Origin of the sequence: Butyrivibrio sp. X503 (assembly GCF_003625475.1) — a bacterium.
In the GTDB taxonomy this organism is placed as follows: Bacteria; Bacillota; Clostridia; order Lachnospirales; family Lachnospiraceae; genus Butyrivibrio.
On the sequence record NZ_RAIQ01000004.1, the window covers coordinates 57672 to 115342 of the forward strand.

Consider the following 57671-nt stretch of genomic DNA (forward strand, 5'->3'; position numbering starts at 1 on the left):
TAAGTGAAGCCTCGGTGATCTCTTCGCCGCCAAGGAGTCTTGCTATTTCTCTCTCCGACTGCTCGCCGTTTAGAGCATAGATATTTGTAACTGTCCTTCCGTCCTCAAGACCTTTATCGATCATGTAATGAGAATCGGCCATCGCCGCAATCTGCGCAAGATGCGTAATGCAAATGATCTGGTGATCACAAGACAGCTCGCCGAGCTTACCTGCAACCATCCACGCCGTCTTGCCGCTGATACCCGCATCGATCTCATCAAAGATAAGCGTGCTGATATCGTCCTTGTCTGCAACAACAGTCTTAAGCGCAAGCATAATTCTTGAAAGCTCACCGCCGCTTGCGATATCATCAAGTGCCCTAAGACTCTCGCCGGGGTTCGTCGATATCATGAATCTCACATCATCGCAGCCCCTGCTAGATATCATATTCTCGTCATAATCTATCTGGATCTCAAACTTAACATCAAGGAAATTAAGATCTATAAGCGCAGCAATAAGCTTCTTCTCAAGCTCTTTTGCCGACTCTTTTCTTATATCCGAAATCTTCTTGCAAAGCTCTGTAACCTGCTCTTTTCTCTCTTCAAGGCTCTTCTTAAGAGCATCTCTGTGCGCCTCAAGATCACTTAAAGCATCGAGCTTTTCTGTCTTCTCTTCAAGATATTTAAGTACCGCTTCAAGACTTCCGCCGTACTTATCCTTGAGATGATTTAGTGTATTTAATCTGTCCTCGCATGTCTTAAAATTCTCATCGTCAAACTCAAGTCCGGAGATATACACAGAAAGACTGCGATTAAAATCAGTCAAAAGATTCTCAACATTGGAAATCTGAGATAAAACATCCTCGAGCTCATCGTCATATGAAGCAACCGATGAAAGTTCTCTGACCGCCCTGCTCACGAGGTCTGCCGCGCTGTCCTCTGATTCTCCGGAGCCCGTCATCGCCAAAGCCATGTTGGCGGCCCCCGAAATCTTCTGGGCATTTACCATCTTGCGATAGCTTCCCTCAAGCTCGTCATCCTCTCCGAGAACGACCTCCGCGTCCGTGATCTCTTTTATCTCATACTCCAAAAGCTCCTGTTCCCTAAGCCTTGAAGCCTCGTCTATATCCGTGTTTTCAAGCTCTTCCTCGAGCTTTTTCATATCCGCATACTTTTCTTTTAACTCGGTAAAAAGAGCCTGTGTCTTGTCCGCACAGTAATCGTCGAGGATCTCGAGATGCTTCTTTTTCTTAAGAAGCTCCTGATTGTCATTCTGTCCGTGAATATTGATAAAAGCATTTGCAATCTCTTTGAGCTGCCTTGCCGTAACCGTCTCTCCACAAACCTTGGAGATGCTTCTGCCCTGCATTATCTTTCTCTGGATGACGATCGTCTCATCATCTTCAACAGGGATATCCATCTCTTTTAAAACATTTCTCTGAACATCGCTTTCGATCCCGAAAACAAGCTCGACAAGCGCCGACTCTTCGCCGGTCCTTATAAGAGAAGCATCCGCCTTGGCTCCGAGCGCAAGATTAACAGAGCCCAAAACCACTGATTTACCTGCACCGGTCTCACCTGTAAGTATATTAAGCCCCTTCGAAAACTCTATCTCCTGCTCTTTGATAAGAGCAAGGTTTTTAACGTGTAAACTATATAGCATATTTCCCCACTTATTCTTGCATCATGTCATGTAAAGTATCCATGACCTTCTGAGCATCTTCATTGGTCTTTATCGCGATCATGATGGTATCATCGCCTGCGATACAACCGACGATCTCCTTAAACTGAAGTGCATCGATCGCTGTCGCAAGAGCCATCGCCATACCGGACACGGTCTTGATAACAAGAATATTCTGCGCAACGTCCATGCTGACAAAGCCTGCCTTAAGGACGCTTACATACTTCTCCTGCATAGCACTTGAATCGGCTGTTGTATAGACATATTTCTGCCTTCCGTCCTCGGTAACCTGCTTGGTAAGCTTAAGCTTTCTGATGTCTCTGGAAACCGTGGCCTGAGTAACGTCATAGCCCGCCAGTCTAAGGTACATTACAAGCTGCTCCTGAGTTTCTACAACGTGTGATGCGATGATCTCTATGATCTTGTCATGTCTTTTATTATTCATTTTCGGATTGTCCTTTCCGCAAAAGAGTTTGTGTCACATACTGAATTTCTTACTGAGAACTTCCAAAAAGCTCACTCTGTTAAGCTTTAAGATCTTGGTAGTCTTCTTGGATCTCCTGATATCTATCCTGTCACCGACTTTCATATCGATGATACCGCCGCCGTCATACGCAGCAACAACCTTGCTGTTCCTATTCTTGAAGCTGTCTGTCAGCTCGATAGATACCCTCGCATCTGCGGGAAGCACCATGCTTCTTGAATTGAGTGTATGCGGACATATGGGTGTGAGCAGGATCATATTCGCTGACGGTTCAACGATCGGGCCGCCCGCAGACATGTTATAGCCCGTAGATCCCGTCGGCGTTGAAATAATGATTCCGTCTGCATGATACTCACACAAAAGAAGATCGTTTATATAGATATTATAATTAATAGCCTGAATCGTAGATGCTCTGGTTATTACGATATCGTTCAGCGCATAATCCTTCTTACCGTTTATGCTGCCGTGAAGCATCATTCTGTCTTCTGTCTCGTACTCTCCGGACAGAAGCTTTAAAAGCGCTTCATCAATACCGCTCTTTTCAACCTCGGCAAGATATCCCATCGTTCCCAAGTTGACACCGATTATGGGAATATCAAGAAAAGCAAGACTCCTTGCGGCTTCAAGCATCGTACCGTCGCCTCCGAGAACTATGCAACAATCGGAATCCTCAGGAATTGAGCTCATAAAATCTCTTCCTATCGTACCTTCCGACGGTCGGCCCGTAGTCTCCGCGATAGTACAGGTTTTGCCGTTACTTTCAAGATATTTAATGATATAACCTGTGATCTCAAGGTTTTTATCCTTAGTTTTATTTGTGACTATACAAAACTTTTCCATGGCTCCCCCACAATAGTTTCAGTCCAAATTGCCGTGTGCCTTGTCTACGGTTTCTTTAATAAGCTTCTCCATATCGGGCTCATGCGAATAACCGCTGCCGGCTTCTACCGTTTCCCTTAATATCTTTTCGCCGTCAGCTTCCGACAGCTGTGCAACCTTCTCGTTGTACTCGGGATTTTTCTCGATGTGTACCAGGTACTCGATATTTCCCTCAGGTCCCTTTATCGGAGAAAAATCAAGGTGAAGAACATCAAAGCCTGCGATATGCACATAATCTATTATTCTGTGCACAACCTCTTCATGAACCTTTGGATCTCTTACTACACCTTTTTTACCGACTTTATCTTTACCCGCTTCAAACTGAGGCTTAATAAGGCATACCATCTGTGCCTTGTCCTTAAGAAGTCTCCTTGCGGGAAGTAAGATCTTGGTAAGTGAGATAAAAGAAACATCGCAGGAAGCAAAATCAAGATCATCCTGTATGTCGTCTCTTACCATGTATCTGAAATTGGTCTTCTCCATGCAGACAACCCTGTCGTCACTTCTAAGCTTCCAATCAAGCTGCCCGTGTCCTACATCTACAGAATAGACCTTAGCTGCTTTGTTCTGGAGCATGCAATCGGTAAATCCACCGGTCGAAGCTCCGATATCCATACAGACCTTGCCTTCAAGAGAAAAGCCGAAATTGTTGACCGCCTTCTCAAGCTTAAGTCCGCCTCTGCTGACATAGGGAAGAGTATCGCCCCTTACTTCCAAAGATATTATCTTGGCTTCCTCAAAAGTCGTTCCGGGCTTATCCTCTCTCTGACCGTTTACAAAAACGTCACCCGCCATTATAAGAGTCTTGGCTTTTTCTCTGGAAGGAGCCAATCCCCTGTTTACAAGTAAGACATCAAGTCTTTCTTTTTCCTTTGCCATAAAACGTTATCTGTGAATCTCCTGCATTATTCTCTCAGCAATGGACTGCGCGTCTATCTTAAGCTCTTTTCTGAGTCTGTCGACGCTTCCGTGAGTTACGAACTTATCCGGGATTGCTATGTTAAGTACCCCTACATCAAGCCTGTTCTCATCCACGTAGTCACGCACTTTTTCGCCGTAGCCGCCGCTCAGAACATTCTCCTCCATCGTTACAAGAAGTCTGTGTGATGCGGACGCCGTGTGAATATAATCGGTATCTATGGGCTTTACAAATCTCGCATTTACAAGTGAGCAGTTGAGCCCGTTATTCTTAAGTATCTCACGTACTTCTTCGCCGATCTTGACCATACAGCCAACGGCAAGAAGACAGATGTCTTTTTCCTCATAGATAGGCTCGCACTTACCCATCTCGATAGGTGCGCGGAACTCTTTAAGTCCGTCGTACGCGTTACCCCTCGGGTATCTTACAGCGGTCGGTCCGTCGAAGCTTACACAGAACTTCAGCATATCCGAAAGCTCCCATTTATTCTTGGGCGCCATAATGTGCATATTGGGCATCGAGGATAAAAACGCAACGTCAAATATTCCCTGATGCGTCTCGCCGTCGCTTCCGACAAGCCCCGCTCTGTCTATCGCAAACACAACAGGAAGATTCTGAAGACATACATCCTCCAAAATCTGGTCATACGCTCTTTGAAGGAATGATGAATATACCGCAAATACAGGCTTATATCCGCCTGCGGCCATTCCTGCAGCAAAAGAAACAGCGTGTTCCTCCGCTATTCCGGCATCGATAAATCTATCCGGATAAATATTCCTGAATCTCTTAAGTCCCGTACCGTCAGCCATTGCCGCAGTTATCGCTACAACCTTCTCATCTCTCGCACCGAGCTTACACATAACGGTGCTGAAGATATCCTGATAATTGGAGGTTGTTCTGGGGTTCCTCGGAAGTCCGTTCTCTACGATAAAAGGCTCGGTGCCGTGGAATCTTGCGGGATGTCTTTCCGCAGGCTCATAGCCTTTTCCCTTCTTGGTCATTACGTGTATCATAACGGCCTTTTTGACTTTTCTGGCCTCTTTAATAGTCTTTTCAAGGCTTGCCGTATCATGACCGTCTACAGGTCCCAGATATGTGATACCGAGGTTCTCAAATACCATTCCGGGAATAAAGAGCTGTTTAAAAGAGTTCTTGGCTCTTCTGATGCTCTCAACAACCTTGTGGTTATTTCCGACCTGAGCAAAAACATCTTCTTTGAGAGTAAGATAACCCTGTGCCGTACGCACGTTGTTGAGGTATTTTCTCATACCTCCGACACTCTCCGAAATAGACATCTCATTATCGTTTAAGATAATAATGAAATTGGTATCAAGCTTGGAAGCGTTATTGAGCGCTTCATAAGCAAGACCGCCCGTAAGAGAGCCGTCACCTATTACCGAAACAACTGCATAGTCATCTCCGGCAAGGTCTCGTGCCTTTACCATACCAAGTCCCGCGGAGATAGAATTGGAGCTGTGTCCCGTATCAAAACAGTCAGTGTCGGACTCGCATCTTTTGGGGAAGCCCGAAAGACCGCCGAACTGACGAAGTGTATCGAATTTATCTTTTCTTCCGGTAAGGATTTTATGTGTGTATGCCTGGTGTCCAACGTCCCAGATGATCTTATCTTTGGGAAGATTAAGCGCAAGGTGAAGAGCCATTGTAAGCTCAACCGCACCCAGATTGGACGCAAGATGACCACCCGTCACAGATATCTTATCTATGAGGAATTCTCTTATCTCCTGCGCCAGAATATGATATTTGGACTGCGGTATCTTCTTTATATCACCTGTATCTTTTATCTGATCTAGTAACATGTCATTTCCTTCTATAAATCAAGTATTGGAAAAGTCTATCCAAAAACGAATCTTTAAATCCAAGTTCTTTTAATATGTCCGAAGCTTCATCCGAAAGCTCTTTTACCTTAGCTGTAGCCGCTTCCATCCCAAAGAGACTTACATACGTTGTCTTTTGATTCTTCTCATCGGAACCGATCGGCTTACCGAGCTCTTCAAGGTTTCCTACGATATCAAGGATATCATCCTGAATCTGGAATGCAACTCCGACATTGTTTCCTGCTTTCTCAATAGCCTTAACCTTGGATGCACTCGCCCCTCCGAGAATCGCGCCTATCATAAGACTGCTCTCTATAAGAGCACCGGTCTTGTTATCATCTATATAGCGAAGCAAAGTGCTAAGCTCATCCTTGTCCTCAATAGTCGTGTTCTCCGCCATGATATCCGCGCACTGTCCGCCTACCATGCCGTAGATTCCTGCCTTGGTCGAAAGCACCTTGAGAGCGGCAACGTATCTGTTTGCGGTCTCTCCGTCGTATTCGGGAAGAGAAACTCCGCATGCCGCGCCGCCTATTGCAGTTTCAAAAGCAAGATTAAGAAGTCCGTCACCCGCAAGCGTCGCCATTCCCGCGCCGTATACCGCGTGAGTCGTCTTTCTTCCTCTTCTGTACTCGTCGTTGTCCATAGCCGGAAGATCGTCATGCACAAGCGAGTATGTGTGTATCATCTCCATTGCCGTCATAAACGGCTGTATCACCGCGTCATCAGCGGCATCACCCGCAAAGAGCTTGTATGCTTCGTACATCATCATGGGCCTAAGTCTCTTGCCGCCCGCCATAAGACTGTAATTCATGGCCTCTATAACGGTCTTTGCGTAGCCTTCCTCCTTGGGAAGCATAGACTTAAGGACGTCTTCTATATATTCAACTCTCTGTTTAAGTTCTGCCTCAAAACCTGTATCGCTCATAATTACTCAAAATCCTCCAGACTGCCGTCCTCGGCAATCTTCTGAACTTTTTGTTCCACTTGTTCTATCATATCATGACAGCTCTTTAAAAGCTTCATTCCTTCCTGGTACTCCATAAAAGAATCTTCTAAGGAAATATCGTCGCTTTCAAGAGCCTCTATTTTTTCTTCTATCTTGGCAAAAGCCTCTTCTACGGAGAGCTTCTGCTTTTCTTCTTTTTCCTTCTTGGTTGCCATAACTTACTCCCATTTTTCTTTGGACGTATCGTCTACTATGGTACTGATAACACCGTCGCTCACATATACCGACAGCTCATCGCCCTTCTTGATTCCTTTTATACTGCGGATATTCTTGCCCTTCTTATCGGCGACGTAAGAATATCCTCCAAGGAGTCTGTCCAAAGGCGAAAGGCCTTTAAGCCTCTCGGTGTCTATCATAAATCTGTGCCTTGTAGCCTGCAGCTTATTCTTCATAAGATTGGAAAGAGCATCCTCATACTGATCCATTCTAAGGAGCCTGTCCTTTATCTTGCCCATCGGACTTAAGAGCCTGAGCGACTTGGAATATCCGTCACAAAGAAGCTTTGCCGCATGTAGCTTTCTGTCGATACCCTTATGCAAGGTATAGGAATAATCTTCAAGATCCTGAATAAATCTGTCGTATTCGTATACCGCAAGCTCCGCAGCCGCAGAAGGCGTAGGCGCTCTTCTGTCCGCTACATAATCCGCGATAGTTATATCGGTTTCATGTCCAACTGCTGAAATGATCGGAACGGGGCAGTCAAAAATGGCCTGAGCCACTATTTCTTCATTGAAAGCCCATAAATCTTCTATAGAACCTCCGCCACGTCCGACTATGATAACGTCAGCCTCTGTACCGGACAAAGTCTGTATTCCTTTAACAATACTCTCGGCAGCCCGATCGCCTTGAACTATGGCAGGATAAAGAATTATCTGAATATGTGGATTTCTGCGGGTCGATACATTGATTATATCCCGCACGGCCGCGCCCGTGGGAGCGGTAACTATACCAAGAGTCTTTATATATCGTGGAATCGGCTGCTTGTAACCACCGTCAAACATTCCGGATTCCGCCAGTTTTTTCTTTAACTCTTCAAATTTTTCAAAAAGAGCTCCCTCACCGTCAAGCTCTATCTTTCTTGCGTAAAGCTGATATTTGCCGTCTCTTTCGTATACATCGACGGTACCTGATGCCTTGACCTGCTGACCTTCCTTCATATCAAATCTAAGGCCGCCCTTGTCGCGGTCGCCCCTAAACATGACGCAAGAAATAGCACCACCCCGATCCTTTAACGTAAAATAAATGTGTCCGGAAGAGTGGTACTTACAATTACTGACTTCTCCCTTTATCGTGATCGACTTAAGAAGAAAGTCCTGAGTAAACATATTCTTAATGTAGGCATTAACCTGTGTGACTGTATACTCACTCCGCAAATTTAGCTAACACTCCGTTTACAAAGGCAGGTGAACCGTCCTGGCCGAATTTCTTGGCAAGCTCAACAGCCTCATTGATGGCAACTCCTGTCGGAACCGACTCGTCATACTGTATCTCATACACGGCAAGTCTGATGATCGTAAGATCAACCTTTGCCATGCGGTCAGTATCCCATCCCTTGGTCTTGTCGTTGATAGCCTTGTCGATATCCTCAAGCTTCTCGGCTATCTTCTCATATTTGTCTCTGATGTAGTCAGCATCTGCGGTTGAAAAATCATTGTCTACCGCCGAGGTAAAAAGCTCCTCCTGCTCCGGCATCTCTTCCATTGAATTGAATTCAACACGAAAGAGCAGCTTGAAAACCTGCTCTCTCAATAAGCTTCTGTTCATCATATTTTCCCTACTTCTGTTTATTTATGCCTTAGGCATTGTAATGCCTGCAATCCTGATATTAACGTCCGTAACCTCAAGACCTGTCATGTTCTCAACGGCAGTCTTAACTCTTGTCTGGGCCTGCTGGCAGGTTGCGGGAATGTTATAGCCGTAAGCCATCATAAGCGCAAGATCAACCTTGACCTCGGCCTGTCCGACAACAACCTTTGCTCCCTTTGCAAGATTTTTGCGACTTACCTTTTCAAGAACATCGCTTGTATAATTACCGGCCATTGCAGATACTCCGTCGACTTCGAGAGCTGCAAGAGCTGCTATTCTTGCCACTACGTCGTCCGCAATCTTAACCGATCCAACCTCTGCAATTTCTTTTCCCATAATATTCACCTCTGCATGTATAAAATCTTATATCAGTATACCATAATTCCAGGCTCGATAATACCTCAGAGCCAGAATATAATGGTCCTTGAATCCTTAAATACCGTATAGGATACGGTTTCTTTATCATCACCGACATATTCAAAAACCACGCTCTCATCGATAAGCTTCTTATAGAGCGAATCAAACACTTCATCTGTGGCACATTTGATGGTGACGTTATCGCTTCCGTCCTTCTTTCTTCTGTCAAAAAGATCCTTCACAAGATTGATGTCATCGCTCTTAAAATACTCATCTTCTCTGACATAATAATTGTCGGCCAAGCTGTTGCATTCGGGCATACGCACAATATCGGAAAGTGTATGTGTCTCCATGATATCTTTGGTCGTAACACAAAGATAATCATAATTTACATCGAGTACCTTGGTCTCTTCAACAAAACTACTGCCTCCTAAGCCCTGATAAGAAGAATCACCCCAGGTTGTATCCACGTAGTAATAGGAATCATTGGATTTAACAAGGTTCCAAGCATGCTTACCCGGTTCACCCTGATCCGTCTGTACAAGTCCTTCCACGAAAACGCACTCTACTCCGAGCTTTTCCAGAAGATACTGTGTAGCCTTGGCGTAGCCGTTACATACGCTCTTACCTGTGATGAATACCGAGCAGATGTTCTGATTGTCGGGCGCTCCCGATACATACTCGGTATGATTGATTATATAATCATAAACATACTTGATCGCGTAGTAGTCATCATCGGATGAAGGAGCATTGGCAAGACATTCGCTTACATACTCGTTGATCTTGGACTGTCTGCTCTCAATCTCGGTCTTATCATAAAGATAATTGCCCGTAAATGTCAGCTTCTTAACGTCATTACCGACTTTATGCTTGGTAAGCTTGTAGCCGTCAACCCAGAAAATCTCGCAGTGATCGTTCATAACATGGCTAAAGACCTTCTCAACCGCGTCATCCTCAAGAACAGCAGAAAGAGCCACCTGGTCGGATTCGGTTTTAAGAATGGCAAGAATCTCAACATAGATGTTCTTGCCCGCCTCGGAAAGCTTTTCATAATAATATCTGCCTTCCTGCTCTTTTTTCATTTCGGCGATGCCTTCTTCGGTAAGACCGATGTCTTCCCTTGCCTGTTGCATCTCTTTTTCTTCGGCGCCCGTCAGCTTCTTATAAAAAGTCTCAAAATCCGACTGAACATTTTGTTCGACATGTGTGGATCCGTCACCGGAATTATCTGTTGTGTCCTCATCGGAAGTAACGTAGTAAGAGTTGCCTTCCGAAGAGTTTGATGCTGATTGTGATTCCGTAGCCTCATCATACTCGGAATCTTTAAGTCCGAGTGTCTCAAGATATTCGTCTATGCCCTTTGATGAGCATCCGGTTGCTGTGATCATCATAAGTGCCATGACCACCGCAATTATTCTCTTTCCTTTAACCATAACGTTTTCCTTTAGTTCTTTTTAAACTCTGAAAGAACAAGTCCTTTGTTTCTCTCCATTGTCATGCCTACGCTCCATTCGTTGATGAACAAAAGAAGCGGTCTGTCGTGCATATCCTTGATCTTCTTCATATCGGATGTTCCGACAAGTGTGGACATATCAACATCGTCGTTATCAACCCATCTGATATATTCGTAAGGAAGATTTTCCAAAATAATATCTACATTGTACTCGCTCTGGAGTCTGAACTTCAATACGTCAAACTGAAGTACTCCAACGACGCCTACGATGATCTCCTCAAGACCCGTGTTGTACTCCTGGAAGATCTGTATCGCACCTTCCTGAGCGATCTGAGTAATACCCTTAACGAACTGCTTACGCTTCATGGTATCTACCTGACGTACTCTTGCAAAATGCTCGGGTGCGAATGTGGGAATACCTTCATAAACAACGTTATCCTTTGGCATACATACCGTATCACCGATCGCAAAAATACCGGGATCGAATACACCCATTATATCACCTGCGTAAGCTTCACTTAAGATCTTACGCTCATCTGCCATAAGCTGCTGAGGCTGAGAAAGTCTCATAACCTTGCCGCTCTGTACATGCTTAACTTCTTTACTTGCATCGTATCTTCCGGAGCAGATTCTCATAAACGCAACCCTGTCTCTGTGAGCCTTGTTCATGTTTGCCTGGATCTTAAATACAAATGCGGTAAAATCACTCTCAAGCGGATCGATCACCTCTCCGTCCGATGATGCTCTTCCTGTGGGAGGAGTCGCCATCTTAAGGAAGTGATGAAGGAAAAGCTCAACGCCAAAGTTCTGAAGAGCCGATCCGAAGAATACAGGAGTAAGCTCACCGGCTCTGACCTTCTCAAGGTCGTACTCTGCACCTGCTCCGTCCAAAAGCTCTATTTCGCCCTGAAGCTTTTCATATGCATCCTGACCGATCTCACTGTCTATCGCAGCCTTATTGTCAAGCTCGATGATAGTTTCTTTACCTTCTTTGGTACCCTTCTGAGTCTCAGAGAAAGTAACGATATGTCCTTCTCTTCTGTCATAGATACCCTTAAAGTTCTTACCTGATCCGATAGGCCAGTTCATAGGGCATGTAGCGATACCGAGGTTATTCTCGATATCATCGAGAAGATCGAAGGTGTCCATGGCATCACGGTCGAGCTTATTGATAAATGTAAAGATCGGAATATGACTCATAGCGCAGACTTTGAAAAGCTTTCTTGTCTGAGCCTCGACACCCTTACTGGCGTCAATTACCATGACAGCGGAATCCGCAGCCATAAGTGTTCTGTATGTATCCTCCGAGAAATCCTGGTGTCCCGGAGTATCAAGAATATTGATGCAGCAGCCTTCATAGTTAAACTGAAGAACAGAAGAAGTAACGGAAATACCACGCTGCTTCTCAATCTCCATCCAGTCGGATACAGCATGTCTTGCCGTAGCCTTACCCTTAACGCTTCCCGCCATATTGATCGCTCCTCCGTAAAGAAGGAACTTCTCGGTAAGAGTTGTCTTACCTGCATCGGGGTGGGAAATGATGGCGAAGGTACGTCTCTTATTTATCTCATTTATTGTCTCTTTTGTGTTACTCATTTTAATGTCCTTAACTAAGTATGAGGCCGGTATGCAATTACATGCCGGCCCCTTGTGATTTATTTGTTATAAAGAAGTTCCGCTCTCGCGATTAGTTAGCGTCCTTGATTGAGAAGCTGATTCTGCCCATCTTGTCCTTACCAAGGCATACAACCTTAACTGTATCGCCAAGTGTAAGAACATCCTCTACGCGATCGATTCTCTCCTTGGAGATCTTGCTGATGTGAACCATTCCCTCTTTGCCGGGAGCGAACTCAACGAATGCACCGAACTCCTTGATGCTTACAACCTTACCTGTGAAAGTCTGACCCTTCTCAAAGTCTGTAACGATGATGTTTACCATGTCTACAGCCTTCTGGAGCATCTCCTGATCCTCGCCGCAAACTGAAACCTTACCATCATCTGTGATGTCGATCTTAACACCTGTACGAGCGATGATCTCGTTGATTGTCTTACCTCTCTGACCAACAACATCACCGATCTTCTCGGGATCGATCTGAACAGATACGATCTTGGGAGCGTACTGGTTAACTTCCTTACGAGGCTCTGCGATCGCCTTGCTCATGCACTCATCCATGATGAAGAATCTAGCCTCACGACACTGCTCGATAGCTGTCTCAACGATAGGCTTTGTAAGACCGTGAATCTTGATATCCATCTGAATAGCTGTGATACCGTCTTTGGTTCCTGTTACCTTGAAGTCCATGTCTCCGAAGAAGTCCTCAAGACCCTGGATATCTGTAAGAACGATGAAATCATCGTCTGTATCGCCTGTTACAAGACCGCAGCTGATACCTGCAACCATCTTCTTGATAGGAACACCTGCAGCCATAAGTGACATGCAAGATGCACATGTTGAAGCCATTGATGTTGATCCGTTAGACTCAAATGTCTCTGATACGCAGCGGATAGCATAAGGGAACTCTTCAACGCTGGGAAGTACGGGAAGAAGTGCTCTCTCTGCAAGTGCACCGTGACCGATCTCACGACGTCCGGGTCCTCTTGAAACCTTTGTCTCACCTACTGAGTATGCAGGGAAGTTGTAGTGATGTACATATCTCTTGTCCTGAGCGAAAGCATCCATTCCCTCAACCTTCTGAGCCTCTGAAAGAGGTGCAAGAGTTGTAACGTCACAGATCTGTGTCTGTCCACGAGTGAACATAGCACTTCCGTGTACTCTGGGAATAAGATCAACTTCTGCTGAAAGAGGTCTGATCTGCTTGATGTCACGTCCGTCAGGTCTCTTGTGATCTTTGAGGATCATCTTACGAACTGTCTTTTTCTCATACTGATATATAGCTTCACCGAGAATTGCGAGCCACTCTTCGTTCTCAGCAAACTTCTCTGTAAGTCTGTCTGTGATCTCTGCGATATTGTTCTCTCTTGTCTGCTTGTCATCTGTGAAGACTGCCTTCTCCATCTCCTCGGGAGGAACGATCTCCTTGATGGCTGCAAAGAGCTCTTCGGGAACAGCACAGCTTGTGTACTCGTGCTTAGCCTTACCAACCTCTGCAACGATGCCCTTGAAGAACTCGATGATCTGAAGGTTTACTTCGTGAGCCTTGTAGATAGCTTCCTTCATCTTCTCCTCGGGGATCTCGTTAGCGCCGGCCTCGATCATGATAACCTTCTGTCCTACTGATGCAACAGTAAGCTTGAGGTCACCTGTGTTCCACTGCTCCTGAGTAGGGTTAACGATGAGCTCACCGTTGATCATACCCATCTGTGTCATAGCGCAAGGGCCGTCAAAAGGAATATCGGAAATTGAAACAGATACCGATGCACCAAGCATAGCTACAAGCTCGGGACGGCACTGAGGATCAACTGCCATTACCATTGTCTCGATTGTTACGTCATTTCTGTAGTCCTTAGGGAAAAGAGGACGCATAGGTCTGTCGATAACGCGGCTTGTAAGGATCGCGTTCTCAGAGGGCTTACCCTCTCTCTTGTTGTATCCGCCGGGGAACTTTCCTACTGCGTAGAACTTCTCGCTGTACTCTACGCTAAGAGGGAAGAAGTCGATTCCGTCTCTGGGCTTAGCTGAAGCAGTAGCTGTACAAAGAACTGTTGTATCTCCGTACTGCATGAATGCACATCCGTTAGCCTGTTTTCCAACCTTGCCGATCTCAACCTTAAGAGTACGTCCGGCAAGCTCCATTGTGTAAGTCTTTACCATATTAACCATCCTTTCATCATATAAGCTTTCATATGATATACAGGCTTCAAGGTTATAGCAAAAAGCGTGCCTTTTAGTAACTTGCCTTTCACGCACTTTGCTACAACTTTGAATCCGCATATCATATTTGCATTGTAAATGTGTCTTTATACTGCGAAATCCGCTTGGTTTCACGGTATAAAAAAGTAAAGGCGGAACAGACTGACATATGTCAGCCTCATCCCGCCTTTTTAATCAGATTACTTTCTAAGACCAAGGTCTGCGATAAGCTTACGATAAACTTCGATATCCTTATTCTTGAGGTATCCGAGAAGTCTACGTCTCTGACCTACCATCTTAAGAAGACCTCTTCTTGAGTGGTGATCCTTAGGGTTCTTCTGAAGGTGATCGTTGAGCTCGTGAATTCTCTCTGTAAGAATAGCTACCTGAACCTCCGGTGAACCTGTATCTCCGGCCTTTCTTGCAAACTTGCTGATAACTTCTGTCTTTTTCTCTTTTGTAATCATTTCTTTCTCCTTATAAAAACTATAAAACTTGAATCCGCCGATTACCGAGAACGGGTTGGAGTATCCGCATCCATCAGTAACGGTAGTTCTGTAACAGTTGTCAGTCTCCCAACAACTTACTAATTCTAGCATATAAATTCAAACGTGTAAAGAATTATTCAGCTGCTGGCACAACCGGGGGCGAAATTAAAATTATAGGCAATTTTATATGTTTTATTAACTAACTCGGTTGCCTCTTTATTCTTTCCCGTGAATTTTTTTCTGGTGCTCTCTGAGGCAGACGTATTTGTATATCCGTACCAGTTACTGTAATCAATATAGTCCTTATGAACCAAGCTCCTACCGTCAGGAGTGACTAAATATGTTTCATATGAACGTGCATTACATGCATATATAACGCCATCCTTTATTTTAATAGCCATATTTGTTTTTAACTCGCCTACCATTCTAAGCGGCTTACCCTTTCCCTGTTCGGTATAAACCTTTATATGATGTGTTTCCGTACTATCCGAATTCTCTTCCATCGCATGAATTAAAACTTTTTTACCATATCCTTTAATATTGACCAGAGCATATCTTTCTCTGTTAGTTATAATTACATTTATAGCTTTATCAAAGGTATCTACCAGCTGAGGATCCTTATATATTTTTTTATTACAAACATAATATTTATATGTTTCGTCATGAGCTTTACTTATTAAACTCGAATCATTCTCCTCCATCTTATATTCAACACTTTCGGTTATCTCTGTAGGCATCTCCCATGCAATCGTCTGTAGTCCTGAAGCACCTGTCACTGCAAGCATTCCGGCAGTTGCAATCCCCGCGAGCACCTTTACTCCACTTTTTTTCATCTCTTTCTCCTTTTCTATCACTAAAAAATAATGCGTGCAGCTCTAATTCTGCACGCATTATGTTATATCATTGTTTACAATTATTGTCAAGTTTGTTAACAACTTTGGCCGCTATAACAAACTGTCATAACTCATATGAATTCTTTAAATCCTGCTTGATCTGGGCTTTAAGAGCATCAATGCTCTCAAACTTCATCTCGGGTCTTACGAAGGCTCCGAGCCGTACTTCTATGAACTTTCCGTAAACATCTTCATCAAAGTCATAGATATAGGTCTCGACGCCAACCCGCTCTTTTTCAGAGATGGTAGGCTTTCTGCCTATATTGGTCATGCCCTTGTATTCATTATCCCCGATAACCACAGTGCTGCTGTAAACTCCGTAAGGCGGAAGAAGCTTGTACTTCTCGGGATGAATGTTTACCGTGGGTACTCCGATGGTTCTGCCTATACGGTTACCCTGTTGCACCTTTCCGCTCACGCTGTACTTATCACCAAGAAGCCTCTCTGTAAGAAGCATCTCTCCGTCGGAAACAGCGTTCCTGACTCTTGTTGAGCTTACTTCCTCTCCGTCGACCTGCACCTTATCAATGATGCATAGTTCATAATCAAGCTCATCCCTAAGGCTTTCAAGAAGCGCGCTGTCACCTTTTCCCTTGTCGCCAAAAGAGACATCAGATCCCGCTGCAATGAATTTTGCACCAAGCTCTTTTACCAAAATACGTCTTACAAAGTCCTCGGGATGCGTAGCTGCGGTCACTTCGTTAAGAGGAAACTCAACGAGGATATCTATGCCGAGCTTTTCAAATGCCCTTCTCTTCTCATCTCTTGTAAAGAGCTGAGGCATCTTTTTCCCCATAAAAAACTCTTCGGGTGACGGATCAAAGGTAAATATAACGCTCTTAAGGCCGTCTTTCTTTTTATCGACAATCCTTGATAAAAGCTCTCTGTGCCCAAGATGTATGCCGTCGAACTTACCTATCGCGATCGCCGTTTTGTCTTTTATATTAAATTCTTCGTGCTTACTGATTATTCGCATCATTAACCTTCATAGAAAAATTTCACAACGTCAAACTGCCTTGTTTTCTCGTTGTATTTGTATATACCAAAAAAGGTATCGTCCTCGGAATAAACTCTGACCATGTCTTTATCAACGAACATACTCTCTTCAAATTCCGTATCGTTAACGTCTGCGGGATCTTCGCTGAGAATGTTGTCCTTCCTAAAGCTGTTGCCGTTTTCCAGAAGCTTTCTTGCGCTGTCTTTGACATGGATCTTATCAAGGTCTCTGAAAATATACTCGGGGGACTTTATCATCTCATTTAGCATTCCTGCATCTCTAAGCTCTTCAACCTGCGTGAGAGTGATCGCATCCTCAAGTCCGAAGGCTCCGACCTTGGTTCTTGTAAGATGCTGCATCGCCGCTCCGCAGCCAAGTCTCTGACCGATATCGTGGCAAAGCGTCCTGATATAAGTACCCTTGGAGCATTTAACCTCCATGGTAAAAAAGTGTTCTTTTTCAAGATGAGAATCATCCAGGATCGTGATCGCGCCGATGTGTACATGGCGGGGTTTTCTCTCAACCTCGATCCCCTCTCTTGCAAGCTCATAGAGCTTCTTTCCGCCTTGTTTAATTGCTGAATACATAGGCGGGATCTGATCATAGTCTCCCACAAAAGCTCTTGCCGCTTCGTGAAGCTCTTTTCTTGTTACGTTAACTTCTCTTGTCTCAAGCACGTTTCCGGACATATCCTGAGTGTCCGTTACGACGCCCAATCTGCAAACTGCAATATACTCCTTGTCGTGGTCTGTGAGCATCTCAACAAGCTTGGTGCCTGTTCCGAGGCACACTACAAGAACCCCGACAGCATCGGGATCAAGCGTTCCGGTGTGACCTATTTTCTTTTGACGAAGAATGCCGCGAAGCTTGGCGACAACATCGTTGGAGGTAAAACCGGGTTCCTTATATATATTTATGAGTCCGTTGTAATTGTTCATACGCTCTTTCTTAAAAAGGTACCCAAATACTGACTATATGGGTACCTTTAAATTCGTTTTATTCTTCCATCTGGTGATGGATATACTTAACTATATTGTTGATAACATCATGGCATGTACCGTTGGCCGTGCAGCCCGCAGCTCTTGTATGTCCGCCGCCTCCGAAAAGTCCCGCTATCTTGGCAACGTCAACCGCGCCGTTACTGCGAAGACTAACCTTATATTCAAGCGGTGATATCTCATACATAAACAGCGAGCAATCAACGCCGATAGTAAGAAGCATCTGGCTTACGATACCGTCAAGGTCATTGCTTGATGCCCCGTAAAAATCCATTGTCTGCTTGGAAATAACGGAAACAATACATCTTCCGTCAAGCATAAGCATACTCTCAAGAAGCGCTCTTCCAAGTATCTGATTCTGAAGATATGTCTTTTCATAAAAGACGTGATCGATAAGACTTCCAAAATCAAAGCCGTAGGAAATAAGCTCAGCCGCAACCTTCATGGTCTTGGGTGAAGTGTTGGAATACTTGAAAACTCCGGTATCCGTAACCATTCCGGTGTAAATAGCCTTGGCAATTTCCACATCGATCTTATCTGTATCTATGACATCGTAAACAAGCTCGCATGCGCTGCTTGCCGTAGGAACGATGTAATTGACGTCACCCGTTCCCTCATTGCTCACATGATGATCGATATTAACCGTGCGCTTTGCGTTGTCAAAAAACTTCTCGGCATCTCCGAGTCTTTCTTTACCACAATCAAGTGCAATAAATAAGTCAAAAGACTCTACATCCGTCGAAAAGTCGTTGTTAACAAGCTCAGCGTCTTTTATAAACATAAGCTCAGGAGGTATCTTCTCAAGAAAAACAGTCGCCTTTACATCGGGATAGTTCTTCTTAATATAAAGATACATCGAAAGACACGATCCCACACAGTCTCCGTCAGGACGGATATGGCCGCCGATTCCGACCGTGCTTACTTCGTTCATTAACTCATCAATCTTCATTCTCTTCTCCGCGGGCTCTTCTGGCCTCGTTATCCTTGGCAGCTATCTCATCAATCTTCTTTGACATATCGATCGCATACTCAATGGAGTCGTCCATGATGAATCTGATCTCGGGTGTATATCTCATGTTAAGCTCTTTAGCAAGTGTGCTGCGAACGTATCCGGCAGCACTCTTAAGTCCTTCCAAAGTACGCTCTCTGTCCTCGTCATTACCCATGACGGTAACCCATACCTTGCAGGTCTTAAGATCGGGAGCAACCTCGACATCCATAACGGATGTCATAGGGCTGATCCTGGGATCTTTACTGTATCGGATGGCCTCTGAAATAACTTTCATAACCTCTCCGTTTATTCTTTTATTCTTATTGCTGTTTTTTCTCATATATTATTCTTTCCGCGATATACGGATTGCATTGTGCCGGCACAGCAATCTATGCCATTTAGTCCCTATATCACTTATGTACGGGGAACCTCTACCATCTCGTATGCCTCTACCATATCACCTTCGTGAATCTGGTCGAATCCGTCAAATACAAGACCGCACTCGAAGCCTTCCTTAACCTCCTTGGCGTCATCCTTGAATCTCTTAAGTGAAGCAAGGTCACCTTCGAAGATCTGCTCACCGTCTCTTGTGATCCTAACCTTGGAGTCTTTCTTGATAACACCGTCCTTAACGAAGGAACCTGCGATATTACCAACCTTGGAAGCCTTGAAGATCTGGCGAACTTCGGCATGTCCTGTAACTCTCTCCTCATAGATGGGAGCAAGCATACCCTTCATGGCAAACTCGATCTCCTCGATTGCCTGATAAATTACCTTATAAAGCTTGATCTCAACGCCTTCGTGCTCTGCCATGCTCTTAGCTGTAGCATCGGGACGAACGTCGAAACCGATAATAACTGCGTTGGATGCTGCGGCAAGAGTAACGTCTGACTCTGTGATCGCACCAACACCGCCGTGAATAACCTTAACAACAACCTCTTCGTTGGAAAGCTTAAGAAGGCTCTGCTTAAGGGCTTCTACGCTACCCTGAACGTCGGCTTTGATGATGATGTTGAGTTCCTGAAGTCTTCCTTCCTCAATCTTGGAGTAAAGATCGTCAAGTGACATCTTAGCCTTAGTCTCTTCAATAAGGTCTTTCTTATGCTGCTGAAGATAAGTATTTGCATACTGCTTGGCAAGCTTATCCGTAGCATGTCCGAGGAATACCTCACCTGCGTTGGGAACATCGGAAAGTCCGAGGATCTCAACAGGCTGTGAAGGACGAGCTTCCTTAAGCTTATTGCCCTTATCGTCAACCATGGCTCTAACCTTACCTGAGCTTGCACCTGCTGAAATGAAGTCTCCGACATGGAGTGTACCCTTCTGAACAAGTACGTTTGCTACAGGTCCGCGACCCTTATCAAGTCTTGCCTCAAGGACAAGTCCTCTTGCTTCTCTGTCGGGGTTAGCCTTGAGCTCAAGGATATCTGCTGTAAGAATGATGGTCTCAAGAAGTGTCTCGATACCTTCACCTGACTTAGCGGATACGGGAACGAACTCTGTTGTTCCGCCCCAATCTGTAGAGATAAGACCGTACTCGGTCATCTCCTGCTTAACCTTGTCTATATTTGCATTGGGCTTATCAATCTTGTTAACCGCAACGATGATCTCAACCTCTGCAGCCTTGGCATGGTTGATAGCCTCGATTGTCTGAGGCATAACACCGTCATCCGCAGCAACTACAAGAACAGCGATATCTGTTGATGTAGCACCACGCATACGCATTGCTGTGAATGCTTCGTGACCGGGAGTATCAAGGAATGTGATCTTCTGGTCATTAACAGATACTGTATAAGCACCGATTCTCTGTGTGATACCGCCTGCCTCACGATCTGTAACGCTGGTCTTACGGATAGCGTCAAGAAGTGATGTCTTACCATGGTCAACGTGACCCATTACGCAGACAACGGGAGGTCTCTTCTTAAGTGTCTCGGGTGCATCCTCATCCTCTTTAAGGAGTTCTTCGATGATATCAACGGGAATCTCCTTCTCGCAGATGATGTCGTATTCGATAGCGATATTCTCAGCCTCTTCATAAGTAAGCTCTGTATTAACGGTAGAAACCTGTCCTGCCATGAAGAGCTTCTTGATAATAACAGAAGGCTGCATCTTCATCTTCTCGGCAAGTTCCTTGATAGAAACCTTCTCGGGAATAGAGATAACCTTGATCTGCTCTTCAGGTTCTTCAACCTTCTTAACCTCAGGCTTGATGAATCTGCCGACTCTCTTACTTCTTGGCATCATCTCTTCCTGCTCGTAAGCAAGATCCTTCTTGTTTCTCTTATCTTTCTCCTGACCGAGTCTTCTTCTTTCTTCGTCTCTGCGGCCCTGTCCTTCCTTAGCTGAAGGAGCATCTGCAAAATTGCCTCTTCCGCCCTTGTCGAACTTGTTTCCGCCGAACTTGTTGTCATTTCTCTGACCGAACTTGCCGCCGTTCTGGCCTGCTCCGCCGTTTCTGTTGTCATCTCTGCGGAAGCCGCCGTTCTGGCCGCCCTGTCTGTTCTGGAAATTATTTCTGTCGCCTCTGGGTGCATTTCCCTGTGCGCCCTGACGATTATTTCTGTTGTCTCTGTTTCTGTCGGGAGCCTGTGTTCTCTCTCTTGAAGCTTCTCTGTTCTGAGGTGCCTCTTTTGCCACATTCTCTCTTGCGGGTGCCTGGTTCTGTGCAGGTGCTGCGGGCGCTTCCTTCTTGGCGGGAGCGGGCTTTGCAGCGGGCTGAGTCTTGTTATATCCGTTATCATAGCTGTCAAGCTGTGAAGGTGCTGTCAAAGGCTTGATAGGATGATATACGTTCTGTGACTGAGCGAAGGTTCCGCGTCTGTTGTTTCCGCCTCTGTCCTGTCTGTTGTCACGAGGTCTCTGATTACCTGAGTTTCCTCCCTGTCCGTTGAAGCCGCCCATCTTGGAGTTACCTGCGTTGGTAACCATGATGATCTTCTTCTTTTTCTTGGGCGCATCTTCAGCTGAAGCCTTAGCAGCCTCTGCGTTAGATTCCTTTACCTCTTTTTCAACAGCCTTGGTTTCGGCTGCCTTTGCAGGCTTTTCTTCCTTTTTAGGTGCTGCTGCACTTGTTTTTTTGCCCTTAAAATGCTTTCTGATCTTATCTGCATCGGACTCTTCAATAGAACTGTTCGAACGCTTCGCTTCTATTCCATTCTCCTGCGCGTAGCTTATCAGCTCTTTTCCTTCGCATCCAAGCTCATTCGCAAGGTCAGATATCTTAATTTTTGCCATTCACATTTCCTCCAAACTGATCTTCTAAGAGTAAGTTCTTTAAAAGCGACTTCGCCAGCCCTTCGTCGGTAACTACCAGGCTTGTTCGAACACCCTTACCTATTGCATGTCCCAGGCTCTCCTTGTCTCCAAAAAAAACAATGGGCACCTTGTAATAACTACATTTATCCGCAAATAGCTTCTTGGTATTGTCAGAAGCATCTTCACTGACTATTACTACATGGGCTTTTTTGCCGCGAACAGCTTCAAGCACGGATAACTCACCGCTCTTTAGCTTACCCGCTCTAATGCAAAGCCCAAGCATAGAATAAACTTTTTTAGAATCCAATTTACTCTCCAAACTCTTTACTCAACTTATCAAGTACATCTTCGGGAATCTGCGCTTTGAGTGAACGCTCAAGCCCTTTGTTCTTAAGTGCTTTCTTAAGACATTCCGCATTGTTGCAGATATATGCGCCTCTTCCGTTCGCTCTTCCGGTTGTATCAAGACAGATCTCATCCTCGGGAGTCTTGATGACTCTTACGAGTTCTCTTTTATCCTTCATCTCTCCGCAACCGACACATTTTCTGGTTGGAATCTTTTTTTGCATCTTATTCCTCTACATCGGCATCCTCGGAAGCCTCATCGATCACATCGATCTCCTCTTCCTCGTACTCGCCCTCATAATCCTCATCATCATAATCTTCATCATCAAGATAGTCTTCCATACGGAATCCGGGAGCATCCTTAGCCTGAGTCTCGCTCTTGATGTCGATCTTATATCCTGTAAGTCTTGCTGCAAGACGAGCGTTCTGTCCTTCCTTACCGATAGCAAGTGAAAGCTGATAATCGGGAACGACTACCTTAGCGCTCTTCTCATCGGGATCAGCAAATACCGCAACGATCTTGGCAGGTGAAAGAGCATTCTGAATAAGGTTACCGGGGTTCTCATCCCAGTTGATAACGTCGATCTTCTCACCGTTAAGCTCGTCAACGATAAGATTAACTCTTGCTCCGTTAACACCTACACATGCACCAACCGCATCAACGTTGGGGTTGTGTGAGTAAACAGCGATCTTGGTACGGCTGCCTGCTTCTCTTGCAATGCTCTTGATCTCAACAGTTCCGTCCTGAATCTCGGCAACTTCCTGCTCGAAAAGTCTCTTAACGAGATCGGGATGTGTTCTTGAAACAAGGATTCTGGGTCCCTTGGAACCGTTCTTAACCTCAAGCACATATACTCTGATACGTGATGTAGGTCTGTAGAAGCCTGACTTAGCTTCAGCTTCAACCTGCTCGTTCTCATTGAGGATCGCATCTGCGCGTCCAAGGTTGATGCTGATGTTCTTACCGATATATCTCTGAATGACACCTGTTACAATGTCATGCTCTTTTTCAAAATACTCGTTGTAGATCGCTCCGCGCTCTTCCTCACGAATCTTCTGTAAGATAACGTTCTTGGCGTTCTGAGTTGCGATACGTCCGAACTCCTTGGAGTTTAAAGATACGTTTACAACATCGCCGACCTTGCTCTTTTTGCTAATCTTCTTGGCATCATCGAGTGAAATCTCGAGCATGGGATCCATAACATCATCTGCTGTCTCGACAACAGTCTTCTCTGCGTAGCACTTGAAGTCGCAGTTATCTCTGTCAACTTCTACTTTGATGTTCTCTGCCTTGCCGAAATTGTTCTTGCAAGCAGTGATAAGTGAATTCTCGATCGCATCGAACAGAGAATCCTTACTGATGTTCTTCTCCTTCTCCAAAAGGTCAAGGGCATCCATTAATTCTTTACTCATCGTAATCTCCTTTTTCCGCTCAGATTAAAAATCAAGAGCAAGCTTAATAACTGATATCTCTTTTCTTATAAAAGTCTCATCTTGTTCATTTATAGTTACGGTAACCGAAGTGTCATCAAAACTCTTAAGTGTACCGGCAAACTCCTTAACACCGTCTCTTGGCTTAAAAAGCTTGAGTTCTACATCCATACCTATGCTGTTCTGAAAATGTCTGTCTTTCTTGAGCTGACGTCCGAGTCCGGGACTGCTGACTTCCAAGGTATATGCCTCTTCGATAAAGTCATCAACGTCAAGCGCATCGGAAAGTGCTCTGTTGACATTAACGCAGTCATTGATATCTACGCCGCCTTCCTTATCGATGTAACAGCGAAGGTACCACTCGCCCGCTTCCTTGACATACTCCACATCGTAAATGCTGACGCCGTTTGCTTCAGCGATGGGAGTAAGAAGCTCTTCAGTCTTCTTCTCAATATCATTCTTACGTGCCATTCTATCTCCTTATTGTTGCAAGTTGGCTACAAGTACATGAAATACATGATATACGAATTGCTCCGCAGCAAGCTGCTTTGATCTATTACGCCTATATCATGACATGCAAAAAGTGGACTCGCGAAAGTCCACTTCTGCGTAATATTATAACGTGTGTTTTTGTATTTGTAAACAGTAGATTTGATTATTAATGTTTATAGCTGATTCTTTTTTGGTTTTACTGCAACAATATATACTTTCTTATTCTCGTAATCTACTCTGTATACAACAGTATATTTTTTTACAAATATCTGCCTGTACCCTTTGTGTCTTCCTACTGTTCTGATTGTTCCTCTATCAGGAAAGCTTTTTAATCTCCTTATAGATGATTTAATAGTTTCAATAAAACTATAAGCTATATCTCTATCCGCAGAGAGTTCAAGTGTAACAGTGTACACCTCCTCTAAATCCTTTAATGCCTGCGGTGTAACTGTAACCTTGTAATTATCCAAAAAACTTTGCCTCCAATCCGGCAAAAGCTTCCTCTATATCTATCAACTTAGCGCCTTCAGATATTTCTTTCTCCGATTGCTCTATAGACTTATCAATTTCTTCGTCTATTTCGTTATCAGATTTCAAGGTACCTTCCATAACTGATATGATATAGTATAATTTTTCTTCCGGAACCTGTTCAAGAAGTTCCATTGCTCTTTCTCTGTTACTCATAAATATATCCTTTCATAAAATCCCACCATGAACATACATTTATGCAAAAACATTATAGCATTTAGAGCAATTTTTTTATAGTCATAAAAAATGTGAGTGTATCTGAAGGATGTAAATTCAAAAAGTGTCTTAATCGCAGGCACTCCTTTTATCCCTTATTATTTCTTCTTTCTTCTAGCTCATCTTGATACCCCGCAATTATTATTCCAGCAGGCAGCGCGACAATAGCAATTCCCAAAACAGCAGAAATCATAGTAATAAATTTTCCGATAAGTCACCTTCCAAATTTCACAATCTTTTTCCAGGCAAAAAAATAAGCCAGAATACTAATGTATTCTAGCTTCAGGGTTGGGCTGTTTAAATAACTAACAGTCTTGCGTACCTCGTAGCGGAATCGAACCGCTGATTCTGCCGTGAGAGGGCAGCGTCTTAACCGCTTGACCAACGAGGCTTACTTACTTGTGTCAACCGCTGTATCGCGGCGACTTGTTTATATTATCTCATAGATAAAAATAATGCAAGTACTTTTTTAAAAAATTTTTGAAAAAATATTTATTCATAGAAGAGTCGCCGCTTTTGGCGACTCTTCAACCTAAGATCAGGCGCTCTTCATATTGCTGATATAACGTCTAATGGACAGGGCAACTTCTTCGTGTTTATGCCATTCTACATCATCGGTTTTATCGCAATACTCCAGTGCCTTCTCATATTCACCCTCATAGGCATATATCTGTGCCAAGGTTAAATATTTTTCGGTACAACCGCCTTTTATACAATACGGGCACATCTCCTCCCCATCCATCTTAGATAAGTAATGGCGGGCTTTATCAATATCTCCCATATAAATATATGCTTCGCTTATATATGATAATTCCATTCTGTTGGCGAATCTGTCTTTATCTTCCACAGCTTTTTCCACTGTCATACCCTTTTCGATACAATATAGGCACTCATTCGTAGCTTCATCCAGTGCTCTTTTTGCAAAAATTTTAGCCCGGTCACGATTGCCTGCATACATACAAAGTCTTGCAAGACTTATAAAAATACTTCGCCTTTTTTTATCATCGGATTCGATAATATCCAAAAATTCATCTTTCACAAGCAGATCATAGAGCCGCTTGTGATCCGAAACAATCGCGGGACCATAAGAAAGTATACGCCAAAAAAACTCTGAAAAGCCCTTATATCCATTGTTCTTTTCCAAAACCATATTCAACTTATCGCAAGCGTCAAATAACAGCCTCTGCGATTCATCGTTAAAAAAGATCGAAGGCTCATATGCGCAATAAGACAGAATAAGTTTTGTTTTTTCCGTGATCGCGCTGTAATCAAGCTCGGAATTTTCAGACAAAGGATCCGGAATGAATACTCCTTTTGCCGTTATTTCCAAGTTTTCACGTGCCTTATCATTGTTGTTGACAGCGGTATAAAAAGAGATCAGTCTTTCGCACAGTTCGGGATTTAACTCTTCATACAGTTCTTCATTTTTATCCTTATTGATTTCCAAAAACTCTCTTTTTTGCTCCAGATACTCTATCGCTTCTTTATATCTTCCGCTTAAATAAAAACATTTTGAGATTATGCTCCAAAAAGCTGCCTGATGATATATACGCTGTGTTTCATAAGCGTATTGCTCCGCTTCTTTTAATATCGAAACAGTTTTCTCTATGATTATGTCATTTTCTTCCTTCTTTCCCTCTTCCAAACATTCCGAAAGATGAGCATATATCAGGTTAAAATATGCTCTTAATTTGTGAACTTCAAAAATATAATCACCGGTATCCAACTGTTCTTCGGTAATAATTTCAATCACTTTTTCGCCCAGAGGAATCGCCCGTTTAGCATCCCTTCTTCTTGTTTCGGAACAAACTACATTGACAAGATTCTCAACAAAATCCGATGAATACTCACCCTCACCCTCTTCCTCGTCTTCTGTATCTAATTCCATGAGCTTAGATACATAGCCTGCCAACATATCAGCTTCTGATCTTGAATTGTATCCGTCTCTGTCTGTCAGATAAAAGCTTGATGAAGCAAGCTTATTATACTTATTGATATCATCCGCCCCATCCGGGATCAGATCAAGTAACTTTTTGGCATCGCGGTGTCTTTTGTCCTTTTGGTAAAACTCGGCGATGTTCTGAAGGATATAAACATAATTGTCCAATCCGGAAATCTTATCTTTATCTCTTTCATATCGTTTTATCCCCAGCTCATGCGCATTGCCGAATTTACAAGCTATGATAAATACATTCCAGTCAAATTCGGAAAATTCATCCATATCCGCCATCAGTTCAGCAGTCTGTTTTCCACTTTCTTCTATATATGCCGCAGCCTCCTCATTGTCGTCTATAAAGTGCATCCATCTGTAATAATAAAATGCATCTCGTATATCTCCCCTCTTGCGGCAGATGATAGCTCTTGTCTCATAAACTCTGTACTCAAAAAAGCGATAAATAATCTGATGATTTTCCTCAGGAACTTCTTCCATATAGCAATAAAAAAGCTCCTTTTCCTGTTCTTCGGACAATTCCCCCTTAATAAGGTCATTTCTCTTAGCCATCAATACAAACCATGGATGAAGAAGCCCTGTTTCAAGTAACTTTCCAAGTTCCGCATCAATATCTTCAACCTCAGAATACGGGCTGACCAGATCGATCAAGCTGCCGATATATCGATCAATCACACCGTCTTCATCTTTTTCGGGCGTTCCGATAACTGTCTCATATTCAAAATCAAAATACCGGTTGGCAGCCTTCGCCATGGCATATCGCAAAAAGCCTTCTTCACAAATACCGGAAAGCTCAACAAAATTCTCGCCGATAAAGAAGAGATCATCGATCACTTTATACACGCTGTTTGAAAGATAGAAATGTGACTGAAGATATGAAAAAAGAATTCTTCTTACTTCCTCAGCGGTATCCAGAGCAGTCACCACCGGATCTGAAAGAAGGTTCTTCCACTCCTCCGGATTTATTCTGCGTTTATAACATTTATACAATTCATCAAGCCTCGTATAAAAAACGTTGAGCGGATCATTCTCTCCCCTTTCGAAAAACCCTTCCCCTTGGTCTTTTTCTCTTGCAAAAGAGATTGCGTTTTCATACGCTGTTCTTACTTTCTTAAATCCATCCGGATCATCTTCGGGATTATGTTTTCTAAGTTCTGTTCTGTATGCTTCCCCTATCTTATTCTCATCTTTTGTGATCTCAATTTTCAGAATGTCAAAAACCTCTTTGATGTCCATGCCTCTTCTCCTTTTAAAGTTATATATTATTTTGATTGATTATCTCTATCAGCTTTTTCTTCGAATTAAAAATGAAAGCTTTATCTCTTTTTTCAAGCGCTTCTTCAAAAGCGGTCACAGCTTCTTCGATCAAAGCCCTGTCACTTCCAAGTGATTCTTCATATGCTCTTTCTGCTCTGATCAAAAGTAATCTGTTCTCCTCAAGATCTCTCGGAGCAATCTTTAAGTAGCTAAGCTGCTTCATTCTCTCGGCAATTTCTTCATCGGTCATTCTGTTGTATCGCCCTTTGAAGAGCTTGGTGGTCACTTGTCCTGTTGATAATATCCTCACCTCGACTTCCAAAATAGCATTTATATCATAAGTAAATGTAACTTCTATTTTCTCCATCCCCGCCAAATTCTTCGGCACATTGACAGACAAATCTCCAAGATAAAGATTATTGCTTACCTTTCGGCTTTCACCCTGATATACCTCTATATCCACCACTTCCTGATCGTCGTGTGTAGTATAGTATATCTCGGTTCTGCTGGCGGGAATGACGGTATTTCTCTCTATGATGGGAGAAAAATGACCACTCTCAAAGCTTCCGTCTTCTCTGCCCACCGAAACCTGAACACCTAAAGAAAAGCCGCATACATCCGTGAGGATTATTTCTTTAACTTCTGCCCTTCGTTCTTTCATTGCAGCCTGGATACATGTTCCTATCGCAACCGCCTCATCCGGATTGATCATGGTATCGGGAAACTTTCTGAATAATCTGGAAAGAAATTTTCTGATAACAGGCATCCTGGTCGCTCCGCCAACAAGAACAACCTCATCAATGTCAGAAAGCTTGATCCTTGCATCATTGATACTTCTTTGGAGAGGACCTCTAAGCTTATCCAAAAGAGGTTGTGACATCTCTTCAAATTCTCTTTCGGAAAGCGAGTATTCTTTTTCTTTTCCGTCAATTATTATTTTCGAGGAAATCAGAGCTTTATCCGAAAGCTCTGTTTTTATGTTCTCAGCCGCTTCCCTTATTCCGGAAAGAGTTTTTCGGTCACACTTATCCTTATCAATATTCAATTTTGAAAAAATGGATTCATAAATAAGATCGGTAAAATTCTCACCGCCAAGATAATTATCACCGGCTACCGCACGAACTTCCAATATATCCTTACTCAGCTCAAGGATAGAAACGTCAAACGTTCCGCCACCCAGATCAAAAACAAGGAATCTTGTATAATCCTTTTTATCATATAGTCCGTAGGTAATAGCCGCTGCCGTAGGTTCGCTTATGATTCTCTCAACCTTAAGCCCGGCAAGCTGTCCTGCCAATTTAGTTGCTTTACGCCTGTCATCATCAAAATATGCCGGCACGCTGATCACGGCTTCCACAACTTTTTCGCCGTATTTTTTCTCCACATCCTCTTTTAATGATTTCAAAACAAGCGCGGAAAGATCCTCGGGGCGGAATAACTTGCCCCCGAGGTTATACTGCTTATCACTGCCTATAAATCTCTTAAAAACCTCAGCGGTTCTCTCCGGATGAAGTATTCCATACTCTTTGGCACTTTTACCCACAAGTACGGTCCCGTCCTCATCCACTGCTACCGCTGAAGGTGTCAGTCTTTCTCCTAGCCTGTTTTCTACAATTTCCGCATTCCCCTTGTCGAAAACCGCAACCAGGCTGTTGGTGGTACCTAAATCAATTCCGATATTCACAATTGTCTCTTCCTTTTATAAGTTTTATATTATTTAACTCAAGCCTTCATAAGATCAAAAATACTGATCTGGTTAGAGTCGGGAATATCTCCCAAAAGTCCCATATCGGACATCTTATCGATGACTGTCTGCGGGCACTTGGTGCGCTGTCTGAAGTCGTCCTTTGAAAGGAACGGGCCGTCTTTGGCGGCTTCCACGATCTGGTCTGCGGCCTTTTCACCCATGCCGTCGATACTTGTAAGCGAAGGCATGATCTTATCGCCGATAACCTGGAAATCCCTTGACTTAACCTTGAAGATATCGATGGGAAGGAATTCTATTCCTCTCTCGTACATCTCCTCAACAAGTCTCATGTCGCCGTACTCTGCCTGCTGAGCATTGGTAAGCTCATCTTTTTTGCTGTTGTACTCTTTCATGATGGCATGAAGGTGGTTCTCACCCTGGCACATGTGCTCATAGTTAAACGCCTTGGCTCTAATACTGAACCATGCTGCATAGAATGCCTGCGGCACATAAACCTTGAAATAAGCTATACGCCAAGCCATCATAACGTAAGCTGCGGCGTGAGCCTTGGGGAACATGTACTTTATCTTTTTACAAGACCAGATGTACCAATCCGGAACTCCCGCTGCGATCATGGCTTCTTCCATCTCGGGCTTAAGTCCTTTACCTTTACGTACAGACTCCATGGTCTTGAACGAAAGAGACTTATCCATGCCCTTCTGAATTAGATAGATCATGATATCGTCACGACAACAGATACAGGTATCGATGGTCGCCTTGCCCTCCTGAATAAGGGTCTGCGCATTACCAAGCCAAACGTCCGTACCATGTGAAAGACCTGATATCCTGATAAGGTGGGACAATGAAGTGGGCTTGGCGTCGATAACCATCTGCATGGCAAAGTCGGTACCAAACTCGGGAAGACCGAGGCATCCGAGCTTTGTTCCGCCGAGCTGCTCGGGAGTAACGCCGAGCGCAGTCGTATTCATGAAAAGACTCATAACGTTCTTATCATCGAGCGGCACAAGCTTGGGATCGAGCCCCGTGCAATCCTGAAGGAATCTGATCATGGTCGGATCATCGTGTCCCAGAATATCGAGCTTAAGAAGGTTGTGGTCGATCGAGTGATAGTCGTAATGTGTCGTAATTGTAGCCGTTGTCATATCGTTGGCAGGATGCTGAACAGGGCAAAAAGAATTGATGTCCTCTCCAACGGGAAGAACTATGATTCCACCCGGGTGCTGACCTGTACCTCTTCTGATACCCGTACAACCCTGAACAATCCTGTTTATCTCACATTTTCTTTTGCTTGAGCCTATCTGGTCGTAGTATTTCTTTACGAAACCAAATGCCGTCTTATCTGCGAGCGAAGCGATGGTTCCGGCTCTGAAGGTCTGTCCGTAACCAAAGATAACTTCCGTATACTTATGAGCTTTAGACTGATACTCACCCGAGAAGTTAAGGTCGATATCAGGCTCCTTATCTCCTTTAAATCCAAGGAAGGTCTCGAAAGGAATGTCAAAACCGTCCTTATTCATCATGGTTCCGCACTTGGGGCAACGCTTATCGGGCATGTCGCAGCCTGAATTACCGCCGTATTTAAGAACCTCTTCCGAATCGAAATCACTGTATTTGCAGTGAGGGCACACGTAATGCGGGCTCAGCGAATTAACCTCGGTAATACCCGAAGTGAACGCAACAAACGACGAACCTACGGAACCTCTGGAACCTACCAGATATCCGTCCTCATTGGACTTCCAAACGAGCTTCTGCGCGATGATATACATAACGGCGAAACCGTTCTTGATAATGGAGTTAAGCTCTCTTTCAAGACGCTCCTGCACTATCTCGGGAAGCTCATCTCCGTATATCTCATGTGCCTTGTCGTAGCAGATCTTTGTAAGGATCTCATCACTGTTTTCGATGACAGGCGCGCACTTATCGGGACGAACAGGCGAAATACTGTCACACATATCAAGGATCTTACGTGTATTTTCTATTACGATCTCATTAGCCTTGTCTCCTCCGAGATAATCAAACTCAGCCATCATCTCATCGGTCGTTCTAAGATAAAGAGGAGACTCCTCCTCATCGTTCATACCTTTTCCGGCCATGATGATCGTACGATATATCTCATCCTCCGGATTAAGGAAATGCGCATCACAAGTAGCGACAACAGGTTTGTTAAACTGCTCGCCGAGTCTTACTATCTCTTTATTTATCTCTCTGATGTCATCATCGGAATTAATGTCTTCATATCTGTCGGATTCAACCATGAAATGATTGTTTGCAACAGGCTGAATCTCAAGGTAGTCATAGAAATCTACAAGTCTTGCTATCTCTTCGGGCGGTCTTCCCTCAACAACAGCGCCGTAAAGCTCACCCGCGCAGCAAGCGCTCCCTATGATGAGTCCCTCTCTGTGCTTTAACAGCTCACTCTTTGGAATAAGCGGGAATCTCCTGAAATAGTCAACATGAGATTCACTCACAAGGGTATAGAGATTAACCCTTCCCAGAGTGTTCTTTGCAAGAATAATGCAGTGATTGGGACGAAGATGACGGATCATCTCCTTGGTGGGCTTACCCAAAATATTTACGTCGGTAAGCGTAACCGCCTTCTGCTCCTGAAGCATAGGTATGAACTTATTAAAAATAAGCGCGGTACACTCGGCATCATCAACCGCTCTGTGGTGATGACCAAGTACAACGTTAAGTGTCTTAGCAACCGCATCAAGCGTATGCTTTGCCTGAAGCGGGAAGAAATATCTTGAAAGCCAGAGCGTATCGACCGTTGTATAGTCGACATCAATATTAAGCTCTTTACAGTTCTGATTGATAAAGCTGATATCAAAGCCTACGTTATGTCCTACAAGAACGGCGTCCTTACAGAACTCAACGAATTTAGGAATTATAACCTCTCTTGTCGGCGCATCGATGACCATGTCATCCGTGATACTTGTAAGCTGTGTGATCCTAAACGGGATCGGCACCTTAGGATTTATAAACTCCGAGAATCTGTCAACGATCTCGCCGTTCACGATCTTGACCGCACCGATCTCAATGATCTTATTTTTAATAGGTGAAAAACCTGTCGTCTCAATATCAAATACGACAAAGGTCGTATTATCAAGCGGCTGTCCCTTGTCGTTTACAACAATCTCTTTAAGGTCGTCGACAAGATAAGCCTCAACTCCAAGGATCAGTTTAAAGAAATCCTGTCTCTCGATAGGCGGCTCTCCCGCTTCTTTCCTTCTCTTTTTCTCATCGTCATAAAGAGACTCCCATACGTGGTTGGCATCCGTAAGCGCCTGAACAACGCCGTGGTCCGTGATCGCGATACCGGGCATTCCCCACTTGTAGGCCTGCTTAACGATATCTTTTACCTCGGAAACACCGTCCATATCACTCATCTTGGTATGGCAGTGAAGCTCTACTCTCTTAACCTCAGCTCTGTCAACTCGCTTGGATGTAAAATCGGGAATCTTCTTAACTCCCGCAACAGACTGAATCGAAAGCTCATGATCGAATTTATCCACAGCCGCGATTCCCTTAACCTTAACAAAGGCTCCGGGCTTGATGTCTTTGGTTATCTCGGGAACATCCTCGGTCTTAACGAACATCTTGACCGTGATTGAATCCGTAAAATCAGTAACGTCAAAGATAAGAATACTCTTTTCGTTTCTGATATCTCTTTTGTCAAAAGCAGTGATCTTACCGTGAATAACAACTTCGCCGAGCTCTCCGACAAGATCTTCAAGTTTCATTGTCTCCTCGTCAAAGTCTCTTCCGAAAATAACATCCGGATTGTCGCTTCTCTTGAAGGCACCGAAGTCGCCTTTTCTTCCCGCGAATTTGCCTTTTCCGAAGCCGCCCGAAACAGGCACTTTGGAAGCGGAAACAGAACCTGCCGAAGCACCGGCACTCTTCTTTTCTTCCGTCTTAGCTGCTTCTTTTTCTTCCTTCTCTTTTTTCTTTTCCTCTGATTTAAGCTCAGCCTCTTCAAGCTTCTTGGCCATCTTGGCTGATTCTGCGGAGTAATCCGGCTCATCGTTACTCTTTTCAACCTCTATAAATTCAGGCTGAATGTCCACGGAAAGACCGCATCTTTCATTGAATATCTTGGAAAGAACTCTGATAAGATCGGGAGCCTTCTTTTGGCTTACAACACTGTCCTCGAGCCGGATCACAACGTTCCCGTCTTCGGGGTACACAAAAGAAGCCGAACGAAAAAGACTATACTCCATATGGTCATAGTCTTTAAGCTCAAGCTCAATGCTGTCCTTGTATAGTTCCAATAAATTCTTGGGTGTGTACTGTGCAGACAAGCTAAACTTCTCGTAAATCTTGATGTTAACATCGTGACTTCCGAAAAGCTGCTTCTTGATACTCGTCTCACTCTTAATGATGTCTGATTTATCAATAAGATTGTTACTCGAAATATATATTCGTATGAAATCCTGCTTCCTTGTCGTGGACACCTTGGTAACTTCTGTCTGTTCCATTATCTCTTTGGTCTTGGCGTCCAACTTAAGTGCAGGGAAAACCTCAAAAAACTTTTTTGACATACCCTAAAGCACCTCTCAAAAGAAGTGTATCACTTCCAATTGTCGAGCTCTTCCTTTAATACATTTAAAAGCTCGTCTTCTTTGACCTTCTTAACCACTTCCCCGTGTTTTATAAGAAGACCTTCGCCGGTTCCTCCGGCAATTCCGATATCAGCCTCTTTGGCTTCTCCGGGGCCGTTAACGGCGCATCCCATAACCGCAACCTTTATGTTGAGATCGGGATAATTCTGAACAAGAGTCTCTGTCTTGTTGGCAAGGTCTATGAGATCAATCTTGGTTCTTCCGCATGTGGGACAAGATACAACCTCGATACCACCCTTTCTGATATCTAGGGTTCTAAGGATTGCTTTGGCTGTCTTGATCTCCTCGATCGGATCTCCGGATAGAGAAACTCTGATAGTATCTCCTATTCCTTCATTTAAGATGATTCCGAGACCGACAGATGATTTGATATTGCCGCCCCAGACTGTTCCGGCTTCGGTAATACCTACATGAAGAGGATATTTACACTTCTCTGCAAGTAGCTCGTGAGCCTTAACACAGAGCATAACGTTTGATGACTTGATACTTACGACCATGTTGTCGTATCCGAGATCTTCTATGATACCGATCTTATCAAGTGCGCTCTCCACAAGGCCCTGCGCAGTTACTCCGCCATATTTTTCAACGAGATTCCTTTCAAGTGAACCACTGTTGACGCCAACTCTGATAGGAATATTTCTCTCCTTGGCACATGAAACGACAGCGGCTATGCGCTCTTTGGAACCGATGTTTCCGGGATTGATCCTGATCTTGTCGGCTCCGTTCTCCATTGCAGCGATAGCCATCTTATAGTCAAAATGAATATCCGCAACAAGCGGGATCGTTATCTGTTTCTTGATCTCTTTTACCGCGAGCGCAGCTTCCTGCGTCGGTACAGTACAGCGAATAATATCACAGCCCGCAGCCTCCAGCCTTTGTATCTGCGCTACCGTAGCGGCGACGTCCTCTGTGGGCGTATTGGTCATAGACTGTATCATAATAGGGTTACCGCCACCGATAACCTTGTTTCCAATCTTAATAACCTTGGTATTGTCTCTGTACGTCATATAGACTCCTATCCCTGCAATTGCAAATATTATCTTGTAAACTTCATGATGTCATTAAATAACACAAAAACCATAAGTCCGATCAGAAGTATCATTCCAAACATGTGCACGTAGCCTTCCTTCTCGGGAGGAACGGGCTTTCCGAAGATAACTTCGATAAACTGGAACACAAGTCTTCCTCCATCAAGAGCCGGGAAAGGAAGAAGGTTCATAACTCCCAGGTTTACCGACAGCAATACGGTAAGTGACAGCATGTTTAAGATCACCATGGGAATGCCGTATTGACTGGTTTCCTCATATACCTCATCGACTATCTTTACCACTCCGACGGGACCCGAAACGTCATCGGCTGAAAGTTTGCCTTTTATCAAAAGCGCAAGACTTCTATAGGTATTTTTCAGTGAAAATCTAACCTCATACCAAGCATATTTAAATGCCTGAAAGCCCTTTATATTTTCGTACTCTCCCATATAGACGCCCATATAGTAGCGATGTTCCTTTTCGCTATACTTGGGCTGAAGAGTAGTACTGTACTTCTGTCCGTCTCTCTCGTATACGATGTCCATTGGTGACCCTTCCGCAAACTGCGAAATGAGGGTAACCTCCTGTGAATTGTAAACTTTTTCACCATCGATACTTATGATCGTATCGCCTACCTGCATTCCTGCTTCCGCAGCTGCAGATTCTTCCGTCAATTTATGGATCACAGGGAAATTCCACAAACTAAAGCTGACAAGTATAACCGCAAGAATATAAGCGATAATAAAGTTCGCAAAAGGTCCGGCAAAAAGAGTCGCTATCCTTCTCCACACGGGAGCATTCAAAAAAGCTCTCTCATCAAAGCTCTCTTTTTCCTCGGAGATGGGATCCATTCCGTCAAAAACACATGCACCGCCTACGGGCAAAAGCTTGATGCTGTATAAAGTCTCGCCTTTTTGCTTTTTGAAAATAGTCGGTCCCATGCCGATAAAAAACTCTTTAACTCTTATGCCGCCTGTCTTGGCAATGATGAAATGGCCGAATTCATGGCTGGTAACGAGTATTCCGAAAATCAATAAAAATATAATTACACTTACTATCATTTTCTTTCCTCTTTTATTTCCTCAAATGTTGTATTTATTCCCCAAGAAATCATAAATCTCTTTTTCTGCTTCAAGAATCTGTGAAACCGTGGGATTATCTATCTTGTTATGATGATCCATTGCCTCCCGGATCATGTCATAGATCTCAAGATACTTGATGTCGCCCTTTAGAAATCTCTTAACTGCCATCTCATTGGCCGCGTTAAATACAGTAGGCATGCTGCCTCCCGCATATGCCGAATCAAAAGCAAGCTTAAGTCCCCTAAATGTATCCGTATCAGGCTTTTCAAAAGTCAGGCTGTGAAGCTCAAACAGGTCAAGTCTCTTTTCATCCATAGGTCTTCTGTCGGGATAAAAAAGAGCATACTGAATCGGAAGCTTCATATCGGGAACACCGAGCTGAGCAATAACCGCTCCGTCGCAGTACTGAACGGCGCTGTGAACTATGCTCTGCGGATGTATCAAAACCTGAATGTTATCAAGGCTTACATCAAAGAGCCACCTCGCCTCCATGACTTCAAGTCCCTTATTTACAAGCGTCGAAGAATCAATCGTAACCTTCGGACCCATATCCCAGTTGGGGTGCTTGAGCGCATCCGCAGCCGTCATGTCCTTAAGCTCTTCCTTCTTCTTACCTCTGAAAGGACCGCCGCTGGCTGTAAGAAGGATCTTTTCAACCTTATCCTTAGGTTCGCCGTTAAGAGACTGGAATATAGCGCTGTGCTCACTGTCAACGGGAAGGATCTTAACGTTCTTCTCTTTTGCAAGAGGCATTATGATGTGTCCCGCGCAAACAAGCGTCTCTTTATTGGCAAGTGCAATGTCCTTGCCGGATTCTATGGCACGAATAGTCGGCCTGATACCTATCATTCCGACAACAGCCGTAAGAACGGTATCGGCTTCGGGAACCGAAACAATCTCCAGAAGTCCGTCCATTCCGCTGTAAACCTTTGTATCAGTGTCCTTGATCCTGTCCGCAAGATCTTTGGCTGCGTTCTCATCAAACATGCAGGCGTACTTAGGCTTAAACTCCCTAACCTGCTTCTCAACTTCTTCAACCTTCCTGTTGGCTGCAAGGCCGATGACCTTTAGCTCGGAAGCGTTGTTCCTTACAACGTCAAGTGTCTGTGTTCCTATTGAGCCCGTAGATCCAAGTAAAACAATGTTTCTCATTTCAACTCCTAATGCAATCTCCAGGGAAATCCGATGCATTTTCCTATTATATAAAATCAGCACCGAAGTTTATTCTCCGGTGCAAAATAATTTCTAAAGCCTTAAAAACGCCTGGTTAGAACCGCTGCCAAGAAATATATGCAAGGTATTACAAATATCACACTGTCAAAACGGTCCATAATTCCGCCGTGTCCCGGAATCAATTTGCCGTAATCCTTTATATTATGGTCTCTCTTAATACCGGATGCCAAAAGATCACCAAGCTGAGCAATGATGCTGCCCGCAAAAGTAATGATGGCCATAACCCAGATTACTTCGACCTTATAATTCTCTCTTACGTAAATGATATAACCGATGAGCGCACCGACCAAAACACTTCCGATAATCCCGCCTATCGCACCTTCTATGGTCTTCTTGGGAGAAAGATGCGGTGCAAGCTTGTGTTTACCGAATGCTCTTCCGGCAAAATATGCACATGTATCGCAAACCCATGCTATGAAAGGAATCCAAGCAAGATATTTGCCAAACGCACGTATTCTCAAAAGATATACGAACGACATATTAACGGGTGCATATACGAAACAGAAAAAAGTAGCTATGGCCTGCATAGACTTAAACTTGGGAAAGTTTACAACGTAACATACCATGATGAGGAAAAATGCAAACATCAGGGAAAAGATATAATATCTGTAGTCCCTAACAAGGATCATCTGAACATAATGCACGATGATCGAAGCGTATCCGCATAATTCCAATGCATTGAAATTCTTTCCTTCTTCATGTATGCCGAGCGCTCTCACCAGTTCATAAAAACTGACGAACGAAACCGCAAACAACACTCCCGCAAGCAGGTATCCTCCGGGAATAAGCACTCCCGCGAGAATAAGAAATATAAATATTCCGCTTATAACTCTATTCTTCAACTCTTTTAACCAGCCTTTTTCCAGTTTCCGATAATGCTTAGATCTGATCCTTCTTAAGACCGCCAAACTTACGGTTTCTGCCGCCGTAAGCTTCTATTGCCTTAACAAGCTCAGCCTTGTTAAAGTCGGGCCATGCGATCGGGGTGTAATAAAACTCCGTGTATGCAAGCTGCCACAACAAGAAGTTGGAAACTCGCTGCTCATTGCACGTTCTGATCAAAAGATCGGGGTCCGGCAAAAAGTCAGTATCAAGGTTTTTGGCTATCAGTTCCTCGGTAATATCATCGGCCTTGAGCTCTCCGCTCTCAACCTTTGCTGCGATCTTCTTTACGCTGCGGGTAATCTCATCCCTGCTTCCGTAGTTGATCGCAATCGTAAATGTAAGTCCGGTATTGCCCGCAGTTGCTTCCTCAAGCTCTGCGATAGCCTTCTGAATATCCTCCGAAAGAGCGGATCTGTCACCGATAACACGGCAACGAACATTGTTCTTCATGGATTTCTTGATACTGGTCTTTAAATAATTGCGAAGGATCGTCATGAGGGCTGAAACCTCAGCCTCGGGACGGCTCCAATTTTCTGTTGAAAAAGCATAGACGGTGAGGTACTTGATACCGAGATCTCTTGCATCAACAAGAATATCCTCAACCGCCTTGGCTCCCTGCATGTGTCCGTAGTTTCTGGGCATTCCTTTGGCCTTGGCCCATCTGCCGTTACCGTCAAGAATGATAGCCACATGCTCGGGTACATTCATTAACTCTTGTGTTTCCATTGTAAAAATCCTATTTCCGCATGATCAAACTGTCATGATCTCTTTGTTCTTATCTTCTACAGCAGTATCGATGTCCTTGATATACTTGTCTGTAACCTTCTGAAGCTCATCGTTAAGATCGTTAATCTCGTCCTCGGAAATATCGCCGCCCTTGAGCTTCTTAAGAGCATCATTGCCGTCACGTCTTACGTTTCTGACAGCAACCTTGGCATCCTCACCCTTCTTACGGATGTCTTTTGCGAGCTGTTTTCTGCGCTCCTCAGTGAGCTCGGGGAAAACAAGTCTGATAACATTACCGTCATTGGCAGGTGTAATACCAAGATCGGATGTAAGGATCGCTTTCTCAATATCTTTAATAAGTGTCTTATCCCAAGGTGCGATCTGGATAATACGTGCCTCGGGAACGGAAACATTACCAACCTGCTGAAGAGGTGTAGGTGTTCCGTAATAATCTACCTTAATCTTATCAAGTACATGGGGATTGGCTCTTCCTGCACGGATAGAAGCAAGCTCCTCCTTTAAAAAATCGAAAGATTTCTGCATCTTATCTGCGTATTCTTTAATCTTATCGTTCATACCGATGCCTCCTTAATTTCAATTATCTTAAGCTATTATCAAACAGTAACCGTTGTGCCGTTAAAATCACCGGAACAAGCCTTGATGATACTGTTCTCTTCCTGAAGGGCAAATACCCTCATAGGAACCTTGTTATCTCTTGCAAGGATTGATGCTGTCATATCAACAACCTGAAGGTTCTTGGCGATAACCTCATCAATTGAAAGTGTATCATATCTCTTAGCATCCGGATTCTTGGCGGGATCGCTGTCATATACCCCGTCAATAGACTTTGCAAGCAAAAGGCAATCGGCGTCAACCTCTATGGAACGAAGTACAGCCGGTGTATCTGTTGAAAAGCAAGGATGTCCCGTGCCGCCCGCAAAGAATACAACCATACCTTTGGCAAAATACTTGTTGGCTCTGTCCTTAGAAAATAATTTGGTAAAAGAACCGCATTCAAAAGGTGTAAGTATATTGGTCATCATGCCTACGCTTCTGAAGATCTCGGAAACGTAAATGCAGTTCATAACAGTAGCCAGCATGCCAATCTGGTCGGCCTTAACGCGGTCGATGTTCTCGCTGGTCCTGCCTCTCCAGAAGTTACCGCCGCCGATAACGATACCTACCTCGGTTCCGTCATCCACAAGCTGCTTAACCTGAAGAGCCACCTTTCTGACAGTCGCTTCATCAAAGCCTGTCTTCTTGTCTCCTGCCAGCGCTTCGCCGCTGAGTTTCAATAGTATTCTCATAATATCTCCATGTATATCCGTAATTATTTATTCTTAAGTCCCTCGAAGAACTCTGAAGGATTAACGTCGGCATAAGCCTGTGAGCACATACCCTCGATAACCGCACCGTTGTTGATCTGTACAGACTGGGACTTGATGTTACCCATAACGATTGCTGTTGTATCAAGAACTACGGGTCCGTGTACGTCGATGTCACCCTTAACGGCTCCTGCGATAACTGCGCTTGAACCAAAGATGTTACCTACGATAACCGTGCTCTGTCCAACCTTAACGCTACCCTTACTTCTTACTTCACCTGTGATTCTTGCTGACTCTGCATAGATCTCAGCCGCATCGGAATCACCCTGAATCTCACCTGTTACGTTGAGCTTGCCGAGAGCCTTAACGTTACCTATGATCTTACCTACAAGATCAAGAGATCCTGTTGTCTGAAGGTCACCGCTGATGACCATTCCTTCTGTGATGTTAGCTGTTTCATCGGTTGGTGTCTGCTGTTCAAAATCCATAGTTTCATTTCCCCCATCATTATTAGATTTATCAGTTTCATTGCTCTTGGCAATGTACTCATCAATGTGTTCGTTGTTGATAGCTTCAAGTGCGCTTCTGGGCTCTTCCTGCTCAACCTCTGCCTGAGTCTCCTCTTCGATCTTCTCTTCAAGGTCCTCTGTGAGCTCTTCGATCTCATTTGATACGCTTGTTTCAGCTTCTTCTTTTTCCTCGGAAGCTTCCGCAAAAGAGCTTTCGCTCTCATTCACAGTGTTCTCTTCCTCGGGTGTTACTACCTCTTCGGTAATAACTTCAGAAGCAGCTTCCTCTTCTGTGTTAGTCTCTTCGTTTGTGATGTCATCAAGCTTGATGTCGTCAAGGCGATTAAGCATGCTGTCGATATCGACCTCACTTACCTTAACTGTTTCCTCAGCTGCCTTGTCTTTATCAAGACCGTTTGCTCCTTCGAGCTTGTCATCCGGCATAAGAGTGTTAACTGCCTGGGACAGATCGCTCTTTAGCTCAGAAAAAAATCCCATCTTGATATCCTCCCCTTACTTAGTAGTTTATTTGTTTTTGATATGTTGAACCGGTAACGTATCATCAGTTATCGGAATCATCACTGTATCATCCATACCGTTAATTGCGTCAATTATCTCGGGAAGAGCCTCAACCGTGGCCTTCTTGTCCGCCGCGTCATGCATAAGAACAACGCAGTGTTTAAACTTAGGTATGTTATTTACTATATTAGCACAAATATCGTCCTTAGTGATGCCTGCTTTGTCATCTCCGGCCGAAATATTCCAGTCAAAAAACGTGATGTCCTCATTATCAAGAATTCCTACAAGCTCATTCATATCAGCCTTGCTGACATTGTTGGAGCTTCCGCCCGGGAATCTGTAATATTTGGACCAGGTGTCTGTCGTATTGTAAAGATAAACTCTTAAGTTCTTAAGATCCTCTCTGAACGCATCGGTCGATGCATATATGTCACTGTACTTGTGACTGTATGAATGCATACCCAAGGTATGTCCTTCATTGACTATCCTCTTGTAGCAATCCTCATATTTGGGCTTGCCGCAGACAAAGAAAGTCGCCTTAACATTCTTTTCTTTTAAAATATCAAGTATCTCATCGGTGTAGATACTCGGACCGTCATCAAAAGTAAGATACACATATCTGGTACCCTCGATATCTTCCGGGTTCTGAGCTCCGATGATCTCAACATCCGCGTAATCAATATCCGGAGTGACCACACTTGCGGGCTTGGAATTCTTATCATCCTCCGCCAATATATCCATCTCTTCACCAAAGCGCTCTCTGTACCATTCAAGGTCCGCCTTGGTCTGATTATAGTCAGTCTTAAGTCTGTCGAATCTGATAGATAAAATGATGCAGATCAACGTGGGAATGAGACAAGCTGCTGCAACGGTTATCAGAATGAATTTACGAAGCCTTCTGATACGCCTGTTGTACAGTACCTTTTCACTTTTTCTCCCACCCTTCTCATAAGCCATTTTATATCAAATTCTCTCTCCTCATTTGAATGCTCATACAGACTTTAGTATATCAGAACAAACGCCCCTATTCAACCGAATAAAGGCTTCATTTGTGCATTTGTTTTATCTCACGCCGCACATATTTAACAATTCCTTGACAATCTACACCACCGTCGTGAATAATAAAAAAGAAATCGAGGTGCAAACCTCACAAAAACGTTTATAGAAAGGGAAAACATGAAAAAAAGAGGAACAAAATTATTTACAATCCTGTTAACCGCGGGTATGCTCGCCTTCACTGCTGCTTCAGGCATCAGTGCCAACATGATCACAAGTACTAAAACCACAGTATATCAGATGGAAAAAAATGACAGTGCTTTTGTTGACGGCGGAGGAATGACCGGCAAAATTTTTCCGGACAGAAAATGGTTATCCGATGTGGAATCCAAAATGTCCAAAGGCAATGGTTATGTTCGAGTTAAATTAAACGGCTACAGTAAACCGGTTCTATTAGAAGCAAGTAAGAAATACATTGAACATGTTGGAGATTCAAAAGGAAATTCTAGAAATGCTTCAAGACATGTTTGGGTTTATACAGAATCATCCAATAGAAATGCAAAATGTATCGGTACTCTCATTTCCGATGATTATATAGGCGTAAAAAATGGAATGATTTATGCCAGAAGTGGCGGAACAATAGAGACGTATTTGGTATCAGCAGACGGAGAACGTCTTGTACAAAAAGATTACGCTGATATAAACACAAAACTCGGATTCACCAACAGTAGCAACAAAGGAACAGGATATAAATCTGTTAATGGATACAGTGCAGAAAAATTATACTATAAACTCCTAGATGAATTTTGGGGATCTACTATTCATTTCAAAATTAGATGAGATTTATTTAAATAAATACGCTTTAATAAAAGTTCCCGAATGTTTTCAGGCATTCGGGAACTTTTATTATTATCCAGAAAAATGATAAGGGTGTCGAAAGTACCTTTTGATACCTGTGACATACTTGGCTCAATATATCAAAGCTTATTATATTCCTCAGCAATAGCATCAAGGAACTCTTCGCTTCCGAGTTTAACGGGATTCGGAAGTGATGTGATAAGCGCAAGATCGCCTGTCATGCGGCCTGACTCAATAACTGAAAGAGTTGCCTTCTCCATCTTGTCAGCCCAATCCATAAGCTCTTTTATTCCGTCTAGCTCGCCTCTCTTGCGAAGGGCGCCTGTCCAAGCAAAGATAGTTGCTACAGGGTTGGTTGATGTAGGCTCTCCCTTAAGATACTTGTAATAGTGTCTCTGTACCGTTCCGTGAGCTGCCTCGTACTCGTAAACTCCTGTGGGAGATACAAGAACAGAAGTCATCATTGCAAGTGAACCGAAAGCGGATGAAACCATGTCACTCATAACGTCGCCGTCGTAGTTCTTGCAGGCCCAGATAAATCCACCCTTAGACTTCATTACACGAGCAACGGCGTCATCGATAAGTGTATAGAAATAAGTGATTCCTGCCTTCTCGAAATCAGCCTTGAATTCATTTTCAAATACTTCCTCAAAGATCTCTCTGAATCTTCTGTCGTATGTCTTACTGATGGTATCCTTGGTTCCGAGCCAAAGCTCTTTTTTCTCAGCGAGAGCATATTTAAAGCAAGCTCTTGCAAAGCTTCTGATCGAAGCATCTTTATTGTGAACGCCCTGAATGATACCGGGCTCCTTGAAATCAAAGATAGTTTCCTTGGTAACAGTTCCGTCCTCAGCGGTAAACACAAGCTCTGCCTTACCTGCTCCGGGAACTCTGATCTCAACGTTCTTGTAAACATCGCCGTATGCGTGTCTTGCAAGTGTGATGGGCTCTACCCATGTTCTTACGTTGGGCTCGATTCCCTTTACCATGATAGGTGTACGGAAAACTGTTCCGTCAAGAATCGCTCTGATCGTACCGTTGGGGCTCTTCCACATCTTCTTGAGATTGTATTCCTCAACACGCTCATTGTTGGGAGTAATGGTAGCGCACTTAACGGCTACACCGTACTTAAGTGTTGCATTGGCGCTGTCTACGGTTACCTGATCGTCTGTCTCGTCTCTGTGCTTAAGTCCGAGATCATAATACTCGCTCTTAAGGTCGATACTGGGTAAAATAAGCTTATCCTTGATCATCTGCCACAGTACTCTGGTCATCTCGTCGCCGTCCATCTCAACGATGGGTGTTGTCATCTGAATCTTACTCATTAAATCTGTCCTTTCAAAAGATGTTGTGTATATATCGCATGTGCCTGTAAAAGGGCTATCCGCCATTACTCAAACATGGAAAGAAGTCCCTTCTCAACCATATTCTCATAAGCATTTATCATGTGCTGATTGGCAAGCTCTTCGGCCTTGTCGGGATTATTCTCCTTAATGGCCTCCATGATAAATTTGTGCTCAACGTTGGAAACAGCGCCTCTGCTGCTGGAAAGAGTCTTTTGTCTGACTCTCCAAACATACTGGTGATAGTCCTTTAAAAGATGCTCAAGCATCTTGGAATTACATGACTCATATAAAATGTTGTGGAATCTGTTGTCGAGCTCAGCCATCTGCTCCATATGACCTCTGGCCGCATGGAACTCAGCGAGGTAGATGTTCTCTTCCATCTCCTCAAGCTGCTCTTTGGAAATATTCTCACAAGCCCATCTTGCGCAGAGTCCCTCGAGCTTGGATCTGATCATATAGATATCCTCGATATCCTTGACCTTGATGCCCGTAACGTATGCACCTCTGTTGGGAATGATCTGAATAAGTCCCTCAAGTTCAAGCTGTCTGAATGCCTCTCTTACAGGAGTTCTGCTGACGCCGAGTTCCTGTCCGATAGCTACTTCCTTAAGCTCTTCATGATCCTTGTACTTGCCATTAAGAATATCCTCTCTGATGCGATGGAAAACTCTGCCTCTAAGTGAATATTTATCAGTAACTTCCTGCTTTAAGTCTTGATTATCCATAATTGTCCCCTTTATTTGGATGATACGATCTCACCCTCTTTAACAACTATTCCAAGTTCTTTGCCAACTTTTTTGATCTCGGAAACAAGCTCGGCATCCGTCATAACGGTAACTCGTCCGCCTGCGTACTCCTTATCGACCCACTCTTTTATCTTGGTAACAAGAGGTGAAGACTTGGAAAGAGCATGCTCGTCGCGAAGCTTGTAATGAATGTTGATCCAGTGAGCGATTCCGGCAAGTCCCGATGTGTTAGATACGGCACTTACGGGAGGTCTTCTGAGGAACTTCTCAGTGTCGAAGATGTTGTAGATTTCCTCGTTCTTAAGAAGTCCGTCTGCGTGGATTCCGGCTCTTGTAACATTGAAGTTCTTACCAACAAAAGGTGTGTTGGAAGGAACCGTGAAGCCTACTTCCTTCTCATAATACTCGGCAAGGTCTGTGATAACCTGCGTATTCATACCATCAAGAGTACCCTTGAGCTGTGCATATTCAAATACCATAGCTTCAAGAGGTGTGTTACCTGTTCTCTCTCCGATACCGAAGAGTGAAGTGTTAACTGAAGAACAGCCATAGAGCCAAGCTGTTGTTGAGTTGGTAACAGCCTTATAGAAATCGTTGTGACCGTGCCACTCGATAAGTTCACTGGGAACACCCGCGTTGGTGTTGATCGCATAGATGATACCCTGAACGCTTCTGGGAATAACGGCACCGGAGAAGTTAACTCCGTAGCCCATTGTATCGCAAGCACGGATCTTAACGGGGATACCGTACTCTTCTTTTAACTTCATAAGTTCTACGCAGAAAGGAACAACGAAACCGTAAATATCGGCTCTTGTGATGTCCTCGAGATGGCATCTTGGACTTATTCCTTCCTCAAGACAAGCTCTTACGATGCTGAGATAATGATCGAGCGCCTGTCTTCTTGTCATCTTAAGCTTTAAGAAAATATGATAATCGGAACATGATACGAGGATACCCGTCTCCTTCATTCCGATCTCTTTAACCAGCTTGAAATCGTCCTCGCTTGCGCGGATCCAGCTTGTAACTTCGGGGAACTTGTAGCCTCTCTCCATACATTTGTAGACCGCATCGCGATCGCTCTTACTATATAAAAAGAACTCGCTCTGTCTGATCATACCGTTGGGGCCGCCAAGCTCATGAAGCATGTCGAAGATATCGACTATCTGCTTGGTTGTATAAGGAGCCCTTGACTGCTGTCCGTCACGGAAAGTAGTATCCGTGATCCAGATGTCCTTGGGCATATTGTGTGGAACAATCCTGTCGTTAAACGGAATCTTGGGAACTTCCTCATAGGGAAACATATTTCTGAAAACGTTTGGTTTTTGAATGTCGTCAAGAATATACATGTGCTCTTCGATCTGGAGCAGATTATTCTTGTCATTCATGGTCACCGGCCTGTTCTGAAATGCGCTAGTCTCACTCATGAATAAACTCCTCACTTACAAAAAATTGTACTAAAATGGTCATCGCGTATAATTGTATACAATCATACCATTAGTGTCAAGGTCAGTATTTATCTAGTTTTCGGGGTGTTGGCTTTATTAGGTTAAAAAAAATCAAGAAAAACCCGTGACGGCGTTGAGGAATGCGGAATCGAGATCGATAGCGTGTACAGAAATGGCCGGCATGTGAATTGCCCTAGGCCGGCATGCATTTCAGCACTTTTGCCAGATTTGCATGCTTTTCTCCTGTTCTGAACTTGCCTAGACGGCAAAGAAAATGTCCAAATGACATGCATATCCACTCTTTTTTCGGATTTACATGCTTTTTTTCGCCAAATTATCATTATTTCATCCACAAAAAGGAAAATAAAAGCATACATAAAGACTATTTCTCTCAAAACGCATGTTTTTTTCCTGTCTAAAAATCCAATTAAGCCGGAATTCATACACGCATATCAGCATTAAAACTATAATTGCATGCCGATTATCGGTATTACGTGAAATTTCCGACAAATCCCGCCCCAAGTAAACAAATCCAGCCCCAAGTAAAACAGAATAGAATGAAATAGAATAGATTTGAATTGTATTCCGCTCCCGCTCTTATTCTCGAACAAATCTACCCAGCATATACACTTGAGCGCTATAGAATCGCATGCTAATATATCAAATGATGTGTGCCAAAAGTACCTTTTTGCCACATACGTCATCAAATATATATCCATAAAAAGAGAGATCGCAAATGCTATACATCACAAGACACGGTCAGACCGACTGGAATAAAGAAGAAAGACTCCAGGGTCACACCGATATACCATAAAAGAAAGAACTTCTTCCTTTATAGAAGAAGTCCTTATTCCCGATATGAACGCCGGAAAGACTATTCTCGTCGTTGCCCACAGCGCACTCAATTGCGGTCTTATCTCGCAACTTCGCAAAACACCTCTCAAAGATTTCTGGAGCAATCTCCAGCAAAACTGCGAGCTTGAAGCATTCACACACATCACTTCTTCGCAAGAACCGTGATCCAAGGCTTTGAAGCGTGAACGTCTGTCTTTACGGATGAGAAGCCCGCGCTCTTAAGGGCGTCGACGATATCCTCCGCCTTGTGGCATTTCATACCTTCTATCATGCTCTCATAATAAGAAGATGCCTTGTCTGTTCCGTCGGATTCATTGACAATCATGAATGTTCCGCCCGGCTTAAGGACTCTGGCAACATTGCTAAAGCACTTCTCAAGTCCCGGCCAGAAATATATGGTCTCGAAAGCAGTTGCAAGATCGTACTTATCACTTTCAAGGTCAAGTGCTGAAACGTCGCCGTGCCTTACCTCGCATCTGCCTTTTTCTATCATATCCGCATTGTAAGCCTTGGTAGTTGCAACCGAAGTATCGGAATAGTCGATCGCAGTCATCTTGGCGGATGGATACTTCTTCATAAGCGCGCGGGCATTTCTTCCGCCGCCGCATCCAACTTCAAGCATTTCAGAAGGTGCTATTGTCTGAAGATGTGAAAGTCCCCAGTCAGCTACTTTCGCATGTCCCTTATTCATGCCGCTTATCATCATCTTCCCCAAAACGCCCTCGGGTTTACGTGTCTGTACAAAAACCTTTTTAAGTAGTCCCATTTTCATTTCCTCCAAAAGAAGTCATAGCTATAAGTGTAAACATTTCTCAACAAAAACATGTTAGCGCTTGCTAACAATTAATGCAAGCCCTTTTTCCTTTGAAATAAAGAAAGCCGGGAGCTCATTACAAGCTCCCGGCCAAATTATCTTTTTATATATCATTCTTCTGAATTTGCTGCTGCAACCTTTTCTGCTCTTGCCTCTACCTCTTTTGCCTGAACATCCGAAGGAGCCTGCTCATATCTGTTGAACTCGTACTCGAACTCGCCGCTGCCGCCCGTCATTGAACGAAGCTGTGTGCAATATCCGTAGAGCTCCATCTGAGGAACCTCAGCCTCGATGATCTGCTTGCCTGACGGTGCAGGGTTCATTCCGAGCACTCTTCCTCTTCTCTTGTTAAGGTCGCCCATTACGTCGCCTGTATAGCTGTCAGGAACCGTAACCTTAAGAGATACGATGGGCTCGAGAAGAACGGGAGTTGCATCCATGAAGCCCTTCTTGAAGGCATTGGAAGCCGCAACCTTGAACGCCATCTCGGACGAATCAACAGGGTGATAAGATCCGTCATAAAGTGTAGCCTTGACTCCCACAACGGGATAAGCTGCAAGAGGTCCTCTAAGAACGGACTCTGCGATACCCTTCTCAACTGCAGGGAAGAAGTTCTTGGGAACCGCTCCGCCTACAACCTCCTGATCGAAGGTGTATGCAGTTGTCGGATCTCCCGAAGGAGCAAAGCGCATCTTAACGTGTCCGTACTGACCGTGACCACCTGTTTGCTTCTTATATTTGTACTCAACGTCAGAATTCTTTCTGATCGTCTCTCTGAACGCAACCTTAGGCTTGGTAAGATCTATGTTTACCTTATAGATATTCTCAAGCTTACTCTTAACAACATCGAGATGCATGTCACCCATGCCGTACAAAAGAGTCTGCCTGTTCTCTGCGTCGTTGACAACTTTGATCGTCTGATCCTCAGCCGCGATCTTGGCAAGTGACTGTGCGATCTTATCAATATCCTGCTTGTTCTGAGCGTGGTATCTCATAACCGTGTAAGGCTGCGAGATATCCATCTTTGCGTACTGAACGGGAGTCGCCTTGGTTGAAAGCGTATCGCCCGTAGCAACATCAAGCTTTTGAAGTGCGCCGAGATCGCCCGCGTGGAGCTCAGGTACTTCGGTAGTCTTATTTCCCTGAAGGATAAAGAGCTTACCGATCTTAACCTCCATGTCTTTTCCCGCAACGAACATTACGTCATCGGGCTTTAAGATACCGGATCTAACCTTGATAAGTGAATACTTACCGATGAAAGGATCGATCATTGTCTTAAATACAAAAGCTGTCTTGGGTTTGGAGAAATCAAAGTCAGCTTCGAAGATCTCGTTGGTATTGGTATTGATGCCCGCCATCTTACGATTCTCGGGACTTGGCATATACTTAACGATATCGTCCATAAGAGTGTAAATACCCTGACAAAGAGTACTTGAACCCATCTCGATGGGAACGATGCTGCCGTCACATACGTTGGTGCGGACAGCCGCTCTTATCTCCGATTCAGAGAAAGTGTCTCCGTTAAAATATCTGTCCATAAACTCTTCGGATGTCTCTGCAACAGCCTCTAAAAGAGTGTCACGGCAGATCTTCAGGTTGGCCTGGTTGTACTCGGGAACGTCACATTCAACAACTTCCTTACCCTGCCATCTAAAGCCCTTCTCCTGAATAACATTTACGTATCCGACGAACTTCTCGTTCTCACGAATAGGTAAATTGAAAGGCGCGATCTTTTTTCCATACTTATCAGTCATATCCTGTACGACCTGTCTGTATGAAACATCGTCGATATCCATATCCGCTACGAATATCATGCGGGGAATCTTGTACTTCTCGCAAAGCTCCCACGCTTTTTCTGTACCTACCTCTATTCCTGCCTTGCCGGAAACTACGATGATCGCCGCGTCGGCAACGCTGATAGCCTCCTCTACTTCACCGACAAAATCAAAGAAACCGGGAGTATCCAGGACATTGATCTTGTGTCCATCCCATTCCATGGGAATCGTTGATGTGCTGATAGAAATATGTCTCTTCTGCTCTTCCTTATCAAAATCGCTGAGAGTATTTCCATCTTCCACTTTACCGATCCTAGATGTAATACCTGCAAGATAAGCCATTGATTCAGCCAAGCTTGTCTTGCCGGCACCACCGTGCCCAAGCAGTACAACGTTTCTGATCTTGTCTGTTGTGTAAACGTTCATATCTTGTCCTCCAGTCGCTTCATTTTGGGTAATATGTATGAGATATGATACAAGTCCCCCAAAAACTTATAATGATATTTTACTAAAGATACTGTACCAAAACAAGAGTTATAGGTGATTTTGCACAAGCATTGTGCCTGCAATCACAGAGCCCGTATATTTGATTTTCGTACATTAAAGTGTTATAGTGTAATTCACTACGTTTAATAATTATCGCCTTCAAAAAAGGCGCACTTTACATAGGAGATTTTTTTTACATGAACAATGAAACCTACGGCTTTATCGGCCTTGGACTTATAGGCGGCTCGATCGCCCGCGCAATAAAAGAAAAGCAGCCAACATCACGCATCATAGCCTACACTCCTCACAAGGAGACAGTGGATAAGGCATATGAGCAAAAGATTGTAGACCTGCCACTCTACGAAATCGGTCAGGAATTTTCGGAATGCGACTACATCTTCCTTTGCGCACCCGTCGAGTGCAACAACGACAACATCGACAAGCTCCTGCCCTTCCTGGATAAGAAGACGACGCTCACGGATATCGGCAGCGTCAAGACAGGGATCCATGAGAAGATAAAAGAGCTTTCGCTTGAATCCCAGTTCATCGGCGGACACCCGATGGCAGGTACCGAGAGAATCGGCTTTGGCAACTCCAAGTCATCTCTTTTGGAAAACGCTTATTACATCCTCACAACAACAGAGTCTACGGAAAAAGAAAGACTGGATAAATATTATGATCTCGTCAAGATGATCGGCGCGATCCCGCTTGTAGTCGACCACAACAGACACGACTACATCACAGCGGCAATAAGCCACGTTCCGCACGTCATCTCCGCTTCGCTCGTCAACCTGGTAAAAGACAACGATTCGGAAGATCAGCTCATGAAGACCATCGCCGCGGGCGGATTCAAGGACATCACGCGTATCTCCTCATCTTCACCCGTTATGTGGCAACAGATCTGCACTACCAACGCAGACAACATCTCAGAGCTCCTTGGCAAATACATTGATTCATTGTATGAGATCAAGCTTGCCATCGATGAAAAAGAGACTGATAAGATATTCGATTTCTTTTCATCCGCAAGAGAATACAGAGAGTCATTTATTGAGACTTCAAGCGGACCGATCCAGAAAGTACACAGCATCAACGTTGAGATCGACGACCAGCCCGGCTGCCTTGCAAGCGTTGCTCTCCTTCTTTCCGAGAACAGGATCAACATCAAGAACATCGGCATCGTTCACAACAGAGAGTACGAGCGCGGAACGCTTAAGATTGAGCTTCACGACAACGCAAGCATGGAGAAATCCATCGAGATACTCGCAGACAAAGGCTACAACGTTTATAAGAAATAAATCACCTGAGGAAAAAAGATGATATCACTTAGCAAAGCTACATCACCGATAAAAGGCGAAATAACGGTTCCCGGAGATAAATCCATTTCCCACAGAAGCATCATGTTCGGTGCCCTTGCGGAAGGAACCACAACGATCACAGGCTTCCTTGAGAGCGCAGACTGCCTCTCAACAATAGATTGCTTTAAGAAGCTCGGGATCGAGATTGAGAAAAAGAACAATCATATGACCGGAGTTCCGACGATATATGTCCACGGAAAAGGTATAAACGGTCTGACCGCGCCGGATTCACTTCTTTATACCGGCAACAGCGGAACGACCACGAGACTTATTTCCGGAATACTCTCCGCTCAGTCTTTTGACACCGATATCACGGGTGATGCTTCGATAGAAAAGCGTCCGATGAAAAGAGTCATCACACCCTTATCCGAAATGGGCGCCGATATAGTTTCAGTAAAAGACAATGACTGCGCGCCTCTCCATATCACAGGCGGAAAGAAGCTCCACGGAATCACTTACAACAGCCCCGTTGCTTCCGCGCAGGTTAAATCAGCGATAATACTCGCAGGCCTCTACGCAGATTCTGCGACAACAGTTATAGAGCCCGCTCTTTCAAGAAACCACACCGAGATCATGCTTAAGGCTTTCGGCGCGGATATTCACAATGAAATCTATGAAGACGGGAAAGCCGCAGCTATCCTTAATCCCGGACAGCCGCTCAAAGCAATAGACATAAACGTTCCGGGCGACATATCTTCCGCTGCTTTCTTTATCGCGGCAGCACTCATGGTCCCCGGCTCCGAGCTTCTTATCAAAAACGTCGGAGTTAACGAGACAAGAGCCGGCATCATAAATGTATTAAAGCGCATGGGCGCCGATATCACTCTTTTAAACGAAGATGATTCAAGCGAAAAGCGCGCCGACATCCTTGTTAAGTACAGTAAGCTCCATGGCGATGAAAACAATGAATTCGTTATCGGAGGCGCCGACATTCCGACAATGATTGATGAGCTCCCTGTTGTGGCAGTTCTTGCTGCTACAGCCGATTGCACAACGATCATCAAAGACGCTGCTGAGCTCAAGGTAAAAGAATCCAATCGAATCGACTCGGTTGTAGATAACTTAAAGGCGATGGGCTGCGACGTTACGGCAACCGACGACGGAATGATCATCCGCGGCGGAAAGCCTCTTACAGGTGCCGAGATCGATTCTCACAGCGATCACAGACTTGCGATGAGCTTTGCTATCGCGGCCCTCGGCGCAGAAGGCGAAACAATAATTACTGACGATAAATGCGTGGATATCTCATATCCCACATTTTTCAGCGATCTTAGATCGTTATTATAAATTGGGGAATTTATAATCATAAAACGCTTATTAAAGGACAGGAGGATAATTTAAATTGTCAAACACAACCAATAATAAGCGATCGGTAATAATCATATCGATCGCTTTAATTCTTTTTATGCTCGGAGGAGTGATCTCTTTCGTCTCAGGGTATCTTTTTGCCAAGCATGAAATATCACAGGCTATAAATTCAGATTCGAAAGCCACAATAGCTTCGGCTTCCGATTCCTCTTCAACTTCAGAATCCGCTTCGGATGAAGAAACAGAAAACGATAATGCCCCCTATGAAAGTATCAAGATTGAGGCAGAAATGAATAAGTCAGTATCTTTGGATTGGTCAAAGGATATTCGGAAAGAATACTTGATCACATTTGAAGTTAACGAATGTGATGATACATGCGAGCTCTCTCTCCCCGCCCCCGAAGCCTGTAGTATAAGTTACACCTATAATAACCACAGAAAAGGCTTTGGTTTTTTGTTTGATGACGATAGCGAAAACATTCCGGACACGATAACCGGATTCAAAACTTTTGATGTTAACTTCGACGGATTCACCGATCTTCTTTTTACAGGAACGGAAGGTTTAAAAGAAATGTCATGGCTCTTTGTCGGATCTGCATCATACGACGATCCCTATGATGATGACGAGGGCACCGTATTTATGGTTTATCCGCCTCTCACTGATGCAACACAGTATCTTGATAAGGGATTTACCGTAGATGATGTCTGCGATTACTATTCCAAGGGACAGACAAACGGAGAATTCAGTTCTTATCAAGAAGGTTACAAAGCCATCATCGGATATTACGAAACACTATCCGCAGGAACAAACAGATATGATCTTATCAACATTAACGACGATGACATACCTGAACTCCTCATGGATACAGGTGAAGGCGGAAGAAATTTCTCTGTATGCACCTTCAAAAACGGCTATGTACATCAATTTATGGATTGGCGTCATAGTAAGTCCGACTTTGAATATGTTCCCTATATAAATATAATCATGGAAAATTTCGGTCCCGAATATCATATATACAGCATGAAGGATTGCAAACTAAATTCGGGAAACATAGAAGACCTATCCGGTTATAAATCCAATCCATTTAAAACTACCTTCACTTTTTCAGGCGGAAAACCTGCTGATGATTTTATAAAAGAAAATTTGAATTAAACTTGCTTTAAAGAATATAAGGGCCAAAAGCAGAAGCTTTTGACCCTTTGTTTTTACATATTTGTATTTACTCGTTTCCGAAAAGGTCTCTCGTATAGACCTTATCTACCACATCCGAAAGCTCGGGTGTGAGCCTGTTTGCGATTATAAAGTCGCACTCTTTTTTGAACTCATTAAGATCGTTTATGACCTTGGAATTAAAGAAGCTGTCTTCCTTGAGTGTCGGCTCATAAACCACACACTCAATACCTCTTGATTTAATTCTTTTCATAATGCCCTGAATCGCAGACTGTCTGAAGTTATCGGAGCCTGCCTTCATCGTGAGCCTGTACACGCCGACCTTCTTGGGATGAAGAGCCCAGATCCTGTCAGCGATGAAATCTTTTCTCGTTCTGTTCGCGTCAACGATCGCAGTGATAAGGTTGTTCGGAACATCCTCATAGTTGGCAAGAAGCTGCTTGGTATCCTTGGGAAGGCAGTAGCCGCCGTAGCCAAACGAAGGATTGTTGTAGAAATCTCCTATCCTGGGATCAAGGCATACGCCGTCGATTATGTTCTTGGTGTTGAGGCCTCTGACCTCTGCATAAGTATCAAGCTCGTTAAAAAACGAAACCCTAAGAGCCAGATAAGTATTGGCAAAAAGCTTAACCGACTCGGCCTCTGTAGTGTTCATGAACAAAGTCGGAATGTCTTTTTTAAGAGCGCCCTGTTTAAGAAGATCGGTGAAAATGTGCGCCTTCTCTTCCGCTTCCTCGGAATCCGTGTCGTATCCGACGATTATTCTCGAAGGATAGAGATTGTCGTAAAGCGCCTTTCCTTCTCTTAAGAACTCAGGTGAAAAGAGAATGTGATCCGTCTCATATTCATCCATAAGATCCGATGTGTATCCGACAGGAATTGTGGATTTGATTATGATATAAGCATCGGGATTCACTTTCCTTGCCTGTTCGACAACACTTCTTACGGAAGACGTATCAAAGTAGTTAAGTTTCTCATCGTAATTGGTGGGCGTCGAAACAATGATAAATTCGGCGTTTTCATACGCACTTATCGCATCTGTTGTGGCACGAAGTCTAAGCGAATCCTTCTTGAGAAACTCCTCTATCTCTTTATCGACGATGGGCGATTGTCTGTTGTTGATCATATCAACCTTCTCAGGGACAATGTCCACCGCGGTAACATCGTTATATTGTGATAAAAGTACGGAATTGGAAAGTCCTACATATCCCGTACCTACTACTGTTATCCTCATGTTATCACCTCATAATACAGTCAAAATGCATATTGCAGATCATAAATTCAAGACCAAGTGTGCTCTCGCACTACATAATTGTATAAAAAATAAGCACTCTAAGCAAGAACGTCTCGGAAATCAGGTCAAAAAAATACTATATTTTGTGTCCGGTAACCGAATAAACACAAAATAGACACAGATTCTTCACTATTTTAAAATATCTGTTTGTTACATTTAATATGAAATAATTTTTATTATTTTGGAGGCATGTATGAAAAAAACTTTAAAAGCACTCTTAATGTGCCTTTTTCTGTGCATCGGAGTCCTCTCACTCCCTATAGGTGCACATGCTGAAGAAGGCGAGGGGGAAGTCAAAAACATTGTAGAACTTGTCGAGCTCTACAAGGAAGGGGAGCCTTTGGAAAGTGGGGATGTAATCTCCTTAGGCGATCAATTTGAACTAACATACACTCTTTTTCAACCTCTCTATCTAAACTATACGGATGACGAAAAGGATCCTGAAGTAAATCCGGATCACTATATCAAACAAGGTGATAAGATCATCCTCCCTAATTTCCCAAAAATACTGGCAAAATACCCACATGATATAACTATCAGCATCAAAGATCTTGACGAGCCTCTGGGCGTAGTCACTCTTGATGATGAAGGCAACGTACTCCTTGAGATCACAAATGATGAATACTCTGATCTAAACGAGGTAGTGTTCGGAATCTCATGTAAGCTCGACGGTGATAAAGTCGGAGACAAAAAAGAAATCGAGATGCAGCTTCCGGGCTTTGAAACTCCTTTTAAATTCGACATCAAAGAAAATCAGGAGGAGCCTGAACCCGACCCGGGCCCTGTAGATCCTCCGCTCAAAGATAAATATACTCTTAAGAAGAATTTCAAGGATATCCAGAGAACCGATGATAACAAAGATGCGATCATCACCTGGGAAATAACATTAGGCAATAAGGGATATGACTTTGATAACTTTGTTCTGTACGATAAATTCACTATGGATTCAAAGACAGACATGAGTCTCATTTCAGATTCCATAACCGTTTCAAAAGACGGCGAAGATATCACAAGCGATGTCAGCGTAAACACTTCAGCAGGCAATTCACAGTTCCAGAATTTACCGTATGATTTCTCTGTTGATCTCGGAACTCTGTCCGGTGAAAGCACTTATGTAGTAACATATAAGTCTTTACTTAAAAATTATGATACCTATTTACAGCAGAACCACTCTTCCGCTCCCAACAATGAAACATGGTTCGAATATGGTGACGAAGAGCATCATGAATCCATCGATAAGATCAAAGGAAAAGACGGTCTCAACGCTAAACCCGGTATTGTAAAAAATCTTACAAGCTATGATGCCGCAAACCATAAGATTACTTGGACCATTAAAGCTAACACCAGTAAACAGCCTCTCACAGATGTCGAGATCACTGAAGAGATTGGAGCCGGTCAGAAGCTTGTAGAAATCACTAATGCCAAGCTTGACGGTGAACCCTATGATATATCCGACAAGTATGCGGGTGTTCCCGGTAAATTTATTGAAGGAACCGATGAATACAGTGAATACCTTATAACTCTCGG

General features: G+C 43.9%; 50 protein-coding genes, 1 tRNA gene and 1 pseudogene (2 of these 52 cut by a window edge). 7 read left to right on the forward strand and 45 right to left on the reverse strand.

Going from position 1 to position 57671, the window contains the following annotated elements:
- From recN to D6853_RS08235, 39 genes are all read right to left on the reverse strand, one after another.
- A protein-coding gene (gene recN, locus D6853_RS08040) for a DNA repair protein RecN (RefSeq protein WP_120657502.1) crosses the window boundary here: on the reverse strand, positions 1–1642 show its 5' portion. Its footprint begins 38 nt before the window's first position; the window shows 1642 of its 1680 coding nt (coding positions 1–1642); it begins with the start codon at positions 1640–1642; the stop codon falls past the left edge of the window.
- Between the two features lie 10 nt (positions 1643–1652).
- Positions 1653–2105 (reverse strand): arginine repressor, encoded by a 453-nt coding sequence (locus tag D6853_RS08045; RefSeq protein WP_120657503.1) that lies wholly within the window; start codon positions 2103–2105, stop codon positions 1653–1655.
- 33 nt (positions 2106–2138) lie between these two features.
- On the reverse strand, positions 2139–2984 hold the full coding sequence (locus tag D6853_RS08050; protein WP_120657504.1) for an NAD(+)/NADH kinase: 846 nt from the start codon (positions 2982–2984) through the stop codon (positions 2139–2141).
- A gap of 18 nt (positions 2985–3002) precedes the next feature.
- Positions 3003–3902: a TlyA family RNA methyltransferase gene (locus D6853_RS08055; RefSeq protein ID WP_120657505.1), complete on the reverse strand. Its 900-nt coding sequence runs from the start codon at positions 3900–3902 to the stop codon at positions 3003–3005.
- A gap of 6 nt (positions 3903–3908) precedes the next feature.
- Positions 3909–5759, reverse strand: coding sequence for a 1-deoxy-D-xylulose-5-phosphate synthase (gene dxs, locus D6853_RS08060; RefSeq protein WP_120657506.1), 1851 nt, complete (start codon positions 5757–5759; stop codon positions 3909–3911).
- Between the two features lies 1 nt (position 5760).
- Positions 5761–6705, reverse strand: coding sequence for a polyprenyl synthetase family protein (locus D6853_RS08065; protein ID WP_120657507.1), 945 nt, complete (start codon positions 6703–6705; stop codon positions 5761–5763).
- Positions 6706–6707: 2 nt separating this feature from the next.
- The gene (xseB, locus tag D6853_RS08070; protein WP_120657508.1) at positions 6708–6941 is read right to left on the reverse strand and encodes an exodeoxyribonuclease VII small subunit; all 234 of its coding nucleotides are present in this window, start codon (positions 6939–6941) and stop codon (positions 6708–6710) included.
- A 3-nt stretch (positions 6942–6944) separates the two neighbouring features.
- Positions 6945–8159, reverse strand: a complete 1215-nt coding sequence (xseA, locus tag D6853_RS08075) for an exodeoxyribonuclease VII large subunit (RefSeq protein ID WP_120657509.1) — start codon at positions 8157–8159, stop codon at positions 6945–6947.
- Positions 8149–8550: a transcription antitermination factor NusB gene (gene nusB, locus D6853_RS08080; RefSeq protein ID WP_120657899.1), complete on the reverse strand. Its 402-nt coding sequence runs from the start codon at positions 8548–8550 to the stop codon at positions 8149–8151. Before nusB ends, xseA begins: the two co-directional genes overlap by 11 nt.
- Positions 8551–8574: 24 nt before the next feature.
- On the reverse strand, positions 8575–8928 hold the full coding sequence (locus D6853_RS08085) for an Asp23/Gls24 family envelope stress response protein (RefSeq protein WP_120657510.1): 354 nt from the start codon (positions 8926–8928) through the stop codon (positions 8575–8577).
- A gap of 65 nt (positions 8929–8993) precedes the next feature.
- On the reverse strand, positions 8994–10382 hold the full coding sequence (locus D6853_RS08090; protein WP_120657511.1) for a transglutaminase domain-containing protein: 1389 nt from the start codon (positions 10380–10382) through the stop codon (positions 8994–8996).
- 11 nt (positions 10383–10393) lie between these two features.
- Positions 10394–11998 carry a peptide chain release factor 3 gene (locus D6853_RS08095; protein ID WP_120657512.1) on the reverse strand — a complete coding sequence of 535 codons (1605 nt, stop codon included), beginning with the start codon at positions 11996–11998 and terminating at the stop codon, positions 10394–10396.
- Positions 11999–12089: 91 nt separating this feature from the next.
- On the reverse strand, positions 12090–14174 hold the full coding sequence (locus D6853_RS08100) for a polyribonucleotide nucleotidyltransferase (protein ID WP_120657513.1): 2085 nt from the start codon (positions 14172–14174) through the stop codon (positions 12090–12092).
- A gap of 239 nt (positions 14175–14413) precedes the next feature.
- Positions 14414–14680: a 30S ribosomal protein S15 gene (gene rpsO, locus D6853_RS08105; RefSeq protein WP_120657514.1), complete on the reverse strand. Its 267-nt coding sequence runs from the start codon at positions 14678–14680 to the stop codon at positions 14414–14416.
- 158 nt (positions 14681–14838) lie between these two features.
- Positions 14839–15534 carry a hypothetical protein gene (locus D6853_RS08110; protein WP_120657515.1) on the reverse strand — a complete coding sequence of 232 codons (696 nt, stop codon included), beginning with the start codon at positions 15532–15534 and terminating at the stop codon, positions 14839–14841.
- A gap of 124 nt (positions 15535–15658) precedes the next feature.
- Positions 15659–16570, reverse strand: a complete 912-nt coding sequence (locus tag D6853_RS08115) for a bifunctional riboflavin kinase/FAD synthetase (RefSeq protein ID WP_120657516.1) — start codon at positions 16568–16570, stop codon at positions 15659–15661.
- Positions 16571–16572: 2 nt separating this feature from the next.
- Positions 16573–17529: a tRNA pseudouridine(55) synthase TruB gene (truB, locus tag D6853_RS08120; protein ID WP_120657517.1), complete on the reverse strand. Its 957-nt coding sequence runs from the start codon at positions 17527–17529 to the stop codon at positions 16573–16575.
- A 58-nt stretch (positions 17530–17587) separates the two neighbouring features.
- A complete protein-coding gene (locus tag D6853_RS08125) occupies positions 17588–18538 on the reverse strand; it encodes a DHH family phosphoesterase (protein WP_120657518.1) in 951 nt (316 codons plus the stop codon).
- Positions 18528–18920, reverse strand: coding sequence for a 30S ribosome-binding factor RbfA (gene rbfA, locus D6853_RS08130; RefSeq protein WP_092248392.1), 393 nt, complete (start codon positions 18918–18920; stop codon positions 18528–18530). Before rbfA ends, D6853_RS08125 begins: the two co-directional genes overlap by 11 nt.
- 74 nt (positions 18921–18994) lie before the next feature.
- The gene (gene infB, locus D6853_RS08135) at positions 18995–21814 is read right to left on the reverse strand and encodes a translation initiation factor IF-2 (protein ID WP_120657519.1); all 2820 of its coding nucleotides are present in this window, start codon (positions 21812–21814) and stop codon (positions 18995–18997) included.
- Complete coding sequence (locus D6853_RS08140) at positions 21801–22118, reverse strand: L7Ae/L30e/S12e/Gadd45 family ribosomal protein (protein WP_120657900.1); 318 nt, start codon at positions 22116–22118, stop codon at positions 21801–21803. The genes infB and D6853_RS08140 overlap by 14 nt, the downstream gene beginning before the upstream one ends.
- A gap of 25 nt (positions 22119–22143) precedes the next feature.
- On the reverse strand, positions 22144–22404 hold the full coding sequence (gene rnpM, locus D6853_RS08145; RefSeq protein ID WP_120657520.1) for an RNase P modulator RnpM: 261 nt from the start codon (positions 22402–22404) through the stop codon (positions 22144–22146).
- 1 nt (position 22405) lies between these two features.
- Positions 22406–23593, reverse strand: a complete 1188-nt coding sequence (nusA, locus tag D6853_RS08150; RefSeq protein ID WP_120657521.1) for a transcription termination factor NusA — start codon at positions 23591–23593, stop codon at positions 22406–22408.
- Positions 23594–23617: 24 nt separating this feature from the next.
- A complete protein-coding gene (rimP, locus tag D6853_RS08155; protein WP_120657522.1) occupies positions 23618–24082 on the reverse strand; it encodes a ribosome maturation factor RimP in 465 nt (154 codons plus the stop codon).
- 194 nt (positions 24083–24276) lie between these two features.
- Entirely contained in the window at positions 24277–24573 is a 297-nt protein-coding gene (locus D6853_RS08160) for a type II toxin-antitoxin system RelE/ParE family toxin (RefSeq protein ID WP_158588700.1), read from the reverse strand.
- On the reverse strand, positions 24566–24787 hold the full coding sequence (locus D6853_RS08165) for a hypothetical protein (protein ID WP_120657524.1): 222 nt from the start codon (positions 24785–24787) through the stop codon (positions 24566–24568). Before D6853_RS08165 ends, D6853_RS08160 begins: the two co-directional genes overlap by 8 nt.
- A gap of 379 nt (positions 24788–25166) precedes the next feature.
- Positions 25167–25238: transfer RNA gene (locus D6853_RS08175), tRNA-Glu, on the reverse strand.
- Positions 25239–25385: 147 nt separating this feature from the next.
- The gene (locus D6853_RS08180; RefSeq protein WP_120657525.1) at positions 25386–28034 is read right to left on the reverse strand and encodes a tetratricopeptide repeat protein; all 2649 of its coding nucleotides are present in this window, start codon (positions 28032–28034) and stop codon (positions 25386–25388) included.
- Positions 28035–28053: 19 nt separating this feature from the next.
- Complete coding sequence (locus D6853_RS08185) at positions 28054–29739, reverse strand: Hsp70 family protein (RefSeq protein ID WP_120657526.1); 1686 nt, start codon at positions 29737–29739, stop codon at positions 28054–28056.
- Between the two features lie 38 nt (positions 29740–29777).
- The gene (locus D6853_RS08190) at positions 29778–34307 is read right to left on the reverse strand and encodes a PolC-type DNA polymerase III (RefSeq protein WP_120657527.1); all 4530 of its coding nucleotides are present in this window, start codon (positions 34305–34307) and stop codon (positions 29778–29780) included.
- 29 nt (positions 34308–34336) lie between these two features.
- Positions 34337–35395: a flavodoxin-dependent (E)-4-hydroxy-3-methylbut-2-enyl-diphosphate synthase gene (gene ispG, locus D6853_RS08195; RefSeq protein WP_120657528.1), complete on the reverse strand. Its 1059-nt coding sequence runs from the start codon at positions 35393–35395 to the stop codon at positions 34337–34339.
- Positions 35396–35424: 29 nt separating this feature from the next.
- Positions 35425–36477, reverse strand: a complete 1053-nt coding sequence (gene rseP, locus D6853_RS08200) for an RIP metalloprotease RseP (protein ID WP_120657529.1) — start codon at positions 36475–36477, stop codon at positions 35425–35427.
- Positions 36478–36498: 21 nt separating this feature from the next.
- Complete coding sequence (locus D6853_RS08205) at positions 36499–37650, reverse strand: 1-deoxy-D-xylulose-5-phosphate reductoisomerase (RefSeq protein WP_120657530.1); 1152 nt, start codon at positions 37648–37650, stop codon at positions 36499–36501.
- 101 nt (positions 37651–37751) lie between these two features.
- The gene (locus D6853_RS08210) at positions 37752–38573 is read right to left on the reverse strand and encodes a phosphatidate cytidylyltransferase (protein ID WP_120657531.1); all 822 of its coding nucleotides are present in this window, start codon (positions 38571–38573) and stop codon (positions 37752–37754) included.
- Positions 38574–38610: 37 nt separating this feature from the next.
- Positions 38611–39342 (reverse strand): isoprenyl transferase, encoded by a 732-nt coding sequence (locus tag D6853_RS08215; RefSeq protein WP_120657532.1) that lies wholly within the window; start codon positions 39340–39342, stop codon positions 38611–38613.
- A gap of 24 nt (positions 39343–39366) precedes the next feature.
- A complete protein-coding gene (gene frr, locus D6853_RS08220; protein ID WP_120657533.1) occupies positions 39367–39918 on the reverse strand; it encodes a ribosome recycling factor in 552 nt (183 codons plus the stop codon).
- A gap of 38 nt (positions 39919–39956) precedes the next feature.
- The gene (gene pyrH / locus D6853_RS08225; protein WP_120657534.1) at positions 39957–40652 is read right to left on the reverse strand and encodes a UMP kinase; all 696 of its coding nucleotides are present in this window, start codon (positions 40650–40652) and stop codon (positions 39957–39959) included.
- A gap of 20 nt (positions 40653–40672) precedes the next feature.
- A complete protein-coding gene (locus D6853_RS15490; RefSeq protein ID WP_243108320.1) occupies positions 40673–41674 on the reverse strand; it encodes a polymer-forming cytoskeletal protein in 1002 nt (333 codons plus the stop codon).
- Positions 41675–41701: 27 nt separating this feature from the next.
- The gene (locus D6853_RS08235; protein WP_120657535.1) at positions 41702–42652 is read right to left on the reverse strand and encodes a polysaccharide deacetylase family protein; all 951 of its coding nucleotides are present in this window, start codon (positions 42650–42652) and stop codon (positions 41702–41704) included.
- A gap of 219 nt (positions 42653–42871) precedes the next feature.
- On the opposite strand from D6853_RS08235, the gene D6853_RS08240 reads away from it, so the two are divergent.
- The gene (locus tag D6853_RS08240; protein ID WP_120657536.1) at positions 42872–43531 is read left to right on the forward strand and encodes a hypothetical protein; all 660 of its coding nucleotides are present in this window, start codon (positions 42872–42874) and stop codon (positions 43529–43531) included.
- A gap of 137 nt (positions 43532–43668) precedes the next feature.
- Here D6853_RS08240 and D6853_RS08245 read toward each other — a convergent pair whose 3' ends face one another.
- The 3 genes from D6853_RS08245 to D6853_RS08255 form a co-directional block, all read right to left on the reverse strand.
- Positions 43669–44874: an NADP-dependent isocitrate dehydrogenase gene (locus tag D6853_RS08245; protein WP_120657902.1), complete on the reverse strand. Its 1206-nt coding sequence runs from the start codon at positions 44872–44874 to the stop codon at positions 43669–43671.
- Between the two features lie 65 nt (positions 44875–44939).
- A complete protein-coding gene (locus D6853_RS08250; RefSeq protein ID WP_120657537.1) occupies positions 44940–45620 on the reverse strand; it encodes a GntR family transcriptional regulator in 681 nt (226 codons plus the stop codon).
- Between the two features lie 11 nt (positions 45621–45631).
- Entirely contained in the window at positions 45632–47065 is a 1434-nt protein-coding gene (locus D6853_RS08255; protein WP_120657538.1) for a 2-isopropylmalate synthase, read from the reverse strand.
- Positions 47066–47822: 757 nt separating this feature from the next.
- Between D6853_RS08255 and D6853_RS15630 the strand changes: the two genes are divergently transcribed.
- Positions 47823–47900 (forward strand): histidine phosphatase family protein, encoded by a 78-nt coding sequence (locus tag D6853_RS15630; RefSeq protein ID WP_442861341.1) that lies wholly within the window; start codon positions 47823–47825, stop codon positions 47898–47900.
- Positions 47888–48106 (forward strand): annotated as a pseudogene (locus D6853_RS15635) (histidine phosphatase family protein); the annotation flags it as partial. The gene D6853_RS15630 and the pseudogene D6853_RS15635, both read left to right, overlap by 13 nt.
- Here the strand turns inward: D6853_RS15635 and D6853_RS08265 are convergent.
- Both D6853_RS08265 and D6853_RS08270 read right to left on the reverse strand, forming a co-directional pair.
- Positions 48084–48707 (reverse strand): class I SAM-dependent methyltransferase, encoded by a 624-nt coding sequence (locus tag D6853_RS08265; protein WP_120657539.1) that lies wholly within the window; start codon positions 48705–48707, stop codon positions 48084–48086. The pseudogene D6853_RS15635 and the gene D6853_RS08265 overlap by 23 nt on opposite strands.
- Positions 48708–48865: 158 nt before the next feature.
- The gene (locus D6853_RS08270; protein WP_120657540.1) at positions 48866–50956 is read right to left on the reverse strand and encodes an elongation factor G; all 2091 of its coding nucleotides are present in this window, start codon (positions 50954–50956) and stop codon (positions 48866–48868) included.
- A gap of 257 nt (positions 50957–51213) precedes the next feature.
- On the opposite strand from D6853_RS08270, the gene D6853_RS08275 reads away from it, so the two are divergent.
- From D6853_RS08275 to D6853_RS08285, 3 genes are read left to right on the forward strand one after another with little or no spacing between them, the layout of a single operon-like run.
- Positions 51214–52311, forward strand: a complete 1098-nt coding sequence (locus D6853_RS08275; protein ID WP_120657541.1) for a prephenate dehydrogenase/arogenate dehydrogenase family protein — start codon at positions 51214–51216, stop codon at positions 52309–52311.
- 18 nt (positions 52312–52329) lie between these two features.
- Positions 52330–53658, forward strand: coding sequence for a 3-phosphoshikimate 1-carboxyvinyltransferase (aroA, locus tag D6853_RS08280; protein ID WP_120657542.1), 1329 nt, complete (start codon positions 52330–52332; stop codon positions 53656–53658).
- Between the two features lie 55 nt (positions 53659–53713).
- On the forward strand, positions 53714–54832 hold the full coding sequence (locus tag D6853_RS08285) for a hypothetical protein (RefSeq protein ID WP_120657543.1): 1119 nt from the start codon (positions 53714–53716) through the stop codon (positions 54830–54832).
- Positions 54833–54899: 67 nt separating this feature from the next.
- On the opposite strand, the gene D6853_RS08290 is transcribed toward D6853_RS08285, so the two are convergent.
- Positions 54900–56084 carry a nucleotide sugar dehydrogenase gene (locus tag D6853_RS08290; RefSeq protein WP_120657544.1) on the reverse strand — a complete coding sequence of 395 codons (1185 nt, stop codon included), beginning with the start codon at positions 56082–56084 and terminating at the stop codon, positions 54900–54902.
- Positions 56085–56337: 253 nt separating this feature from the next.
- Here D6853_RS08290 and D6853_RS08295 point away from each other — a divergent pair, with 253 nt between their 5' ends.
- Positions 56338–57671, forward strand: partial view of a collagen binding domain-containing protein gene (locus D6853_RS08295; RefSeq protein WP_120657545.1) — the beginning only. Its footprint extends 1999 nt past the window's final position; only the first 1334 of its 3333 coding nucleotides appear in the window; it begins with the start codon at positions 56338–56340; its stop codon lies beyond the right edge, outside the window.

Excerpts from the sequence above, each read along its gene's own strand:
- xseB (WP_120657508.1), bottom strand. The coding sequence starts at position 6,941 with ATGGCAACCAAGAAGGAAAAAGAAGAAAAGCAGAAGCTCTCCGTAGAA.
- D6853_RS08270 (WP_120657540.1), bottom strand. The coding sequence starts at position 50,956 with ATGAACGTTTACACAACAGACAAGATCAGAAACGTTGTACTGCTTGGG.
- nusB (WP_120657899.1), bottom strand. The coding sequence starts at position 8,550 with ATGAACAGAAGCTTATTGAGAGAGCAGGTTTTCAAGCTGCTCTTTCGT.
- D6853_RS15630 (WP_442861341.1), top strand. The coding sequence starts at position 47,823 with ATGCTATACATCACAAGACACGGTCAGACCGACTGGAATAAAGAAGAA.
- D6853_RS08055 (WP_120657505.1), bottom strand. The coding sequence starts at position 3,902 with ATGGCAAAGGAAAAAGAAAGACTTGATGTCTTACTTGTAAACAGGGGA.
- D6853_RS08085 (WP_120657510.1), bottom strand. The coding sequence starts at position 8,928 with ATGGGAAAAGAAATTGCAGAGGTTGGATCGGTTAAGATTGCGGACGAC.
- D6853_RS08190 (WP_120657527.1), bottom strand. The coding sequence starts at position 34,307 with ATGTCAAAAAAGTTTTTTGAGGTTTTCCCTGCACTTAAGTTGGACGCC.
- D6853_RS08180 (WP_120657525.1), bottom strand. The coding sequence starts at position 28,034 with ATGGACATCAAAGAGGTTTTTGACATTCTGAAAATTGAGATCACAAAA.
- D6853_RS08065 (WP_120657507.1), bottom strand. The coding sequence starts at position 6,705 with ATGAGCGATACAGGTTTTGAGGCAGAACTTAAACAGAGAGTTGAATAT.
- rseP (WP_120657529.1), bottom strand. The coding sequence starts at position 36,477 with ATGATAGTAAGTGTAATTATATTTTTATTGATTTTCGGAATACTCGTT.
- D6853_RS08090 (WP_120657511.1), bottom strand. The coding sequence starts at position 10,382 with ATGGTTAAAGGAAAGAGAATAATTGCGGTGGTCATGGCACTTATGATG.
- D6853_RS08215 (WP_120657532.1), bottom strand. The coding sequence starts at position 39,342 with ATGGAAACACAAGAGTTAATGAATGTACCCGAGCATGTGGCTATCATT.
- D6853_RS15490 (WP_243108320.1), bottom strand. The coding sequence starts at position 41,674 with ATGGGATTTTTTTCTGAGCTAAAGAGCGATCTGTCCCAGGCAGTTAAC.
- D6853_RS08250 (WP_120657537.1), bottom strand. The coding sequence starts at position 45,620 with ATGGATAATCAAGACTTAAAGCAGGAAGTTACTGATAAATATTCACTT.
- D6853_RS08245 (WP_120657902.1), bottom strand. The coding sequence starts at position 44,874 with ATGAGTAAGATTCAGATGACAACACCCATCGTTGAGATGGACGGCGAC.
- D6853_RS08050 (WP_120657504.1), bottom strand. The coding sequence starts at position 2,984 with ATGGAAAAGTTTTGTATAGTCACAAATAAAACTAAGGATAAAAACCTT.
- frr (WP_120657533.1), bottom strand. The coding sequence starts at position 39,918 with ATGAACGATAAGATTAAAGAATACGCAGATAAGATGCAGAAATCTTTC.
- infB (WP_120657519.1), bottom strand. The coding sequence starts at position 21,814 with ATGGCAAAAATTAAGATATCTGACCTTGCGAATGAGCTTGGATGCGAA.
- D6853_RS08235 (WP_120657535.1), bottom strand. The coding sequence starts at position 42,652 with ATGGCTTATGAGAAGGGTGGGAGAAAAAGTGAAAAGGTACTGTACAAC.
- D6853_RS08290 (WP_120657544.1), bottom strand. The coding sequence starts at position 56,084 with ATGAGGATAACAGTAGTAGGTACGGGATATGTAGGACTTTCCAATTCC.
- D6853_RS08165 (WP_120657524.1), bottom strand. The coding sequence starts at position 24,787 with ATGAGTAACAGAGAAAGAGCAATGGAACTTCTTGAACAGGTTCCGGAA.
- rbfA (WP_092248392.1), bottom strand. The coding sequence starts at position 18,920 with ATGAGAAAAAACAGCAATAAGAATAAAAGAATAAACGGAGAGGTTATG.
- D6853_RS08115 (WP_120657516.1), bottom strand. The coding sequence starts at position 16,570 with ATGCGAATAATCAGTAAGCACGAAGAATTTAATATAAAAGACAAAACG.
- aroA (WP_120657542.1), top strand. The coding sequence starts at position 52,330 with ATGATATCACTTAGCAAAGCTACATCACCGATAAAAGGCGAAATAACG.
- rnpM (WP_120657520.1), bottom strand. The coding sequence starts at position 22,404 with ATGCAAAAAAAGATTCCAACCAGAAAATGTGTCGGTTGCGGAGAGATG.
- D6853_RS08125 (WP_120657518.1), bottom strand. The coding sequence starts at position 18,538 with ATGAAGATTGATGAGTTAATGAACGAAGTAAGCACGGTCGGAATCGGC.
- D6853_RS08240 (WP_120657536.1), top strand. The coding sequence starts at position 42,872 with ATGAAAAAAAGAGGAACAAAATTATTTACAATCCTGTTAACCGCGGGT.
- D6853_RS08045 (WP_120657503.1), bottom strand. The coding sequence starts at position 2,105 with ATGAATAATAAAAGACATGACAAGATCATAGAGATCATCGCATCACAC.
- D6853_RS08100 (WP_120657513.1), bottom strand. The coding sequence starts at position 14,174 with ATGGTAAAGACTTACACAATGGAGCTTGCCGGACGTACTCTTAAGGTT.
- truB (WP_120657517.1), bottom strand. The coding sequence starts at position 17,529 with ATGAACAATTACAACGGACTCATAAATATATATAAGGAACCCGGTTTT.
- D6853_RS08095 (WP_120657512.1), bottom strand. The coding sequence starts at position 11,998 with ATGAGTAACACAAAAGAGACAATAAATGAGATAAATAAGAGACGTACC.
- rpsO (WP_120657514.1), bottom strand. The coding sequence starts at position 14,680 with ATGATTACAAAAGAGAAAAAGACAGAAGTTATCAGCAAGTTTGCAAGA.
- dxs (WP_120657506.1), bottom strand. The coding sequence starts at position 5,759 with ATGTTACTAGATCAGATAAAAGATACAGGTGATATAAAGAAGATACCG.
- nusA (WP_120657521.1), bottom strand. The coding sequence starts at position 23,593 with ATGAGTAAAGAATTAATGGATGCCCTTGACCTTTTGGAGAAGGAGAAG.
- D6853_RS08265 (WP_120657539.1), bottom strand. The coding sequence starts at position 48,707 with ATGGGACTACTTAAAAAGGTTTTTGTACAGACACGTAAACCCGAGGGC.
- rimP (WP_120657522.1), bottom strand. The coding sequence starts at position 24,082 with ATGGCACGTAAGAATGATATTGAGAAGAAGACTGAAGAGCTTCTTACT.
- D6853_RS08110 (WP_120657515.1), bottom strand. The coding sequence starts at position 15,534 with ATGAAAAAAAGTGGAGTAAAGGTGCTCGCGGGGATTGCAACTGCCGGA.
- D6853_RS08205 (WP_120657530.1), bottom strand. The coding sequence starts at position 37,650 with ATGAGAAACATTGTTTTACTTGGATCTACGGGCTCAATAGGAACACAG.
- D6853_RS08255 (WP_120657538.1), bottom strand. The coding sequence starts at position 47,065 with ATGAGTGAGACTAGCGCATTTCAGAACAGGCCGGTGACCATGAATGAC.
- D6853_RS08140 (WP_120657900.1), bottom strand. The coding sequence starts at position 22,118 with ATGCTTGGGCTTTGCATTAGAGCGGGTAAGCTAAAGAGCGGTGAGTTA.
- D6853_RS08275 (WP_120657541.1), top strand. The coding sequence starts at position 51,214 with ATGAACAATGAAACCTACGGCTTTATCGGCCTTGGACTTATAGGCGGC.
- ispG (WP_120657528.1), bottom strand. The coding sequence starts at position 35,395 with ATGACGTACAGAGACAATACCAAGGTTATTAAGATTGGAAACAAGGTT.